Source organism: Pseudomonas sp., from assembly GCF_035554175.1.
Taxonomy (GTDB): Bacteria; Pseudomonadota; Gammaproteobacteria; order Pseudomonadales; family Pseudomonadaceae; genus Aquipseudomonas.
Window position 1 is genome coordinate 1 of record NZ_DATMIV010000015.1, and the last position, 56805, is coordinate 56805.

Sequence of the window (56805 nt, forward strand, 5' to 3'; positions counted from 1 at the left end):
AATTCCTTATCGGCGCTTTGGGTAGAAGGGGCGGGAGGAGAAGTCTCCCACGGTCTGTACTGGTCAGAGTCAGAATCGAGTCTGTAGTCCCGCCCACCCCTTCAAGTCTAAACATACAAGCGAGCCTGCTCGCGAAGGCGGAGTGTCAGTTGCAACTATGTTTCTGAACCATCGCTTTCGCGAGCAGGCTCGCTCCCACATGATTTTGCGTCTGACACAAAATCCATGAACACCTTGCCCCCCTGTAGGAGTGAGGCTGCTCGCGATAGCGGTGTATCAGCCAACACATTTGGCACTGATACATCGCTATCGCGAGCAGGCTCACTCCAACAAGGGCAAGCGACATAGGCTTATAATTCGCAGCTTGCTAACGATCGAGAACGGTATGACCGCCATCCACATCAAATTCCCCGCCCTCACCCTCAAGGCCGGCCCGCGGGCCATGGCGCGGATTCGTGCGCAGGGCTTGCACGCTGCTGACGTCGGCACGCTGCCCGGCGCGGCCGGTGGGCCGAAGGCGCTGGGGATCCAGGGTCTCGATGTGGCGTTGTTCGGCGAATGGCTACCGAGCGCACCGCGCGAGCGTTCGCTGATCGGCGCCTCGGTCGGCTCCTGGCGCTTCGCCAGCGCCTGCCTGCCGGACGCCGCCGAAGGCATTCGTCGCCTCGGTCAGCTGTACGCCGAGCAGCATTTCAACAAAGGCGTAACCATGGCTGAAATCAGCCAGAGTTCGCAGCGCATGCTCAACGACCTGCTCGACGGCCGCGACGCGAGCATTCTCGACAACGCGCATTACCGCCTGAACATCATGGTGGTGAAAAGCCAGGGCCGCCTCGCCGAAGACCATCGCGGGCGGCTCGGTCTGGCGCTGGGCTCGGTGATCGCCGACAACCTGCGTGGTCGCGCACGGCTGGCGCGGCACTTCGAACGGCTGATCATTCACGATCCGCGCCTGGCACCGCCGCTCGATGCCTTGACCGATTTCCCCTCGCGTTTCGTCGCGCTCAATACCGGCAACCTGCGCCAGGCCTTGCTGGCTTCCGGGTCGATTCCGATGGTCATGCAAGGCGTACGGGACTTGCCTGGCGCCGGTGCGGGCACGTTCCGTGACGGCGGCTTGCTCGACTATCACCTCGATCTGCCCTACAGCGGCGATGGCATCGTGCTATATCCGCACTTCACTGACCGGGTGATTCCCGGCTGGTTCGACAAGACGCTGCCATGGCGCCGCGCTTCGGTGCAGCGTCTGCAGGATGTGCTGCTGGTCGCGCCATCGAAGGAATATCTGGCGCGCCTGCCCTACGGCAAACTGCCCGACCGTAACGACTTCAAACGCTTTATGGGCGATGCGCCGGGCCGGCAGAAATACTGGCACGCGGCGATGGACGAGAGCCGCCGCCTGGGCGACGAGTTTCTCGAACTGACGGCCAACGGTCGCCTCGCCGACCGCTTGCTGACCCTTTAGTCAGCACGGCCAAAGACAAGCTGATAAACTCGCCGCCTGCCCGAATCGCTGCGGCGAACGCCATCTGAACAGAGCCGAAAATACCGTGGAAATCTTCAAGGAATTTACTTTCGAATCCGCCCATCGTCTGCCGCACGTCCCGGACGGCCACAAGTGCGGGCGCCTGCACGGTCACTCGTTCAAGGTTGCGCTGCACCTGAGCGGCGACCTTGATCCGCACACCGGCTGGATTCGCGACTTCTCCGAGATCAAAGCGATTTTCAAGCCGCTGTACGAGCGCCTCGATCACAACTACCTGAACGACATTCCCGGCCTGGAAAACCCGACCAGCGAAGTGCTGGCAAAATTCATCTGGAATGAAATGAAGCCATTGCTCCCGGAGCTGAGCGCGATCCGCATTCACGAGACGTGCACCAGCGGGTGCATTTATCGCGGGGAATAATTTGTGAGAGCGAGCCTGCTTGCGAATACGGTTGGCCAATTACATTTATGTTGGCTGATGTACCGCTTTCGCGAGCAGGCTCGCTCCCACAAGGGAACTCCGTTGATTCACACAAACAGCCTTTACGGCTGTTTTTTTATGCCTATGCTGTCCGCTCTCCCGCCAAGAGGACCGGCCCCTGACGCCATTGTCGCCGCCCTCATGCGCTTTCTCTGACCCACTCAGATCCCCCTGTAGGAGCTGCCGAAGGCTGCGATCTTTTGATCTTGTTTTTTAAAATCAAAAGATCGCAGCCTACGGCAGCTCCTACATTGGGCTTCGGTGTGTTCAGGTGCACTGTTTTCGCGCCGAACCACCTCACTCGTCTACACGCAACCCCTGTCGTACGGTGTTTGGCACGACCGCTGCAACCCTCCTGCGTCTTCTCCCTTCCAGCAAGGACTGCCCCATGACGCAGAACGCCCCCGGCAACGATTACCCGCTCAGTGAAGTGCCGATGCATGCGCGCAAAGGCCTGGCCTCGACGGCGATGGTGTTACTGGGCTTCACGTTTTTCACCGCGACCATGTTTGCCGGCGGCAAGCTGGGAGTCGCCTTCGGTTTCGCCGAGATGATGACGGTGATCATCGTCGGCAATCTGCTGCTCGGCCTGTACGCGGCGGGCCTGGGTTACATCGCCTTCACGAGCGGTCTCAATTCGGTGCTGATGGGCCGTTTCTGCTTCGGCGAAGTCGGCAGCAAGCTCAGCGACCTGATTCTCGGATTCACCCAGATCGGTTGGTATGCCTGGGGCACCGCGACGGCGGCGGTGGTGATCGGCAAGTATTTCAATCTGGATGAAAGCACCGTGCTGGCCTTGATGATGCTGTTTGGCCTGGGCTTCTGCGCCACGGCGTACATCGGTTATCGCGGACTGGAAATTCTCTCGTACATTGCGGTGCCGGCGATGATGTTGCTGCTGATGCTGTCGATGTGGGTGGCGACGGTAAAGGTCGGCGGTTTCGAGGGATTGCTCAACGTGGTGCCAACGGGTTCGCTGGACTGGTCGACGGCGATCACCCTGGTGTTCGGTACTTTCGTCAGCGGCGCGACGCAAGCAACCAACTGGACGCGTTTCTCCCGTTCGGCACGGGTGGCTGTGCTGGCCAGCCTGATCGGTTTTTTCATCGGCAACGGCCTGATGGTGCTGATCGGCGCGTACGGTGCGATCGTCTATCAGCAACCGGATGTGGTCGAAGTGCTGTTGTTGCAAGGCTTCGCCATGGCCGCGATGGCCATGCTCTTGCTGAACATCTGGAGCACGCAGGACAACACCATCTACAACTTCGCCGTGGCCGGCTGCAACCTGCTGCGCACCGGCCGGCGCAAGACCGTAACCCTCGGCGGTGCGGTGATCGGCACCCTGCTCGCCCTGCTGGGCATGTACGACATGCTGGTGCCGTATCTGATCCTGCTCGGCACGGTGATTCCGCCGATTGGCGGGGTGATCATGGCTGACTTCTTCTATCGCTGGCGCGGGCATTATCCGCGTCTGGCCGACGCACGGTTGCCGGCGTTCAACTGGCCGGGGCTCGGGGCCTACGGCGTGGGCACTGTCGCCGCGTTCAGTTCGCCTTGGGTCGCGCCGCTGGTAGGCATCGCCGCTGCCGCGCTAACGTATGTCATCGTCACCGGTCTGCTCGGCGCCCGTCGCCTCAGCGCACCACTACAAGACTTATAAAAGGATTCGCCTGATGCACATCATCAACGCCCGACTGCGCAACCAGGAAGGCCTGCACGAATTGCACCTTGAAGATGGCCTGATTCACAGCATCGCCCGCCAGACCGAAGCGCCGACCCTCGGCCCGAACGATCTCGACGCTGGCGGCAATCTGGTAGTGCCGCCGTTCGTCGAGCCGCATATTCACCTCGACGCCACCCTCACTGCCGGCGAGCCGCGCTGGAACATGAGCGGCACGCTGTTCGAAGGCATCGAGTGCTGGGGCGAGCGCAAGGTCACCATCACCGAAGAAGACACCAAAACCCGCGCCAGGAAGACCATTCAGGCGCTGGCCGCCCACGGCATCCAGCACGTGCGCACCCACGTCGACGTCACCGACCCGCAACTCACCGCGCTCAAAGCCATGCTCGAAGTGCGCGAGCAAAGCCGTCACCTGATCGATCTGCAGATCGTCGCGTTCCCGCAGGAAGGCATCGAGTCGTTCCGCAACGGTCGCGAGCTCATGGAAGAAGCGATCCGCATGGGCGCCGACGTGGTCGGCGGCATTCCGCATTTCGAATACACCCGTGATCAGGGCGTCAGTTCGGTGAAGTTTCTGATGGACCTGGCCGAGCGCACCGGTTGCCTGGTCGACGTGCATTGCGACGAGACCGACGACCCGCATTCGCGTTTTCTCGAAGTGCTTGCCGAAGAAGCGCGCAGCCGCGACATGGGCGCGCGCGTCACCGCCAGCCACACCACGGCGATGGGCTCATACGACAACGCCTACTGCGCCAAGCTGTTCCGTCTGCTCGGGCATTCCGGGATCAGTTTCGTTTCGTGCCCGACCGAAAGCATCCACTTGCAGGGCCGCTTCGACAACTTCCCGAAACGCCGGGGCGTCACCCGTGTCAACGAATTGCTCGAGGCCGGCATGAACGTGTGTTTCGGCCAGGATTCCATCGTCGACCCGTGGTATCCACTGGGCAACGGCAACATCCTGCGCGTGCTCGAAGCCGGCCTGCACATCTGCCACATGCTCGGTTATCGCAACCTGCAAAGTGCGCTGGATCTGGTCACCGACAACAGCGCCAAAGCCATGCACTTGGGCGAGCGTTACGGACTGGAACAGGGCCGCCCGGCGAACCTGCTGATTCTGTCGGCGGATAGTGATTACGAAGTGATCCGCAGCCAGGGCCTGCCGCTGTATTCGATTCGCGGCGGCAAGGTGTTGATGAAGCGGCAAATGCCGGTGGTGGAGTTCAGCTGAGACTTGCGCTGAGTCGAATGCAAATATTCCATTCGCCACAAACACTGTAGGAGTGAGCCTGCGCGCGATAGCGTTCTTTCAGTCGATAGAAATGTGGCTGACACACCGCCATCGCGAGCAGGCTCACTCCTACAAGAGCATCGCTAGTGGCCGAATCAATCAATCAACCGCGCCGTGCCAAACAACCTCACCCGCAGCAATTCTGCTTCTGAAACCTCAAGCAAAACCGGTGCAGTGCCGCCAGGCATGATCACTTGCACTTCCCCCGCCCCGACCCAACCCACCCGCCACGCCGCACATGCCACCGCACTGGCGCTGGTGCCGGAAGATGCGGTCGGCCCCTCGCCACGCTCGAATACCCGGGCGAGGATTTTCTGCGGCGAGGCCAGCGCGGCCCATTGCAGATTGACGCCCGCCGGGCAGGGATTTCCGGCACCGATGGGCATGGCATAGGCAATTGCGGTCAGCCGTTCGTTCAGGGGCGATTCACGCATCTGTTCGTTGCTCGGCAAAGCGGCCGCATCGCCGAGCAGCGTTACGCAGTGGGGATTGCCGATGCGTACGAATTGACTGTGGATCCAGTCGGGATCGAGTTGTGCCAGGGGCAGGACCTGGCTGACTTCCCGGTTATTGAACTGAATGCTCTCAACCGCCTGCGCGCTTACGGCTTGCGGGCCGAATCCGGGCTGGCCGAGGTCGAGCCAGAAACCGCGCACGCCTTCGACCTCGGCCGGTTTCACCGAGGTTTCCAGCGCCTCGCCCTTGGCATGATGAACGCGCAGCACTGCACCCTCCTCCGGCATCAGGCCTTGCTCGGTCAACGCTTGAGAGAAAATCGTCAGGCCGTTGCCACTGCGCTCGGCGAGACTGCCGTCGGTGTTGACGATCAGCACATCGAAGGGTGCCGAGGTCTGGAACGGGCCGATGAGCAGGCCGTCGCTGCGGTGGGGTTTGCTGTTGGCAGGACGTTGGCCTTCGGGCCAGTGGCAGCACAGGGCGATGGCCGCTTCGTTCCATTGCTGACGCGACGCGGCGCACTCGGCGGCGCTGGCCGGCAGGGCAATTCCGGCCTCGCGCAAGGCTTGGGGTGAGACCACAGCGTAGATATTGCCCCGTGCGTCGTAGAACCTCGTCATTGCCGACCGTTTCCCTTCGTATTGATGAACGCCACTCTAATGACTAACACAGATCCTGTGGGAGCGACCTTGCTCGCGAATGCGGTGTGTCAGCAGACAGGCCGATATCTGACCTATCGCATTCGCGAGCAAGCTCGCTCCCACAGGTTGTGCTGTGTAACGATGTACGCCGCACCAACCCGACTCTCGTGATCGAACCTCAACGCCGTCAGAATGTCACTCGGGATGCAGTTGTTTTTTTGCCAAGGATCGATATGACCAGCCTCAACCCCCAAGACACTTTCGTCCCCGGACGCCTGCAACAGATGTCCACGCGCATCGCTTTTTTCATTGCTGGCCTCGGCATTGCGGCCTGGGCGCCGTTGGTGCCGTACGCCAAGGCGCGGGCCGGGCTGGATGAGGGCACGCTGGGGTTATTGCTGTTGTGCCTGGGTGTCGGCTCGATTCTGGCGATGCCGCTGGCGGGGATTCTTGCCACGCGCTTCGGTTGCCGACGGGTGGCCACCGGCGGCACGTTGCTGATCTGTGCGGCGCTGCCATTGCTGGCCACGGTGTCGTCGATTCCGGCGTTGATTGCCACGCTGTTCATGTTCGGCGCCGGCCTCGGCACCGTGGATTCGACCGTGAATTTGCAAGCAGTGATCGTCGAGCGCGCCAGCGGCAAACACATGATGTCGGGTTTCCATGGTTTGTTCAGCCTGGGCGGCATCGTCGGCGCGGCGGGCGTGAGCGCCCTGCTCGGCCTTGGCCTGACTCCGCTCGCGGCGATGCTGGTAGTGGTCGTGTTGCTGATCGGTGCCTTGCTCAAGTGCGTGCCGCACATGTTGCCCTACGGCAGCGAAAGCACTGGCCCGGCCTTCGCCATACCTCACGGCATCGTGCTGTTCATCGGCGGAATGTGCTTCATCGTTTTCCTCACCGAAGGCGCGGCACTGGACTGGAGCGCGGTATTCCTCGCCCAGGAACGCGGGATCGACACGGCGTACGCCGGCCTGGGTTACGCGGCGTTTGCGCTGACCATGACCGTCGGCCGTTTGCTCGGTGACCGCATCGTGCGCCAGTTGGGCGCGACGCGGATCATTCTGTTCGGCGGTCTGTTAGCGGCGGCGGGTTTGTTTCTCGCCACTTTCGCACCGAGCTGGCAAGCCGCGCTGGTCGGTTACGCGCTGGTCGGCGCCGGCTGCTCGAACATCGTGCCGGTGCTGTACACGGCGGTGGGCAAGCAGACGGTGATGCCGGAAAGCATCGCAGTGCCGGCAATTACCACACTCGGTTATGCAGGAATTCTGGCCGGGCCGGCGGTGATCGGTTTCGTCGCGCACGCCAGCAGTTTGAGTTTTGCTTTTGGGCTGATGGCGATGTTGCTGGTGGCGGTGGCCATCGGCGGGAAAGTCCTGAAGGTCTAAAGCAAAAGATCGCAGCCTTCGGCAGCTCCTACATGGATTTGCGATCCCTTGTAGGAGCTGCCGGAGGCTGCGATCTTTTGATCTATGTTTTAAAAGCCAACGCTGGCCTGCACGAAAAAGGTCCTCGGCGCGCCGACGTACATGCCCGAGTTGTTATCGCTGGAGCGGGTGAAGTACTGCTTGTCGAAGACGTTCTTCACCCCGGCGCCAAGCTTGAGATTGGACACCTGCGGGCCGAAGTCATAGCCGCCGCGCACGTTCCAGGTCACGTAACCCGGAATGTCACCATACTGCCCGTCCGCCGTGCCTTCGGTGATGTAGTTGCCGTTGAAGCTGCCGTCGGCGTTGACACCGGTGCCCGGCGAGCGCTGTTTCGATTGGGCGAAGCCGTCGATGTTCCAGGTCCAGCGATCGATGTCGTAACGCAAACCGACCGTGGCCACTTGCCGCGAGTAGAACGGCAGATCGCGGCCCTTGAAGCCGGGAATCTCGCCTTCATAGGTGGCGCGGGTGTAGGTGAAACCGGCGTTGGCGGTCAGGCCATCGAGGCGCGGGTCGAGCGCGGCCATGTCGTAGTGCACCGAGGCTTCGATGCCTTGGTGTTTGGTCGCACCGAGGTTGGTCCAGCCGATATCGTTGCTGATGTATTGCAACTCGTGATCGAAGTCGATGTAGAACAGCGTCACTTCGCCGCCCCAGACGTCATCGTTGTAGCGCGTGCCGATCTCGTAGGTCTTGGCCTTTTCCGGCTCCAGGCCGCTGGCGGTGTTGTCCCCCGAGCCGCCCTGGCCGAGCTGGAAATACTGCAGGCTGCCAAACGAGGTTTCGTAGTTGGCGAACAGCTTCCAGGCATCGGACAGGTGATACATCACGCTCAGCGCCGGCAGCGGTTCGTTGCTTTCGATGCTGCGGTTTTTCTCCGGCACCGGCCGCCCGGCGGTGTCGAGCACGGCGCGATCATGCCAGTCGGTGCTGATGTGTTCGAAGCGAATGCCCGGGGTGATGGTCCAATTGCCGACATCGATCTTGTTGTCGACATACACCGAGTTGGCTTCGGTGCCACCGGTGCGATCCTGGAATACATGGCCGTCGGAGGTCGGCGTGACCACCGGCTGGTTGTTGACCAGTGCCAGTCGGCTCGACTCTTCGTGCATCGCCTCTTTCAGGTAGCGATAACCGACGCTGACTTCCTGGGTGGTCGGGCCGACATCGAACACCCGCGACACGCGCGGCTCGATACCGAGGGTGTAGTAGGAACGCGGGAACGAGCTGAGGGTGCGTTGATCGCGGGCGGCGATGGTGCTACCGCGAAAGCTGTCGGTGTAATAGGTGAGAATTTCCGCCTGGGTACGGTCATCGATCTGCCGGATCCACTTGAACGACACGTCCTTGCGCCGACCGCTGAACTGGTCGTAGTCGCGCACCGATTCGTACGGTTTGTCGTCGTACTGGCGCTGCGTCAGGCCGCCGGGCATGTCGGCGCTGGCGTCGTAGTAGTGGAAGTTGAGACTGAAGTCGTCCTGATCGGTCGGCGCCCAATGGGTCTTGAGCAACACGTCGTCGATGTCGTTGCCGTTGTTGCGCTCGCGGTAGCCACGACCGTTGACGCCGGAATACAACAGCGCGACGCCCATGCCGTTGTCGGCGGTGCCGCCCAGGAACGCGGTGTCGATGTGTTTCCAGCCGCCGTACCGGGTGGTCTCCAGGGTGGTGCCGATTTCACCCGTGGTTTTTTCCGGGATCGCGCGGGTCACGAAATTGATCACGCCGCCGACGTTCTGCGGCCCGTAACGTACCGAGCCGGCGCCGCGCACCACGTCGATGCTGTCGAGGTTGCCCGAGGAAATCGGTGCCATCGACAGTTGCGGCTGGCCATAGGGTGCAAACGCTGCCGGCACGCCGTCGATCAACACAGTGGAGCGTGGCGACAGGCGCGACGTCAGACCGCGCACGCCGACGTTAAGGGAAATGTCGCTGCCGCCAGTGCCGTTGGAATCCTGCACCTGTACACCGGGCACGCGCTTGAGCACGTCGCTGACGTTCATCGCGCCTTGCTCGACCATCGCTTCGCGGCGAATCACCGTACGTGCGCCTGGGTGGTTCTGCACCACCGCCGCATTGGCGTCACCGAGCCAGTCACCGACCACTTTGATGTCGGTCACGCCCAGCTCCAGCGGGCCATTGCTGGCAGCGGCAGTCGCGGCCGGCGCGAGTGTCACCGAGCCTTCGTTGATCTGGTAATCGAGGCCGCTGCCCTGCAGCAACTGCCGCAGCGCCTGCTCCGGCGAAACGTCACCGTCGACCGCCGGTGCCTGTTTGCCCGCCACCAGTTCGGGGCTGAAGAACACCTGCAGCGAAGTTTGCTGGCCCAGTTCGCTCAAGGCCTGGCCCAACGGCTGCGCGCGGATATGAATGGCTTCAGCGGCAAACGCCAGCGGCATCGCTGCACTGACCGCCAGCGCGAGAGCCAGCGGCAACCAGGGGGATTTTTTATTGTGGGTGGTGGTGATGTTCACGTCGTACGGAGTCCTGTGGATCGCAAGAGTGTGCGGCTGTTAATGCAAACCAGTTGCAGTTGAACAGGAAGACGATGAACTCGAAAAAAACCTGAATGCTATCTGGAAATTATTTCCTGGCTACCATCGGCGAGGGGGCGCACGGTCACCGGCAGGATGCTCGGCAAGGCTTTGAGCAAGGCGTCGGTGTCGTCGGATTTGAACACGCTGGTCAGGCGCAGGCCGGCCACGCTCGGCTGCGTGACGATCAGCGGCTTGTCACGATAGCGCGACACTTCGGCAGCCACTTCACTGAGGCTGGCGTTGTTGAACACCAGTTTGCCGTTGCGCCAGGCAGTCAGCTGCGCCGGATTGACCGTGTAGGCCGGCTGGACTTTGCCCTCGGCATCGACGACCGTGCCGAGCCCTGCGGTCAGGCTGACGAACAGGTCATCCGGCGCCGCCCTGCCCTGCACTTTCACCGTGCCCTGCTCCACTGCCACGCGGGTCTGCGTGGCATCGCGGCGCACATCGAAACGCGTACCGGTGACCGTGACCTTGCCGCTGCCGGCCTCGACAATGAACGGGCGCGAGGCATCGTGTTCGACGCTGAACATCGCCTCGCCCGCGCTCAATTCGATGATGCGTCGATCCCGTTCATAGCGCACTTGCAAGCGGCTGCGGCTGTTCAGGTCGAGCACCGAACCGTCCGGCAACGCCACGTGCTTACGCTCGCCCGGTGCCGTGGCGAACTCGGCGCGGTAAGTGCCCGGATGATTCAGCCCACTGAACAGCCCGAGTCCCAGCGCAACGGCCAACACACTTGCAGCGGCCGCATAACGCAGCAACGGCCGTCGTTCGGGGCGAGGTCGCGGGGTTTCAGCAAGCGCTTGCAGACGTGGCGTGGACAGCAGGTCTGCCGCCGACCACAAGCCTTGCAGCAGCTGGAATTCTTCGCGATGTTGCGGGTGCTCATTCAGCCAGGCGTCGAAGCGTTGCTGTTCATCGGCGCCGGTATCCGGCTCCTGCAAGCGCACAAACCAGGCCGCCGCCTCGTCACGCACCGACGTTTGCCCACAGGCGCAATCACCAGTCTCCATCATGGAAAGTCCTGTCCGGCTGAGGTTGAGATTCGGCACGGCCCCCTGTAGGAGCTGCCGAAGGCTGCGATCTTTTCGACGTTATACGGCATCACGATTGCAACCCATCCAGCCGCTCACGCAGATGCCGCAGGGTGCGGATCATATACTTTTCGACCATGTTCTTGGACAGCCCCAGGCGTTCGGCGATTTCTGCCTGAGTCAGGCCCTCGATCTTCTGCCAGACGAAGATCTTGCGGCAGTTGAGCGGCAGCTCGGTGAGCGCGCGTTCGATGGAATCGGCCAGCTGGATCGCGTGCATGTAATGCTCCGGGTCGCCCGTGGATGACACGCTCTCATCGATCGCCTCCGACGCCATGGCATTACGCCGATCCTCGCGCCGATAAGCATCGACCGCAATATTGCGCGCCGTCTGGTGCAAATACGCCCGCGGCTGCTGCACCGCCGCCGAATCCGACTCAAGCACTCGCACAAAGGTGTCGTGCGCCAGATCCTCGGCCTGCGCGCGATTGCGCAGGCGGCGAGTCCAGGTGCCGATCAACTCTTCGTAATGCTCGAAAAAGCCGGATCTGCGGGAACGCATGGGGGATGGGCGGCGTGCTGAGGAAAGGGGCGTGAATAGTAATGCTTCCTATTAAGCCCGGCAATTCATTCCTTTGAATGGCAATATCGTGAGCACCAGCGCCACAGCGCTACACGCCATCAATGTTGCTCCCAAGGCCTGAGACCAGCCCGCGAGCATCAGTCCCGCGCCAATCAGCAAGTAATACATCAACCCCAATAACGCGCCGGCGGTGCCCAGACGATCGGCGTAATTCACCAGCGCCAGACCAAGAATGTTGGGAATGGCCATGCCGAATGCCACTACGATCAACACCATCGGCAGCACAAAAACGGCGCTGTCCTGCGATAACCGGACGCCGATGCCACCGGCCAATCCGGACAAGGCTGCAAGCTGAATCAGCTGCATTGCCGTGTACCCGGCCTGCAGCAGACGCTTGTTGAACCACGCGCCAAAACCCGAGCCGAGGGCGAGCAACACACCGCTGTATCCGAACCAGGTTTCGCTCAGACCCAAGCGCTGGAACATGAACGGCGCGAGGCTGTAGTAACTCAACAGCGCAACGTTGAACGAAGCAATCCATAGCGCCGAGCGCCAAATCCCCAAGTCACACAGCATGCACCCGAGAGTTTCAAAGAGACTGATGTCGGGCGTCTGTTGGGGACGAGATTCCGCCAGGCCATACCAACTCCACAACCACAGCAGCCCAGCGAGTAACAACAGCGCGCCCAGCACACCGCGATAACCGAACAGCTGAACCAGAGTGGCGCCGCTGAACAAACCAATTGCCGGGCTCGCCGCGAGCGCGATGCCGACCAGTGAAAAAACCTGCGCCAGCTCGGGGCCCTTGAAGCGGTCACGCAACACGGTTTGCGTAACCACCGACGCCACCGCGGCGCCGAACGCTGCTACACCCTGCACCCACAGCAAGCCCTGGAAACTGCTGACCCGCAGGCCGACCAGCATGGCTGCTGCATAAATCGCCAGACCCGCGAGCATGACCGGACGCCGGCCGAAGCGATCACACCATCGGCCCCACACCACCACACCGAAGGCGAACGCGAGAAAATACACCGACAGGGTCTGGGCCGCTGCTTCCGGGCCGACAGCAAAGACGCGCCCGATGTCCCCCAACGCTGGGCTGTATAACGTTTGCGCAATTTGCGCAAACATCAGCAGCGCAATCGCCAGCGCCAGGAAATTGCGGTTGTTCATCGTTAAAACTCCTCTAAGAAAGCAGAGAAGTTTAAAAACCTGCACTTGGCGTATTATCCGGATCCCGCCAACCTAGCGCTGAAATCGGACAAATCCATGGCCTGGCTCGATGCCCACTCGACGTTTGACGCCGACAGCTTTACCGCTCCGGTAATCGGCCTCGCCTCGACCCTGGGTCAGCATGATTCCGGCGTACACCGTCATCAGCGCGGGCAATTGTTGTACACGCGGCAAGGCTGCATACGGATTACCCTGGCCCAGCAGTTGTGCCTGTTGCCGCCCTCGCGGGCAGCGTGGATTCCCGCCGGAGTCAGCCATCGTGCGGTGATGCAGCAAAGCGTTGATTACCGTTCGATCTACTTGATCGCCGATTTATGTAGCGAATTGCCGCAGCAGGTCTGCGTGATTGAAGTCAGCCCCCTGCTGCGCGCGGTGCTCGAACCCATGGCCACGGCAGCGTTTGCGACTGAATGGCAGCAAGGCAGATTCGCCCATCTGCTCGGGCTGTGCCTGAGTGAAATCGCTGAAGCGGCGCGGCAACCGATGCTGTTGCCATTGCCCCAGGACAAACGTCTGGCGCCGCTCTTGGCGACGCCCGCGCGGCTGCCCCCACCGCTGCATGTGCTGGAACACCAGATTGGCGCCAGCAGCCGCACCATCGGCCGGATCTTCCAGCGTGAGACCGGCATGGGCTATCAGCAATGGCGCCAGCAGTGGCGCTTGATGCGCGCCATCGAGCTGCTCGCCACCGGACGCAGCCTGAGTTATTGCGCGTACGAATTGGGCTTTGCCAGCGACAGCGCTTTCATCGCGTTTTTCAAGTCGTTGACCGGCAGCACGCCGGGCCAGTGGCTCAAGCCAGCAACTGACGATCGGCCACAAAAATAATTTGCGTACAAATATTACTCGCGTCATATTACAGACGTAATAACAAACCGCTTTCAGGTACTGACGCCATGACCAGCATGCCCACTCCCGATCCTGTTCCGGTCAAGACCAGACCCCCTCTGCACAAACGCCTGTTGCTCACCGGCGTTGGTTTATTCGCACTGATTATGGCCGGCATTTATGCCGTGCACTGGTGGAATACCGGGCGGTTTCTCGAGGAAACCGACGATGCCTATATCGGTGGCGATGTCACGGTGATCGGGCCGAAAGTGGCCGGTTATATCGACGAAGTGTTGGTCAGCGACAACCAGTCGGTGAAGGCCGGCGATGTGCTGATCCGTCTCGATGCGCGCGACTATCGTGCCAACCTGGCCAAGGCCGAAGGCGCCGTGGCCGCTGAACAAGCACTGCTGGCCAACCTCGACGCCACCGAACAATTGCAGCACGCGGTGATCGGTCAGGCCCGCGCCGGCATTGATGCGGCGAGCGCAGAAACCGCCCGCTCTCGCGATGACAACACACGTTACAAACGCCTGGTGAGCAGCAACGCGGTGTCGGTGGAAAGTGCGCAGCGCGCCGACGCCACCTTCAAAACGGCGCAAGCCCTGAGCGCCCGCGCCCAAGCGGAACTGCTCGCTGCGCAACGGCAATTGGCGGTCATAGAAACCCAGAAACAACAGGCCCGCGCCGCGCTGCAGCAAGCCCGCGCCGAACGCGATCTGGCGCAACTGAACCTCGGCTACACCGAATTGCGCGCGCCGGTCGATGGGGTGATCGGCAATCGTCGCGCCCGGGTCGGCGCTTATGCCCAGGCCGGCTCGCAGCAACTGTCGGTGGTGCCGGCCAGCGGTCTGTGGGTCGATGCCAATTTCAAGGAAGATCAACTGGCGCGGATGAAACCCGGCCAACGCGTCAGCATCCGCGCCGACGTGCTGTCCGGGCAGGAGTTCCACGGCCGTCTCGACAGTCTCGCCCCCGCTACCGGCTCACTGTTCAGCGTGTTGCCGCCGGAAAACGCCACCGGCAACTTCACCAAAATCGTTCAGCGCGTGCCGGTCAGAATTGTTCTGGATCCCGCCGATGGCGTGCTCGGCCACTTGCGTCCGGGGCTGTCGGTGACCGCTGAAGTCGACACCCGCGTCGAGCCTGAATCCTCCGTCGTGGCCGTCGCGCCATGAGCCCCCGCATCGCCGCTCCTGCGCAACCATTCAACGCGGCGGACATGACCACGGCGACCAAAGTGTTCGCCTTCGCCACCATGTGTATCGGCATGTTCATCGCCCTGCTCGATATTCAGATCGTCTCGGCATCGCTGCGCGATATCGGCGGTGGACTGTCCGCCGGCACCGATGAAACCGCTTGGGTGCAGACCAGTTACCTGATCGCTGAAATCATCGTGATTCCGCTGTCGGGCTGGTTGTCGCGGGTGTTCTCCACGCGCTGGTTGTTCTGCGCCTCGGCAGTCGGCTTCACCCTCGCCAGTTTGCTCTGCGGTCTGGCCTGGAACATCCAGAGCATGATCGCCTTTCGTGCGCTGCAAGGCTTTCTCGGCGGCTCGATGATTCCGCTGGTGTTCACCACCGCATTCTTTTTCTTCACCGGCAAGCAACGGGTGATCGCCGCCGCGACCATCGGTGCGGTGGCTTCGCTGGCACCGACGCTGGGGCCGGTGATCGGCGGCTGGATCACCGACATTTCCTCGTGGCACTGGCTGTTCTACATCAATCTGGTGCCGGGGATTTTCGTCACCGTGGCGGTGCCGATGCTGGTCAGGATCGACCAGCCGGAACTGTCGCTGCTCAAGGGCGCGGATTACCTGAGCATGGTGTTCCTCGCGCTGTTTCTCGGCTGTCTGGAATACACCCTCGAAGAAGGCCCGCGCTGGAACTGGTTCAGCGACCAGACGATCCTCACCACCGCGTGGATCAGTGGCCTTGCCGGCTTGGCCTTCATCGGCCGTACGCTTTACGTGGCTAATCCGATCGTCGATTTGCGAGCCTTGAAAGATCGCAACTTCGCCCTCGGCTGCTTCTTTTCCTTCGTTACCGGCATCGGCCTGTTCGCAACGATTTATCTGACGCCGCTGTTCCTCGGTCGCGTGCGCGGTTACAGCGCGCTGGACATTGGTATGGCGGTTTTTTCCACCGGGGTGTTCCAGATTCTGGCGATTCCGCTGTATGCCTTTCTGGCCAATCGCATCGATCTGCGCTGGATCATGATGCTCGGCCTCGGCTTGTTTGCGTTATCGATGTGGGAATTCAGCCCGATCACCCACGACTGGGGCGCCGGAGAATTGATGCTGCCGCAAGCGCTGCGCGGGATTGCTCAGCAACTGGCTGTGCCACCGGCAGTGACGCTGACTTTAGGTGGATTGGCACCGGCGCGGCTCAAGCACGCCTCGGGGTTGTTCAACCTGATGCGCAACCTCGGTGGTGCGATCGGCATCGCCGCCTGCGCGACCATTCTCAATGACCGCACCAACCTGCATTTCACCCGCTTGGCCGAGCATCTGAACAGCAGCAACGAGGCGATGAATCAGTGGCTGTCGCAGGTCGGGAGCAACTTCGCCAGTCTCGGCCAGAGTGGCGATGTCGGCGTTACGGCCAGCCTGCGCCAACTGTGGCTGGTGACGTATCGCGAAGCGCAGACGCAGACCTACGGCGACACGTTTCTGATGATCATGGTGTGTTTCATCATTGCCACGGCGATGGTGCCCCTGATGCGCAAGGTGCAACCACCGCCGGCGCCGAGCTCTGATGGGCATTGAATATTCCCTGTAGGAGCCGCCGAAGGCTGCGATCTTTTGATCTTGCCTTTTAAAAGCAAAGTCAAAAGATCGCAGCCTTCGGCAGCTCCTACAGGGAATTGTGGGCAGCTTACGCCTGCGGCAGTTTGCGGAAGCCCACCGCCAGGCGATTCCAGCCGTTGATGGTGTTGATTGCCACGGTCAGGTCGACCAGTTCCTTCGGCGAAAACTGCGCAGCCACAACGTCGTAATCTTCGTCCGGCGCATGGGTCAGGCTCAGTTGCGTCAGCGATTCAGTCCACAGCAGCGCCGCACGTTCACGCTCGCTGAAGAACGGCGCTTCACGCCATGCCGTCACCGCGAACAGACGGCGCGGGGTTTCGCCGTCCTTGATCGCATCGGCGGTGTGCATGTCGATGCAGAAGGCGCAGCCGTTGATCTGCGAGGCGCGCAGCTTGACCAGTTCGATCAGGCTCTTTTCCAGCGGCAATTTCGAGACGGCGTTTTCCAGCGCCATCATCGCTTTCAGGGCATCAGGGGAAGCAGTGTAGAAATCGGCACGAGGTTGCATGGTGGACTCCGGGGTAGCGAATGAATGTGTGGCTACGTTAGTCCCCGGGGGTGGTTCGGCAAATAGCCAATATTGCAGAAGAACGGTAGGCCACTTCGCTGCGTCGACTGACCGCTCGTCACTCGATCGGCACCAAGGCCTCGGCGCGCAAGACCAATATCAGGTAATCCCCTTTATCAGGAGACATACCATGATGACGCGCACATTCACTTCGCTGGTGTTGGCCGGTCTGCTTGCCACGGCGTCCGCCGCCAGCTTCGCCGCCAATGACAGCACCGACGCGACGGGCACCAAGTCCGGCGGCCCCACCAGCTCGACCATGCCGCCGGACAACACCCCGGGCTCGCCATCGGGCAGCACCGGCTCCGGCACCAATAACGGCACCGGCACCGGCACTGGTTCGGGTATGGGCTCCGGCACGGGCACCAATGGCGGCGCCAGTGGTTCCGGTTCGGGTGCGGGCGGCGGCACCGGTTCGGCCGGCGGCGGCACTGGCGGTGCGGGCGGTGGCACTGGCGGCTGAACGAACAAGAGCCATCCCAGATAGCCCTGAGTCCATCACGGACCAATGTGGGAGCGAGCCTGCTCGCGAAAGCGGTCTGTCAGCCAACAACGATTCAAGCTGACACTCCGATTCGCGAGCAGGCTCGCTCCCACTTTTGATTCATGTTGATTGAAATAATCAGCGATCCGAGCGCATCAGCTCGACAATTCCTTCCTCCGGCGCAAACACTGCCGCGCGATTGCGCCCGGCGTTTTTCGCCTGATACAACGCCGCATCGGCGCGCTGGATAAACACTTGCGGACTGTCGTTGCCATGGGGAATGAATGAGTAACAGCCCAGACTCACGGTGAGATAACCGGTCGGCGATCCGCTGTGGATGATGTGCTTGTCGATCACGCTGCGGCGTATCTGCCCGGCAATCGCCAGTGCACCGTTGATGTCCGTGTCCGGCAGCAGCACGGCGAATTCCTCACCGCCATAACGCACCGCCAGATCCGATTTGCGCTGACAGCAAGTCTTCACCACCTGCGCCACTTGCGCCAGGCATTGATCGCCGGCGACATGACCATAAGCGTCGTTGTAACGCTTGAAGAAATCGATATCGAGCATGATCAGGCTGACCGGGCTGACCTGCCTCGCGCCACGGGCGAATTCGATTTCCAGCGAGCGCTCGAACAAGCGTCGGTTGGCCAGGCCGGTAAGGCTGTCGTGGGTGGCGATCTGCTCCAGTGCCAGTTGCGCCTTGCGCAGGTTTTTCTCGATGCGTTCCCCGTCGCGCACTTGATGGATGAACACCCAGCCGAACAGACCGATGCCCAGAATCACCAAGGCGACAATGACACTCGACTGAAAGGCCCGCTCGTGCCAGCCCTGCAGAATCGTGTCTTGCGAGGTGGCGGCGGACACCACCAGCGGATACGAGGCGAGCTGGCGATAGCCATACAAGCGGGTCACGCCGTCGACCACCGAATTGAGCATCGCCGTGCCCGCGTTAGCGTTGGGCAACAGGGTTCGATAGATCTCGCCGTGAACCACCGAGGTATTGATCAACGCTTCGTCGAAGGGGCGTCGTGCCAGCAGGGTGCCATCAGTCAACGCCAGAAACATGATGCCGCTGTCGTCGAGGCTGAAGCTTTCGAAGAACTGATCGAAGTACGACATGCGGATGCCGGCCAACAGCACGCCGTGGAAATTGCCGGCGTGATCGTTGACGCGTCTGGAAATGGGAATGATCCACTCGCCATTTTCGCGGCTGCGAATCGCCGGGCCGATGTGCGCGACGGTCGAGGCATTTTGCTGATGAAATCGGAAATACTCGCGATCGGCCACACCGTTGCCACGGGGCAGATCGGCGAACGAGGTAATGACCCATTGGCCTTCGCGATCGAAGAGAAAAATGCCGTGCAACTGATCCAGTTGCTGCGCGCGACGGGCGAAGATCCTCTGCAAACGCGGTCGCTGCGCAGCGCCGTAACCATCGTCCTGAATCCAGTCGACCAGACTGGTAATCACCAGGTCCGCCGCCAGCACCGTATCCTCGGCCTGCTGCGCCATGGCCCGGGTCAGGTTGCTCGAAGCCGTCTTCGCCACCGCCAGATCCTGACGTCGCGACTGCTCCAGTTGCAGGTACAACAGGCCGCACAGGCACAGGCTCACCGCAACGATAAACAACACCGCCGCTTTGCGTAGCGGCAGCCGCTTGAGCGTGCCGGGGGCCTGATGCGGATCGTGAATGGGGATTGGCAAAAGCATGTCCTGGGCAGGTACGACAGGGGCGCGAGCCCGAAACCCTTGTGTTTGTGAGCGTAGCCCACCGGGGTGCGCCGGGCAAACGCCCGCCTCCCGCCCGGTTATCGGCGCGTCGCGAGTTTGGATGATCGCTGATCGTCGATTTATTTTCGATTGCTGCTTTACGGTTAATTCGTTGTGCTGGGCCGGACGCCGCGTTGGGCGGGCCGGATAGGCACTTCAAAACATCAGGCAGAAAAAAGGCGCTCATGGGAGCGCCAGTTTTTCATTGATCGTTACGGATACTTACCTTGCCGGTGGCACCCGAATATCCCCCGCGCGGCACTGAGTCTTCACCCCTTTGCCACACGCGCCAAACTGCAGATCCTTGCCCATGCACACCCGCACTTCCGAGAGCTGCGGGCCGCTGCAGACCACTGCAATGCCGTCAGCCGGAATACCCGGATTGGCCTTGCGAAACAGATCGGCTATTTCCTGCGCTTCGAAGTAGTAGGACGTCGAGCCAAACGGTTGCAATTCCTGCGGAATCTTCACAGCGCCGAGAGCCTGATCGGACTTCTCCAGATAACCCATCGCGCCGAGACCACTGCAAGTGCCGTGCTTGGACCATTCGTGATCAAGGAGTTTTTTCGTTGGGTACATCGTCAGGCCCTTGCTGGTTTCTGCCGCCGATAGCGTTGTCAGCGGCGGGCAGGATTGCGGCCAGCCGCCCTTGGCATATTGCGGCCACAAACCGTGCAGGACAAAACCATAACCCTTGCCGGTGCATTGCGCGTCGTCCTTGTGAGTTAGACAAAAAGTCGGCGACCAGGACAACGCCAGCAAATAGTAATCGAACACCCCCGCTACCGATTCCGCCTGAGCTTTGTTCGATGACGACTGACGCGCCGAACTCACGCCGATGCTACCGGCTGTCAGCGCGATCACTGCCAGAATTGTAAACAGCTTTTTCATTAACCCATTCCTTGGGACGCCTGCGTCCGTGGTTTTCGTTGTTGGCCAGGCTTGGCCAGTGCTGATTTCGACACGCTTGTATTGCAAGCGCATGACGCAAGGCAAGGCCCTGCATCGTTCAAAGGTCTACGCTGAACAGGCAGACATCCAACAAGGGAACCGACATGAGTAAAGCAGACGAACTCGCCGCCAGACTCAAGCAGACACGTCACACCCAGGCTGATGCGGCGCTGGAAATCGATTGCTGGCCTGCTCAGGTATACGACTTGTACCACCGCATCGAAACCTGGCTACAGCCAGTCACCGAAGTAGGACTGAAGATTCGGCGAAATCCTACGCACGTTTGCGAAAGTTCGCCGGACGGCGAAAGCCATGACTACGCTATTGATCAACTGGTGATCGAAGCCAACCATCACAGCCTGACGTTCGATCCGATTGCGCGGTTTACCGAGGATGGCGCCGGGCGCGTGCAGATTACGCTGGAAGACCGGAACACCTATCTGCTGCGCACCGTAGATGAACACCACGAAAGCCACTGGTGGTTGCAGACGGTTGAAACAGGTCAGGAGCTGGATGCCATTGCCTTGACCGAAAATAATCTGCTGCAAGTGGTCCAGGAGGGGTTGGGACTTTAGCTCCTCGCTTTTCGTGACTGCGATACCCGCCCCGCTGATATGGCCAGCCTTCTGACGAAGGCCGGCCGCTTTTTAGACTCACAACCAATGAATGGAATCTCTGATTACATGGATGCTTCAACTGCCCCGACTTTCTCGCTTTTTTTCAAACGTAATTTCAAACACGTTCTTGATTACTGGAGTCAGATAACCGTTACCCTGGGTTTCCTGGGTGCAGGCATGGCTATCCTTGGCTTGTACATTTACACGCGCGCAATTGGCCGCACAGACTTGTTTCTAGCGGCCATTGATGCAAAAGCTGCGCTAGCGCTCTGGTTGCTATTGATCGTACTGATAATGGTCGGCTACCTGGGTGTACTTTTCGCCAGCGCCTGGTTCTATGGCGTCACCGTATCAATGTTTGACAAAGTGCCGGAAAAGCACAGTCGGGTCGCCGCTTGGTTGCTGCTTCCCCTGTGCATCGGTTTCTGCGTGTTCATTATTTTGTTGTTTATCTACCCGCACACTTTCAGTGCCGGAATTTCAGTAGGAATGATCTTTTTCCTCACACTGACCGCCTACTTTGCATTGTTCTTTTTCAGACAATTTCGAGCCATTGTCGATGAAAACACAAGGCACTTGAACAGGTGGAAGAAAAATGGCTTTCGCTTGTTTGTGGGGGGTGTCATCGGGCTCGCAGTTTTGTTTGCTTCACTGCCAACTTTGCTGATCCTCTCTACTTACGTTGGGGAAGATAACGCTAAAGCCGTGACAATTATTGGCCTGTTTTCTCTCGGCACACTTATCCTGAGTCTGGTTCCCGTTTTCATCTTTTACATCAGTAAAGGTCACTTCCTTGCGCGCATCGCATATGGAGCCGTGGCGGCATTGGTGCTCTTCGCTGCGTTTCTGCTCCTGTCGCCCGGCGCCATGCCAACCATTACATACGCTGCGGCTGGGAATCTGGCGATACGTCAGCAAGGTCCGGCACGCTTTATTCTCGACGAAGAGATCAGTCTTGGAGACGTGGACAACCGGCAATGGCGGACTCGGCTCAACGAAAAGAAAAAGGTCGAAGTTACCGCGTTTCCACTGTTTTCATTCGGAGACATTCTGCTTTTATGCAGTAGCGACCTGCGCTATCTGAATTTGTACGAATTGCCTCGCTATACCCCTTTCTGTATAGCAACCCGTCACAGCAAGGTAACGCGAAAACCGTTGCGGCCCGCGATGACTCGCGGACTTACATGGCAACAAAGGGCGGAACATTTGCTCAATTGGGAGACAGTTCATTCAGCAGTTTTGACACCGATCACTTCACCACCACAAGACTCTGCACGTGTAGAAACTCCTCGATTGAAAACCATTGGGATGACACGCGAAGGAACCATTCACTAGACTGGCCCACCGCCCCTTGAACAAGACGGATTTCATGACAACTCCAAAAAGCACGATGATCCTCTGCGGCCTGCTGACCCTGGCTGCCAGCGCTCACGCCGGACCAAGCACCTCCCACCTCGACGCCATCCAGCAACAAGGCCAACTGCGCGTCTGCACCACCGGCGACTACAAGCCCTATACCTTCAAACGCAGCGATGGCGACTTCGAAGGCATCGACATCAGCATGGCCCGCTCCCTGGCCGACAGCCTCGGCGTCAAAGTGCAATGGGTGCAGACCACCTGGAAAACCCTGATGCCCGACATGCAGGCCGGCAAATGCGACATCGGCATGGGCGGCATCTCGGTCACCCTCGAGCGGCAAAAAAAGGCTTACTTCAGCAACACCCTCGACACCGACGGCAAAATCCCGCTGGTGCGCTGCGCCGACCAGTCCAAATACCAGACCATCGAACAAATCAACCAGCCCAACGTGCGCCTGGTGGAACCTGCTGGCGGCACCAACGAAGCCTTCGTCCACGCCTTCCTGCCCAAAGCGCAACTGGCCCTGCACGACAATGTGACGATCTTCCAGCAACTGCTCGACAACAAAGCCGACGTGATGATCACCGACGCCTCGGAAGCGCTGTATCAGCAGAAACTCAAACCCGGCTTGTGCGCGGTGAACCCGCATCAGTACATGCAATATGGTGAGAAGGCGTACCTGCTGCCGCGCGATGACATCAGCTGGAAACTGTATGTCGATCAGTGGCTGCATTTGAGCAAGGTCACTGGCAAGTATCAGCAGACGTTGGGTGAGTGGATTGCGGTGCCGGCGCAGTAACCGTTACTCATCGTGCAGCGGTGAAACCGAATGTTCAGCTAGCTATTTAGCCTCGCGGTGACAGATAACCGCTCCGTCACCGCGAGGCTCGCTTCAAGCCTTCACTTCAACTTTGTCCAACGCCTGATTCACTGCGATCTCTCCCAGCATCACTACCTGGGCGATGCCCAATAACGTCTTGCGGTGCGAGTTTTCCAGTAACGCGGCGAAGTCGTTGAGCATGATGCTGGCCGAACCCAGCGATTCGCTGGCATTGGCCAACAGGGATTCGCTGTCGTACGCAGGGTTGGCGAGAAACATGCGTTCGGGCTGGTTGGTGGAGGCTTTGATGTGACTGGCGGGGGGCAGGTAATAATCCAGCGCACGCTCGGCGGCGTCGTGGAGTTTTTTTGAGTCTGGGGATTTGTACGGGAATGCGGGATCGGTTTCGGGGGGATTTGGTGTGGGTTTGAACATGGTGTAACTCCTGACGGTGAACGAAAAGGAGCCATCACTCTCGCTACCAAACGAAGGGTGGAGGCCATACGCAGGTTGGTAGACCGGTCGTCAGGAACCCCGGCGCATCCGAAGACGCCCCGCGCATGACCACCATAAAACGAAGACGAGAAACGCCCTCGCAAGACAGCAGTCTTGTGCTTCTGACGGAGACGGGCTACCAAACCCGATCACTGATTTCAGTGACCCAGGGACGATAGAACCCGCAGGCTAGACGCACAAGCCGGCGGATTCTGTCTTAGACGTAGGGGAAGGCGCAAGACAACGTAGGCTTCGGATGGCTGTGGTCATTCATATTTAAACAGGCGCAGACGTTACCGTTTAAACGATTACTGAAAGACAGAAGCAGGCAGCAACACACTTCCTCCGATCCGACCGAGCGCGTTATAGACCGGCTTAACGCTCAAATTGCGCAGTGCGAGCCTTGCTTGTTCGCAGACCTGATAAACTCTTGCGCCCTCGCCTCCTTGATTCAGATTCTTCACATGCCCCTACAACCCGCCCCACTCTCCCGCCGTTTTTCCGTCGCCCCCATGATGGACTGGACCGACCGCCACTGCCGGTACTTCCTCCGCCTGCTGTCAAAGCACGCCCTGCTCTACACCGAAATGGTCACCACTGGCGCGCTCCTCAACGGCGATCACGAACGCTTCCTTCGCCACAACGAAGCCGAGCACCCGCTCGCGTTGCAGCTCGGCGGTAGCGTTCCGCTTGATCTCGCGGCCTGCGCCCGTATGGCTCAAGAGCACGGCTACGACGAGGTCAACTTGAACGTCGGCTGCCCGAGCGATCGTGTGCAGAACAACATGATCGGCGCGTGCCTGATGGGGCATCCGCAGCTTGTGGCGGATTGTGTGAAGGCGATGCGCGATGCGGTGTCGATTCCGGTGACGGTCAAGCACCGCATCGGCATCAACGGGCGCGACAGTTATGCCGAGCTGTGCGATTTCGTCGGTACGGTGCGCGATGCCGGGTGCACGAGTTTTACCGTGCATGCGCGGATTGCGATTCTTGAGGGGTTGTCGCCGAAGGAGAATCGCGATATTCCGCCGTTGCGCTATGACGTCGCGGCGCAGTTGAAGGCGGATTTTCCGGAACTGGAGATTGTGCTGAACGGCGGGATCAAGACGATGGAGGCCTGCCATGAGCATCTGCAGACCTTCGATGGCGTGATGCTCGGGCGTGAGGCTTATCACAATCCGTACCTGCTGGCGGAGGTCGACCAGCAGTTATTCGGCAGCACGGCGCCGGTGATCAGTCGGGCTGAGGCGCTTGCGCAGCTGCGACCCTATATCGCCGAGCATTTGCTGAGCGGTGGCGCGATGCATCACATCACTCGGCATGTACTGGGCTTGGGCACTGGTTTTCCAGGCGCGCGCAAGTTTCGCCAGTTGTTGTCGGTGGATATTCACAAGGCCAAGGATCCTTTGGCGTTGCTGGATCAGGCGGCGGAGTTGCTTGAAGGGCGTTGATGCCCTCCCCTCATTCAGCCAGGCGGCTTGATCCGCCTGGCTTGACGCCTCAAGTGGCGGCAGCCGCCGTCCAGTTCACCCAGCCAAACACCCACGTCGCCAGAATCAACACACCAAAACCGATCCGGTACCACGCGAACGCGGCGTAGCTGTGGTTGGCGATGAACTTGAGCAGGCCACGCACGGCGATCATCGCAAAGAAGAATGCAGTGACGAAGCCGAGGGCGAAGACTGGCAGGTCGTTGGGCTGGAACAAGTCGCGGTATTTGTAGCCGGAGTACACGGCGGCGCCGACCATGGTCGGCATGGCGAGAAAGAACGAGAATTCCGTGGCGGCTTTGCGCGAGAGGCCGAAGAGCAAACCGCCGATGATGGTCGAGCCGGAACGCGAGGTGCCGGGAATCATCGCGAGGCATTGTACGAAACCGACCTTTAACGCGTGGGACCAGCGCATGTCGTCGACATGTTCGATGCTGACAACATGGCTGCGCTGTTCGGCCCACAACATGACGAAGCCGCCAACCACCAAGGCCACTGCAACAGTGATCGGGTTGAACAGGTATTCATGGATCGCGTCGGCGAATAACACCCCGAGGATAACCGCGGGGAAAAACGCGATCAGCAGGTTAAGGGTGAAACGCTGCGCGTTGCGTTCAGTGGGCAAGCCTTTGACGATCCCGAAGATCTTCGGGCGAAACTCCCACACCACAGCCAGAATGGCCCCCAGTTGAATAATGATGTTGAACGCCATGGCGCGTTCACCGCCGAACTCGAGCAAATCAGCGACGATAATCTGGTGACCGGTACTTGAGATGGGCAAGAACTCGGTGAGGCCTTCTACCGCACCTAATATCAACACCTGGAAAAGGGTCCAGAAATCCATTAATCCTCCATCAGAGCACTCAAGGCGAGCGACCGGTCAATAACACTCAGGGGTTGAGTATCTGAAGTTACACAATTGGCTTTTATGAATGTCAAAAGATCGCAGCCTTCGGCAGCTCCTACAGGAGAACGCTTTTCAAGCGTAGGAGCTGCCGAAGGCTGCGATCTTTTGATCCTGAAGAATAGGTCTAACGGATCGCCGCACTCAAGTCATGTTAGTAATCGTCGGCCGACGAACTAAACTGGAAAAATTTACGTCTATTACAACAAATATTTCAGTTCAGAGATAAAGTGTGATCAACTTCACACAATGCAGGCATGGCCAATGAATGGCAAATAGACATAGATAAAGCTATCGCCATAAGCTCAAAATAGTGGCACCATTGCATATCGCCACCATCTAAGCGTTAGTTCACAACCCCGAAAAAATCAACTAAAAGCTTGAAAAGCTTAATTATTGTTAGAAAACTCGGGAGACACGTCTAAAATCCGCGCAAATGTTACCAATTGTCAGTCACAGATGAGAACCGGTGCTTTAACATCCTGATGTCAGCACCTAATTCGAGTCCATGCATGATGCTCTCAGGGAACTTGGCGACTAGAAGTCCGCGCCCGACAAATGATGAATCCGGTGTTCTTACATTGGGTCGCACCCTCGGTGTGGCTGATCATTTTAGAACGCTCATCGCAAGGCACGTGCAGACCGACATCACCCTGGAAACGGCGGCTTACGGTAGTTCGTATAAACAGCACGGATACCTCGGCTCTTATCGCGCCGTTTTCCTTGTTATCGATAGCCCGCAGGCACTCGAAGACAATCTGGCGCTGGTGCAGAGCCTGCGCGATGACAACTTGAAGCCGCTTATTTGCACAGTTATTACTGGCCGCGGCGCCGTCAACAAGCTCAAATATTATCTCGCTGGTGCGGATGCCTGTATCAAGCTCAACACACTGGGCGATGACAGCGAGGAGTTGCTGACCGAGTTCTTCAGCAGTGAAGACTGGCAGCGAGATATCAATCTAACGCTCGATCCGATGCGGATCTGCCTGCTGGACAGTCGGCGCAAACTCGATATTTCTTTCGCCGAGATGAAGATCCTCGAAGCCTTTGCGCAAACCGGCAATCACATTCTGAGTCATGATGAAATCGCCAGCATCATGGGCCTCAACAGCAATTTCTACGACCCTCGGGCACTGGAAAAATCAATCAGTCGCTTGCGTGGAAAAATCAAGGACATGTATGGTACAAACGCGATTCAGAGCATCCGCGGCTATGGCTATCGCCTGATGCGGGGTCTGATATCGACTGCCTGACTCTCGGGCGGTCTTCCCTTTTGCATACGTACGAAGGATCGTCTGATGCAGCCATATCGTTTCAGTTCCGCTTCATATTTATCAAAACTCAAGCACTTGAATGAGCGCGGCAACACGACCCATAACAATAAAACTCCATAACATAGCAGCAGATCGAGTGGAAATTATCGAGGGTCATTTTCGGCCCGAACCCTGCCTACGATTACTTCCGAGGAAGTCATTGCTCGCCTGCCGATTTATCTTTTAGCCAATTTTGGTGTGTATTTAGGAGAGAGACATGGAAACGAGTACAACCCTCCCCAGAAAATATTTTGTTGTTGTGACGCACAGCACAACGTCGCAACGTGAACTGGAAACCATTCTGTCCAGTGAGCGTTTCAATTCGTTTGGCACGTCACAGGCACAAATGTTTGTTGAAGGTGTTGCTTCGCCCTCTTCCGCCCCCATGGTCATGGAGTTCAGTTACCCAAGCCTCAGCCGAAAGAATGTTGCGCGCAGTATCGAACATGATACCCAGCGGATATTGGCCACCCTTGAAAATGAATGGCGAGCCGCACAAACGGACAATCCGTTTCAAAGCTTCCCGACTCTCAGCGCAGAACAAGCGCACATCGCGAATGTAAGCGATAGTTCTCAGCCTTGCAGCGACACCTGGCGTCTTGACGATGATCAAGGTGTATTGCTCAAGGATAACGTCGCGATCAGCCTGACAGGACTGGAAACCGCGCTGGTCAGGAAAATGCTGACCCATGAAGAACGAGTGGTCAGTCGTGAAGATCTGATCATCAGTATTGGCCGGGAACCCGAGCAATACCGTGGCCTGGAAATGTGCCTGAGCCGGTTGCAGGATAAATTCAAGAGCGCGAGTAACGGCGAGCGATTGTTCCGTGCTGTAAGAAACCGCGGATATTGCCTGATCCAGGAAGTCGTCGCGTAATCACGACGAAATTCAAACCGGACAAACAGATATAAAGTGCGACTACAACAATAAGAAGAGCACTCTGTCTGGCCTCACCTCCCTGGTTAACTTGCATTCCCTGCCTCCCAGTCAACAGTAACAAATACACCCCCGCTTTTTCACCCCCTGCACTGCGACCTTTTCTAACAGCCTTCTATTTAATTACTGCAAAGTTGGCATTGTGCCATCTTGTTAAAACTCGTCAGACACCATTCCCGGCAATAACTTAGTCTATTGGCTGACGACAGTTCGGCTCTCGATGTTGTTACCTCAAGACACTCGCTAAAACAAAAACAATAAGTCTGCATAACAACTCGGCTTTCAACTGTTGAAACCTGAATGGACGTCTTTTGGGGATATCGTATGGATCTTTCTCTCAGTATTAATCGAAGCACGGGCCTCAAGGGACTGACCTTTTGGGGCCAATGGGCGCTGGCACAGGCTTTTATTGTGACGCTGTTGTTCATTCTCGCCGAACAGCACACCGGCACCGTCGCGTTCTACTACCGAATGTGCGCAACTCTCGCCGTCCTGGCCTCGGTGCCGGCGTACACGTTCAGTGGTGTTTATCGCAAGCGCGACAATTACCTGACCGGCCTTGGCCGCCTGTTCATGGGCTGGTCGATGACCATGGCCGCGCTGGCGTGCATCGCGTTCGTCTGCCAGGCCGATGAGCTGTTCTCCCGTCAGGTGATTCTGAGCTGGGCGGTGTATGGCTTCCTTGGTCAGGCGCTCCTGTACGCACCGCTGCATGCGTTTTCCAAGTACTACCAGCGTTCGCGTAAAAGCGAGCACAGAACGCTGATCGTCGGCACCGGCGAATTGGCATTGGGACTGGCGAAGAAGCTCAGCCAACTGGAAAATCTGCCGTTGATCGGTCTGGTCAGCAACGGTGACAAACCTGTCCTCGCCTCCGACGCACCGCGCGTGGTTGGCGCTCAGGATGAGTTGCTGGAACTGATCGAAGCCCACGACATTCGCCGTTTGTACATCACCCTGCCGCTGTGCGAAGCAGCGAAAATCGAAGCGATGTATGTCGATTTGCTGGGGGCCAACGTCGATGTGGTGTGGGTACCGGACTTGAACAGTCTGACCCTGCTCAACCACTCGGTAAAAGTCGTGGACGGTCTGCCGGCGATCTACCTGAATGAAAGCCCGCTGACCAGCCGGCCGACCGCCGCACTGAGCAAAAGTCTGGTGGAGAAAACCGTGGCGTTCCTGGCGATCATTGCGCTGAGTCCGCTGCTGCTGATCATCGCGCTGGCAGTAAAGCTCAACTCGCCCGGTCCGGTGTTTTTCAAGCAGGATCGCCACGGCTGGAACGGCAAGGTGATCAAGGTCTGGAAATTCCGCTCGATGCGTGTTCACGATGACCGTGAAGTGAAACAGGCCAGCCGTAACGACTCGCGCATCACCGCCGTCGGGCGCTTTATCCGCCGCACTTCGCTGGATGAGTTGCCGCAATTGTTCAACGTGTTGCAGGGGCATATGGCCCTGGTCGGACCACGTCCGCACGCGGTGGCGCACAACAATTATTACTCGGGCAAGATCCTCGCCTACATGGCGCGTCACCGGATTAAACCGGGGATCACTGGTCTGGCGCAGATCAGCGGTTGCCGAGGTGAGACGGACACCATCGACAAGATGCAAAAGCGTGTGGAAATCGACTTGCAGTACATCAACAGCTGGTCGTTGTGGCTGGATCTGAAGATCCTGGTGAAGACGCCGTTTACCTTGCTGTCGAAGGATATTTACTGAGGTTTGGCGCTTCAAATCGCAAGGGGACGAAAGTCCCCTTTTTTGTGGGCGGGATTTGGGACACCGATATCGACTAGAGGTATGAACCCTGTGGGAGCGAGCCTGCTCGCGAAAGAGGTGTATCAGCCGATGAAGATGCTGGATGTGCCGACGCCTTCGCGAGCAGGCTCGCTCCCACAGGGGTTTCAGGTTATGGCCAGGATTTGCGGTGGGGCCTCTATCAAATGCAGGAGTGAGCCTGCTCGCGATGGAGGTATGTCAGTCAACAATGATGTCGGCTGGTCGGACGCTCTCGCGAGCAGGCTCGCTCCCACAGGGATGTGCCTGAAAGATTGAACGTTACTCAGTGATCTTCTCGAAATTGCGATAGAACATATCCCCTTCCCGGCTATCCGTCATCGAATGCAGCTGATAGCTGCGACTCAGTCGGGCGCCGCCGTCTCGGGTCAGTGGCGCCCACACCAGGTTGGCGCGGCGCATGGTCGACATGCTCATCATTTCGTCGAACGGGATCGATAGGTACAGGCCTTTGTCGAAGCTACCTTCGCCATATTCGGCACTGCTGGCCGTGGTGATGGTCGCCCAGGCGCCGACGCGCACGCCGTTGAAAAACTCACGGGAGATGTCCACGGTCGTACCCCAGTCCCCGGCCAGATAACGACCGACACTGACCGCCGCCAGCGTGTCGAATGGCAGGTCGGTATAGCCGGTGATATGCCCGGTCACCACCGAATAATCGCGCAAGGCAAAGCCCTGATCGAAATCACGCTGGCGCACCCAGTTCAAATCCGCGCCCACCGACCAGCGTTCGCCTGTGGGGCGGAACAACACTTCGGCGCCAACACCAGCAAACATCGATTCCAGATAGCCGCCGTAAACCATCCCATACAGGTCTTTATCCAACTGCTCGGCATGGCTGAGCTGGAACAACGGCATGGTGGTGTTGGACGTGGTCAGGTACTGGCGCAAATCCGTGCGTACGCGGGGCAAGCCGCTCGGCGCGTCATAGACGAATTTATCGAAGTTGTTGACCAGGTTGGCGCTGAGCAAACCGCTCCACCAGGTGTTGCGGTTGAAGCGATATTCAGCATCCGCATCAGCACTGAATTGATAGAGCAGCCCGTCCGGGCCACCGACGTTCTGCTTGAAGCCCAGACCGACGCCATAACTGAAATGCTGCGGCGCTTCGGTGTAGAGGGTTTTCTCATTGCGCGGCATCGCCGGGTTGATCTCGGTGGTGCGGTGCAGCGACTGCAAAGGCTCCTCGTTGTTGATCACTTCGCGGAAGGTCTGGCGCGGCAGGCTGGTTTCTTCCAGCGGCAAGTCATAGCGCTTGTTGACCACAGTGAACCAGTCGATGTCGTCGTTGACGCTATTGTCGAGAATCCGGCTCGCACGCCCGACAGCCTTGGACGAATGGAAATAACGTTGCTGTTCGCCATAGACGATCAGCTCGGAATCACGCTGGCTGATGCGCTCGACCTTGTACCCGGCATTCTGCTGCAAGCGCCGCGAGACATCGGCCCAGTTGACTTGCTCCATCGACGTCGTCGGCGCCTTCACCGGCAGCGGTTCGGGGGTCGGGTCGTAGGTCTTGGCCGGCGCCTTGCGGCTGACGAAATTGGTGTGGAAGGTCACGCCGAACATCGCCGTGTTGCCGCGCTCCCACGCGGCGCTGAGATCGATCGAATCGGTCACCTTGAACACCGCGCCGAGGTTGATCGGCGAGTCTTGTTTGATCTCGTTGTCCTTGGGTTCGTTTTTGTAGTCGTTGCCCTCGAACTCGAGCTTCAGGCTGAGCCGGTCCCAGGGCGTCTGGTAGCTCACCCCGCCGAACAGCGAAGGCTTGCCACGAAAGTACGAGCCGGAGTTGACGTCACCCGTGCCTTCCAGCGCCGGCCGGGTATCGAAGCGGTTACTGACATAGCCCAGCGGGTTGTCGAAGTCGCCGCGATTACCGATGTAGCCCCAGGCGATGCCGGCACTGAAATCGAAGTTGTCGAAGCGCTTGTTGGCGACGAAGAATTCACTGGAGAACAAACCGGTACCACCGATATCTCGAAAGCCCAGCGCCACTTCCGGCGCCCAGTGGCTTTCCTGCCACAGACGGACTTTGGCGTCGACCGCCTTGTCCTTGTAGCTTTGGCTGCCGCTGAGGGCCTCCGAGCCGTACGGGCGGTTGGTGATCGCGGTGTAGCGGAACGACCCTTCGAGCCAGTCCAGCGGTTGCAACGACACACTGTAACGGCTGTAGGGATCGGTGCGATTGGCGTTGACGCTCAGCTCGCCCGCCGGGGCCATGCGCGCCGTTGGCGTCTGCAACAGACCGGCGCCACCGAAGTCGTTCTGGGTGATGCGCGGCTCGGCGTGAGCCAGACCGCAGGGCAATAACAACACAGCTGCAACACGTAACTTCAACGAACCACCTCGGCCAGCTGTGTGGCAATGAATTCGGCCAACTGCTGATTCAGCTCAGGAAGAGGCGGATCCAGATCATCATTTTTTATCGGCACCAGAATCTTGCTGCCGGCCACCGGAAATTGCCCGCTCTCGCGATTCCAGTGAGCAATGCCCACCCGCCGCGCCGCGCCGTTGGGCTGGATCAGCCACAGATAATCGGCCTCGGCATCGTCGAGAATCGCGCAGCCTGGCAAATATTCCCGAGCTTCCTGTAACGGTTGATACGGCAAGTGGCACGGCTCGGCGACTGCGCCCACGACCTGCACCTCGTCGATGCGTTTCGGGTAGATCAGCCGGTCGCCATCATCCAGACGAATGTTGCGGGCGAAGCCGACCTCCACCGCGACCGGATCGAGGTCAGCGATCTGCCGCCCGGTAACCGGCATCTGTCGGACCTCTTCAGCAATGCGCTGCGCCAACGCCGCGCGGCTCGGCCGATCGAACAGCGTGGCCATGCGCTGCAGCACATCGAGGTCGAACAGCACACCGACCTTGAGCCGCGTCTGTTCCTCGATCAGCGACTGGCGCAACAAGCCGCCCGCCAGCCAATAACCTTCGGCGTTGGGCACGGCCTCGCTGATCACATCGAGCAGGCGCCCGCCCGGCGGCAATTCAATTGGCCCGGGATTGGCAACGTCGCCGGAAACGGTGACGGCGGCGTGGCTCACCCCGGCACTCAACAGCAGGCTGGCCGCCACAAGGCTGAGGCGCTTCACGGCAGATGCCTGCGATCGGGGGTCAGTTGCACAAACTTGACGCGCAGTTGCGAGGTCAGTTGCTGTTCGCTTTGCAGAATGAAACCGTCACGCGGATCGACCCAGTAACGGTTGGTCGCACTCAGGCCGATGGCCGGCGCGTCAATCTGTTCATCGACGCGCAGCACGCTGTAGGCCTTGTCGAGAATTTCGAGCGTTTCGGTTGAGCGGCGCGAGAAGCGGCTGTTGACCGTCACGCCGACTTCCTGGCCCTTGTACAGATCGATCCAGCGCCGCGTGGTGAAACCGTCGGCGACTCGATGCAAACCCAGTTTGAATGGCGAGTCATCGGACAGCCGCGTGCCATCCAGATCGCCCTGCAGGCCCAGGCCGATACTGCGCACGGCGAGGCCATCGCGCAGCAGCAAAACCTGCTTGCCGGACGCGACCCAGAACTGCAGGTCTTCACGCTCGCGCACCAGCGCCAGCACCCCGGAGCCGGACGGCGTGGTCAGTTTCAGTTGCGGATAGTCGACCCCGGCGACTTCGGCGGCGGTTACGTCAACCTCGTCGGGGCCGACGACCGCAGCCTTGAGGTTGTTCAACGACGCGCTCATCAACGGGTTACAGCCGCACAGCAACGAGGCCGCCATCAGGCAGACGCCCACTTTCAACATATTCACAGTCGGGCGGCCTTATTTGCTGTTGTTGCTGTATTCGCTCCAGTTCTTCGCTGCCGAAGCTCCGGTGCCGACAATCGACGCCGACGGCACCAACTGGCTGATGAAACGGTTCCAGCGCGTGACGTTGGCCGGGCCGACGTACACGACATCCTGTGGCCGCACCTGGAAGTGCGAAGCGAGCGCCATGGCGGTCGGCGATTCAGCCTCCAGCTGGTAGATCTTCGCCGGTTCGACGTCGAGGTTTTCCACCCCGCGAATGACGTAGACCGCGTTGCCGTTGGAGCTGGTCTGACTCAGGCCACCGACCGAACCGAGCACATCGGAAAGATTCATGGTCGCGGTCTTGAAGCTCAGTGCGCGCGGCTGGTTGACCTCACCCATGACGTAGATGCGTTTGTTGTCGTTGTATGGCAGGTACAGCTGATCGCCGCCCTTGAGATAAACGTTCTGCAGTTCGGAATCCTGCTGATTGAGCGAGTCGAGATTGAGCGGATAGACCCGCCCGTTGCGCGTCAGCAAAAGTCCCGACAGGTCAGCATTGTTGGTGTCGATTCCAGCGGAACCGAGAGCCTCGACCACACTCAGCGGATTGGTCGAGATCGCCTGCGGGCCAGCCTTCGACACGGCACCGGTGACCACGACTTTCTGGCTGGCAAAACGCAACACCGCAACATCCACCTGGGGCTCGGCGATGAACGCCGACAAGCGCTGCTCGATGTCCGCGCGCAGTTGCTGGATGGTCCGGCCAGCGGCCTGGACTTCCTTGATGAACGGGTAATACAGCGTGCCATCGGAGCGCACCAGACGGCCATTGGCATCGATCTGTTGCTGCGCGCCGGAGGGTGCGGTCAGCTCCGGGTGATCCCACACCGTGATGTACAGCACATCATTGTTGCCGATGCGGTATTCGGCCGGCGTCACCAGCAGCTCCGGCGGCAGCGACTCGCGCTTTTGCGTGGCGCGGTTCATGGCGATCAGTTTGGGGGTGATCGGAATCAGCTCGACCCGGCTGCTTTCACTGGCGCCCTGGCGGGTGATATCGCTGGTGCTGAGGTACTGACCGGGGGAAAACATGCAACCTTGCAAAGCGAAACTTGCCAACATTAAAAGATAAACACTACGAGTCATAATGGCACTACGCTATTCAAGGGCGAATCCAAAAACAAAGTCACCCGACTTGCGTCGGGCGACCCTGTACTGCACTAACAAATGTTCCTGTTAGTTATGCGTGCCGGTTGTACCGGTGGTACCCGTCGTACCGGTGGTACCGCCGTTGGCACTGCCACCGCTGTTGGACGCCGCTACAGCACTGGCAACCATTGCAGTACTGGCGGCGGGCGCTTGCGAAGCCGCCACACTGCCACCTACATTGGTTACCGCTGTTAGCGGCGCTTCAGCTGCGGCAGCCCAGTTGCTCAACATCGTCAACAGGGCAACTGCCATCACTTTTTTCATATCAACTCCTTTCTAACATTCGACCTGTTAAAAAACCGGTGTGTGTTAGAGGTGGTAGCGTTCAAGTCCGCAAAGAGCGCGAACAAGATCCGTTGTTCTTTCACAGTCTTACCCAACTGATAAAAGTCGAACGGCAGGTTTATATCTACGGACTTGCAAAAGGCATTGCCAGTATAATTTCCCGACGTTATCTAACAACCTGACCGAAACTAACATCGGACTAAATGGCCATCATGCCGAATAGCCGTTGGGATGATTCGATTGCCAGCGCCAAGTGTCGGCCACCATGTCGTGCAAGTTGCGCGTGGCCTTCCAGCCGAGCTCTCTGGCCGCTTTCGAGGCATCGGCAAAACTCTCGGCAATATCCCCGGCACGACGCGGCATCATGCGATACGGCACCGGCCGGCCGCAGGCCTGTTCGAATGCATGCAGCACTTGCAGCACGCTGTAACCATCGCCGGTGCCGAGGTTCCAGGTGTGAATGCCAGTGCGTTCGCTGATCGATTGCAGCGCTTTCAGGTGTCCGTCCGCCAGGTCGACAACGTGAATGTAATCGCGCACGCCAGTGCCATCGACCGTAGGGTAATCGTTGCCGAAAATCGACAGCTCGCGAAGGCTGCCCACCGCCACCTGGCTGATGTACGGCACCAGATTGTTGGGGATGCCGTTGGGGTCTTCGCCCATATGCCCGCTGGCGTGGGCGCCGATCGGATTGAAGTAGCGCAGCAGCGCGATGCTCCAGCGCGGCTCTGCCAGGCTCAGGTCACGCAGCACATTCTCGACGATCAACTTGGACTGACCGTAGGGATTGGTCGGATTGCCCGTAGGAAAATCCTCGCGAATAGGCATCTCTTCAGGCTCGCCGTACACAGTGGCCGATGAGCTGAACACCAGTCGGAACACCCCCGCCGCCGCCATCGCCTGACACAGGGTGATGCTGCCGCCGACGTTGGTTTCGTAATATTCGAGGGGCTTGCGTACGCTCTCGCCCACGGCTTTGAGCCCGGCAAAATGCAGCACGGCGCCGATCTGATGTTCGCGGAAAATCCGATCCAGCAGCGCGCGATCGCAGACATCGCCGCGAATCATCCATGCGCTCTTGCCGCAAATGGCTTCCACGGCATGCAGTGCGGCATCGCTGCTGTTACAAAGATTATCCAGAACGACAACTTCATAACCTGCTTCAAGCAATGCAAGTGTGGTATGCGAGCCGATATAGCCGGCGCCACCCGTTACCAGAATCTTCATAGCGCGATCCGTCGTCAGATAAATACCCAAGAGCGTGTCAAGCCTTGTTGAATGAATATGCGGGGCAATTCACACAAACAAGGCGACAACAGCCTTTAACAAATTTAGTTCAACCACTGGCAATAAATATTTTTGCCAGCCAAACTGTATTGCCGGGTACTTATTAGCACTCCCTGCGCACTTATCACTATCGACAGACACCGACTAAAAATAACTTGTAACGCTGTAGTCGACATCTCATAACATTGCCGCGATTTAACAGACCAACTAATTGCCTTCAACAAGCCGACTCAGGTATTAAAGCAAGTCTTCAATAATCATTGAAACTTGCCGCCATTATTCATGGCGGGCAACCGTCGCCTGTGTTCCATGACCGTCCAGGATACTTTTATGATTCGTAAATGTTTGTTCCCCGCTGCCGGCTACGGCACGCGTTTCTTGCCGGCTACCAAAGCCATGCCCAAAGAGATGCTGCCGATCGTCAACAAGCCGTTGATCGAATACGCCGTCGAAGAAGCACGGGACGCCGGCCTGCAACACATGGCCATCGTCACCGGTAGGGGCAAGCGCGCGCTGGAAGACCACTTCGACATCAGCTACGAACTTGAACACCAGATCCGCGGCACCGAAAAAGAGAAGTTTCTCGCCGGCACCCGCGAGCTGATCGACACCTGCACCTTCTCGTACACCCGTCAGGTGGAAATGAAGGGTCTGGGTCACGCGATTCTCAGTGGCCGCCCGTTGATCGGCGACGAGCCATTCGCCGTGGTGCTGGCCGACGACTTGTGCCTGAACCTGGAAGGCGACGGCGTGCTGTCGCAGATGATCCAGTTGTACAAAAAATTCCGCTGCTCGATCGTCGCCATCCAGGAAGTGCCCGCCGACCAGACTCACAAGTACGGGGTGATTGCCGGCGAGCTGATTTCCGACGGCATCTACCGGGTCAACAATATGGTGGAAAAACCGGCACCGCAGGACGCACCGTCAAACCTGGCGATCATCGGCCGCTACATCCTCACGCCCGACATCTTCGACCTGATCGCCGATACCCAACCGGGCAAGGGCGGCGAGATTCAGATCACCGACGCCTTGATGAAACAGGCGCAGAACGGCTGCGTGCTGGCTTATAAATTCAAGGGCCTGCGCTTCGACTGCGGCGACGCCGAGGGTTATCTGCAGGCGACCAACTTCTGCTACGACAACGTGTACCTCAAGGGCCGCTGAGACGGCTGTCCACTTCCCACAGGCAGGCAACCATGAACATTGCACAACATTCGACAGAGATTGAACGTGAGGTGGGCAACCTCGGGGTGATGAGCTGGTTGTCGCGCCATCAGCCGCTGCCCAGCGCCAACGAAACCTGGCTGGGCACGATTTTGCTGGTCGAGCGGATCGGCGTGTTTCCCGCTTCCGGCGATATTCGTCGGCCAATGCGCGATCCCTATCCCCTGCTCGCGCACCTGAAAGCGTTGTATGGCGAGCAGGCGCTGGAAATGGATGACCGCGATGGCCTGAAGGTGATCTTCAGCGACTGGCGCTTTCGCGTAAGGATCTGCTGCAACGACCCGGCGATCATCATCAACGTGGAGACCCGTTGTGATGTGCGGTTGATGCCGCAGAAGCTTGCGGAGTTACTCGAACAAATCGACAACTTCGCGTCGACCTGATCAACCTGTAGGAGCTGACGAGTGAAACGAGGCTGCGATCTCTTGATCTTGATCTTCATCGCGATCCGAAAAGATCGCAGCCTCGTTTCACTCGTCAGCTCCTACAATTGGGGTTTGTCGCAACGGTCGTTAGTGCCCATGATCCAGCCATAAAAATAATCGGCAATCACCTTCCCGCCCGTGGCCGGCAGCGGATGAATTTTGTCGGGGCCGATCATCGCCGTAGCGTAGCGTTTGACGTCGGGGCCGAACGCGCATTGCAGGTTGGCGAACCCGAGATGCTGTTCATGCGCCCAAGGCTCAAGCACCTGCGCATACGCCGACATCGGGTATGCGCTGGAACGCGAGGTGTCCTGGCGCATGATCAGGTTGATACTCGCCCCCGGCTGGATCTCGCGCAGCATGCTCACCAGGCCCTGAACGTTCTGCAGATATTGCGCAGGTTTCACGCCGAAACCCTGATCGTTGCCGCCGAGCATGATCAGGTAGACGTCGGCCGGAATCTTCGACACGACGGTTTTCCACTGCGTCTGCCACTGCGGATCGGCGTGATAGAAATCGGCCGACGCCGCGCCGGAGGCCGCCAGTTTCGACACCCGCACCCCTTTCTCATCATTCGTCATCCACATGCCGAACAGCGTCGGCGCGCCCTTCACCACTTGCAGTTTGAATGACCAGTCTGCAGCCGACGGTGCGCCGGGCAGTGCGACTTCCTGAACGCCTGAGCCTTCGAGCTGTAGTGGCCGCCAATCTTGCGCGGGTGACCAGCGATAGCGAATTTCATTGGATTGGCCGTTGCCCAGATACAGCAGTTTTGCCTGGGTGACCGTTGTGTCGATCGCCGCTGTCGGACTGGCGTCTATCTGCAACCAGGCGCCCGGTTTGCCGGTCACCGTGCGGCTGTCCGGACTCGCCTGGCCGAGGCCCGAAACCTTCCAGTCGCCGCCAAAATACTTTTCGCTGCTGCGGGTGTATTTGAAATGCGAACCGCCCAGTGCCGCGCCATGGTTGAAACCGACGTAACCGGGGCCAGCGAAACCCACCTCAGCGGCCACCCGCTGCACCAGTCTGTTCAAGTAGAAATCCTGCCCGGCGGTGTAGCTGTCACCGATTACCGAAACCGCCAACACCTTGCCGGCCTTGCCCTCGCGCCATTGCGTAAAACGCTCGCGGGCATCCTCTACCGTGATGGCCGAGGTGGCGACTGGTTGAGCGGCGTCTACTGGCATCATTCAAATATTTCCTGTGTCCGGGATGGCTCATTCGCGAGCAGGCTCGCTCCCACAAGGATGGTGTGACTTGCACGGATCCACTGTAGGAGCTGACGAGTGAAACGAGGCTGCGATCTTTTGATCTTCGCAAGCCACGGCAAAAGATCAAAAGATCGCAGCCTCGTCTCACTCGTCAGCTCCTACAGAGAGGATTGCGTCTGTACCACCGGGGTGATGGGCGCCAACGGTTTCCGCTTCGCCGCGCGCTCGCCGAGAAACAGCACCGAGGTGAAATTGAACCGACTGAACACCATCGCCAACAGTACCGGCCCGAGCAATCCGCAACTCAGACCACCGAGCACCAGCAAACTCTCATCCTTCACACCCAAGCGCCCCAGCACAAACCGCGACGTAGCTGCGAACAGCACATGAAAGAGGAAAATCGCATAGGAATACCCACCCAGCCAGGTCAGCGCTTTCGAACGCATGTCACTCGACAGCAACGCGATGCAAGACACACACCCCACCGTCAAACCAATCACACTGCGGCGATCAACAATCAGCTCACGATCGATCGCCGCGACATACAACAGCGTCAGCGAAATCAGCACAAACAGCAGCGGCCCGATCACTTTGAAGCGTTGCTTCAGCGCATCGACATTTTCCTGGCCAATCATCCCCGCAACGAAAAACGGCAGCAGGTAAATCGCACCGTTGATGCCGAACGCATCCAGCGGCAACGGCGGCAGCAGGAACAACACCGCTGCAAACGCAAACAACCCATACAACCGCGTCGCTGAACGCAGCACGCCGCGCCACTCCAGCAGGCCAACGAAGGTGAAAATGATGAACACCGCCTGCAGGAACCAGAAATGATTGATCGGCACCCAGAACGACAACAGCGCATCGATCACGCCGACGTCCTTGTTCACCCCCGGCCCCACCGCTTGCAATACCGAAAACGGCACGCCGACGCAAAACAGCGGCACGATCAGCCGTCGCACCTTGCCGGCAAAGAATGCGGAAAAGTCATTTCCGCGAATCTTGTAGATCGAATAAATGTAGCCGGAGATAAAGGTGAACAGCGGCATGCGCACGTACACCATCGAGTCTGCGATCACCCGGAACGGCGAACCGATGTCGATTTTCAAACCGCCGCCCAGCGGGCCGATGACGTGATAGAGCACCAGCAGCAGGCACGCCAGGCCGCGCAGGGTTTCGATCTCCAGGGATTTTTTGTTGCTCGACATAGAGCACCTGCCTTAAGTGAGAATTCTTGATTCGACCTGCACCGGTTTGTTCGCGCGCAGCATCAACCCCAGACCGACGAACAGCACCGGCACGACCATCGAAAAGTGTCGGGCGAAGGAACCGAAGTCCGGCTCGAACAAGCCTTGCACCAACAGAAACGCCAGCGGAATCGCGATCAGCTCTTTGGGTTTGGTCTGGATCGGCGCGCCCTTGTAGTCGGTCGAGGTGATGACCTTGAACAGCAGCAGCGCGGTCATGATCATCAACGCAACGAAGATCACCTGCCCCGGCCCGGACAGCAGAATCAACTCCACCGGAAACGACAGCCGGAAGAAAATGATCATCGAATCCAGCGCCTGGGAGACGAAGTCGCTGCCGCTGAGCCACGAAACGATCAGCGACTTGGAACCCTCCTCGCCCGCCGTGCGCAGTTCGTTGTTGCTGGCGCGGATCGACGACACCGGAAAGCCCAGCGCGATCTGGATCGCCATGGCCACGGCCAGGTAAAACAGGAACAGCATCAGAAAGAAGGTGAAGCGCGAGACGTATTTTTTCATCACGCAGACGCCGACCCACGACAGCGAAAACAGGATCCAGTACGGCCGGATCAGCACGCCGTAGATCACCGCCGAAAGAAAAAAACCGCCGCGATATTTGCGCGTCAACGAACTGAGCAGAATGCTCAATACCGCCACCGAAACGATGATTTCCTTGGTCAGGTTTTCGAGGAAAAACGAACGCACAATGCCCCACAGGCACAGGGTGCCGAAAATGGTCAGCGGCATGCGCCGGAACACCACCACCGGAATCGCCGTGAGGAAGAAATTGCAGAACATGCCGTAGGCCCAGGCATTGGTCAGGTTGATCCCGGTAGGCCGCAGCAGGAACGCCGAACACTCGTAGGACGAGCGATCCGGCGAGAACGGGTTCCAGAAATTGCAGTTGTCGGCGCGCGCGTACGACGACCACAACGTCATCGCATCCGGCCCCGGATCGCGGGGCACCAGCAGCGGCATCGCGACTGACAGAAACAGCCCGGTGAAGAGGATCAGAAACGAGATCGACGAATCGAATTTGCGCCCGCGAAACTCGATGCGCGGCAGCTTCAGGCCCATGACAACGCAGCCTTTTTCGCGCGGGTGACGCGGGTCAACAACGCGATCACGCCAAGCTGCACGACGATGGCGAAAACGTTGCCCCACGCCGCGCCATAGATCGAATAGTGCTTGATCAACACATAGCTGACCGGCACTGAAAGCAACAGGCAGATTGCCGCGCTGGCCAGCGATACGCGGCTGTTTTTCGAGGCAATCAAACCGCCCCAGACGATGTCGCCAATCGCACGCAACGCGAAGGAAAAAATCAGCACCGCGAGGACCGCGTTATCGGGACGCGGCACGCTGCTGGCGACGTAGTCGAGCACCAGGTTGAAAAATACGTAAATCGCCACGGCCACGACAGCGGACACCACAAGCGAGCGCATCACCCATTTGTTCAGGAACAGCTGCTTGACGGTAAACGCCTGCTGGTCGGCCTGAAAGCGTTTGGCTAGCACCGGAATACCCACTACCGCCACCACCGCGTACGACAACGCCTGCAAGGTGTTGGCCGCCGACCACGCGTAGACGTATTTACCGAGGCTGGCGTAGGGCTCCAGATCGATGATCAGAAAGCGCTCGGCGTACTGACTCAACGCGATCAGACCGGTGCCGAGATAGAACGGCAACCCGGCCTTCCACACGGTCGTGGTGTCCAGCGCCAGCGCCTCGCGCCCCCTGTGCACCTTCACCACAATCAGGTAACCGGCGATGATCACCAGCACGTTGGCGGCGACCCACAGCCACAACACACTGGCGATGTCCGCCACCCAGCCGAGCATCATCCCGCCGACCGCCAACACCGCCCACAAACCAGTCTTGACGAAGAACAGCACGGCGCCGGCCGTGGCTTTCTGCGCAGAAAACACGAAGGAATTGATTTCGAACGACAGGTGCTCGGTGAGTAATACCAGGGTCACGCAGAGGATCAATGTGGCGGTCGCTTCCACCGACTGGAACAGCGAATAAATCAGCACCGTCAGCAGCGACAACAGCAGCCCCACCGCCAGGTACAGCAGCAGGACTTTGTCGACCACCCGCCGCGAACTGCCGCCGACGCTGATCAGCCGATTGATCTCGGAACTGAAGCCGACGCTGTAGAACTTCGAAGCGATCAGCGACGCCGCGACCACCACGCCGTAAAAGCCCAACGCCTCGTAACCGAGGTAATGGGTGATGGCCAACACCAGCAAAAACTTCGCGCCCAAGGCACCGCCGCGAAGCAACAGCCGAAATATCATCGAATGACACCCTTGATGATTTCGTCCATGGCCACGGTTTTCGCCTCGATCTCGCGGCAGGTATCGGTCAGACGCTTGCCGAAGTTCGCCAGCGCATCGGGTGCGTAAACGGTGTTGATGATGGTGTCGACGTCGATGTCGCCGCCGTTGATCACCCAGTCCTCCACGCCCATGTCCTGATAGGCGCCAAAGCCTTTGCGCTCGTAGCTGATGTGATACGCCGGCACGCCGGAGAGCAGCGATTCGATGGCGCCGTGCAGACGCACCGAGATCACCAGGTCCGGTTGGTATTTGGCGATCGTTGCCTTCAGCGACAGCAGATCTTCGTTGATGCCCAGCTCGCGGTAGAACGCGCCGTCATCGTTGCCACGCACAGCGCTTTGCACAGCGCAGACGACTTTGCTTTTGTTCTTCAGACGCTGCAGCAGCAACTTCAGATTGGCCACATACGCGACCTTCTTCTCCTTGCTCCACTCCGGCGGCTTGCGCAGCACTACGCAGACCGTGGCCGGCGAGGCGGCGCAGCGGGTGAATTTCGGTTGCTGCAGAATCTTGCTCGCCAGCGACTGCACGGCCAGATCCGGCGCGCGATAGACATTTTCACAAGCGTCGAAGATCGCCGAAGAACGGTTGTCGCGCACGAACACCGCATCGGCGCTGGCGTAATGTTCGACGATCTTGCTGCTCTCGCCATGGAACGGGCCGATGCTCTGCGGCAGGTATACCGACGGCACCTTGCTGAGGATCGCGGTTTCCAGTTGCTTGGCATGGCCGAGCTTCAACTTGATGTGCTCGAAAGCACTTTTCGAACGCATGTAGCCGCCGCCGACGCCGACGATCAGGTCGGTTTTCTTCAGCAGCTCGGCGAGCCCGGCGTAGGACTGGTTGAGAAACACTGCCTGCTTGACCCGGCCCAGACCTCTGGCGGCCATCACCGGCGCATCGAAACGCGGGTGCGGCAGATAGTTGAAGGACTCAGGATCGGACGCGACGACATTGATCGAGGTGTCCTCGCCAAAGTTGCGCTGCACCAGAGCAATGGCCAGATCGACGAGCAGGCCGTCACCGGAGTTGGACGCACTGTAGCCATGCAAAATCGTTACGTTCATAAGCTTGAGTTCTACTTAATAAGAGGGAGCGTGATACAGGTCGTAGGTCTGGCGGATCATCAATGCGGCGCTGAAACGTTCGCGGACGATGCTCCGGCCTTCGTTGCCGAGGTCGAGCAAGCGCGGCTTCTGGATGATCGTCAGGACATCGGCCAATGCCTGATGATCGCCCGATGGGAAGACGTAGCCGGACACTTCGTTGGTGACCAGTTCCGGCAGCGAGGTGCAGTTGCTGGCAATGACCGGCAGCCCCATGGCCATGCCTTCCAGTGGCACCATGGCAAAGCCTTCCCAACGGCTGGGGACAATCAACGCATCGGCTTTTTGATACAGCGCCTGCACTTCGGTCGGGGTGACCCACGGCAGGTACTCGACCGAATCCATCGGCGGGCATTCGACCGAATCTTCGTTCACCGCACTGCCCACCACAGTGAGTTTCAGATCATTGCGCTTGACCTTGGCGTAGGCCTTGAGCAGCACGTCAAAACCTTTCTGATAATCCAGACGCCCGACGAACAGCAGATGAATCGGCTCGGCGCCGGCGCTTTTCGGCGCGTCATCCTTGTGGTGAATGCCGTTGTAGATCAGCTTCATGCGCTTGCGCTCGATGCCGAAGCGCGCGGCTTTATCGAGCTCGTACTGGCTGACGCAGATGATCACGTCGGTGACTTTCTGCAGCACCCGCTCGATCCACGCGTAGACCTTCTGTTTGGTCGGTGAGCTTTCCATCAGGAATGAAAAAGCGTGCGGGCAGTAAACAATTTTCGGCTTGCGCCACGGCCGCATCAGCACGCACACGCAGCGGCCGATCACCCCGGAAAAGGTGCTGTGCAAATGCACCACATCGGGTTTTTCCTTGAGCAGCACCTGGCTCAGACGCCAGGCAAAACGCAGCAGCGACGGCACGTTGCGGCCGCTGCGCGGGAAGGTGCGCACCTGCTGGGGCGCGATGCCGTGCAGTTCTTTGGCCTGATCCTCGGGGACCAGATAGACCAGTTGATAATTCGCCGCGTCGCCTTCGGGCGATGCCGAAATCGTACGGATCACCGTCGCGACGCCACCTTTGATCGTCTCTGCCACGTGCAGTATTTTTTTCACAGCTCACCCACTTCAAACAGGAAAGAACAACCGGCAACCATCAGGATTTGTCGGACGCGTACTCGTAGTTGTAATAACCGGTGCCGCCGTAATAGCTGGCGGCACGCTTCTCGACGCCGTTGAACACCGCGCCCTTCAACTCGATGCCGTTCTGGGCGAAACGGCGAATGGTCAGTTCGATCTCTTTGGCCGGGTTCACGCCGAAGCGGGTGACGATCAGGCTGATGCCGGCCTCGCGCCCGACGATGGCGGCGTCGGTCACCGCCAGCAGCGGCGGCGTGTCGATGATCACCAGGTCGTAGAGCTCGCTGAGTTGCGCCAGCAGCTCGCGGAAGTTGGCGTGCATCAGCAACTCGGAAGGATTGGGCGGCACCTGTCCCCGACTGATGAAGTGCAGGTTGTCGATCTCGACTTTATTGATCGCCTGCTCAAGGGTGCAACGCTTGACCAGCAGGTCGGACAAACCGTTGCTGATCGGTGTGTTGAGGGTTTTGTGCAGGTGGCCTTTGCGCATGTCGGCGTCGATCAGCACCACGCGCTGACCGCTCAGGGCCATGACCGCTGCGAGGTTGGAGGAGACGAAGGTCTTGCCGACCTGCGGGCTCGGCCCGGATATCATGATGCGGTTGTTGGTCGAGTCGAGCCCGGCAAAGTGCAGGCAAGTGCGCAGGCTGCGGATCGATTCGATCGACAGATCGGTCGGATTGCGCAGCGCCAGCAAGTAGGCCGGCTTATCAACGCCATCGCGGGCGCGGCCCTTTTTGCTGTCCTCTTCTTCCTGCAAGGCGCTGTAGGGAATCGACGCATAAACCGGCAGACCCAGTTGCTCGATGCCTTCCGGGCCTTCGAGGCCACGGCTCAAGGATTTGCGCAGCAACACCAGCGCCACGCCGACGAACGCACCAAGGAACGTCGCGATCAACACGATCAACGGTTTCTTCGGTTTGATCGGGCTGGTCAGGTCGACGTCGGCCGTGTCGATCAGGCGCACGTTACCGACAGCTCCGGCACGGACGATGTCCAGTTCCTGGGATTTGTTCAGCAATTGCGTGTAAATCTGCGAGGCCACTTCGACGTCGCGGGTCAGGTTGAGCAGTTCCTGCTGGGTGGCCGGCAGGTCCTGAACCTTGCCTTCGAGGGATTTCTGCTGCTGGGTCAACTCGCCGATCTGCGTCATCAAGGCGCGATAGGCCGGGTGCTGTCTGGTGAACTTTCGATCAAGCTCGGCCTGCTGCATTCTCAGCTCGGAAATGCGTGTTTCCAGCGCCACCGACTGGCCCAGCACCGACTGGGTTTCCAGCGAGATATTCACGGTCTTGCCGTGGGTCTGGTAGGCATTCAAGGCATCGCTGGCCTTGGCCAGATCACGCTTGACCTGCGGCAACTGGCTTTGCAGAAACGCCAGGCTCTGCGCGGCTTCTGCCGAGGTGCGGCGGACGTTTTGCTCGACGTACAGCGAGGCGATCCTGTTGAGGATCTTCACCGCTTCGGCCGCATCGGAACTGGCCAGCGCCAGGCGAATGATCCCCGATTCCTTGCCTTGCTCAGAGATATCCAGCGCGTCCTGATAGCCCTGAATGGTCACGATCCGTGGATTGCGCACCACCTGAAAACGCGTGCCGGGGTTGGCCGACAACTGCGCGATCTGCCCTTCTACACCGTCGTTGGCAAAGGCTTCGCCGGCGACACCTTCAGCGAGCAGATTGTCGTTTTCATCGAACAGTTGAAAACGTTGCTGCTCACCGGCGACCAATGTGAGTTTCTTGCCGAGCAGGTCTTTGGGCAGTTCGAGCCGGTTGAATTCCAGACGCTCGCCGCCCCAGGCGTAACTGCTCAAGCCGAAACGCGGCGGGGCGACACTCGTCTCGCTGTCGCCACGATAGCGACGCGAAAGAAAGCCGCCGATCAGCGGAAACGTATTGGGCGTGACATCGATATCCAGGCGCAGGTCGTCAACGGTTTTGCCGATCACCGCGCGGGATTTGATGATGCCGATTTCGGTCACCGACGGCGATTGCCCACCGAGCATGCTATTGAGGTCGGAGAACCCGAGCATGTCGTTCTTTTTCGGCTCGACCTGCACCAGTGCGTTTGCCAGGTACACGGGGGTTGCCAGAACCGCATAGGCAACGCCAGTGACCATAAAGGCACCGGTAAGCGCACCGATCAGCCACTTCTGGTCAATCAGACTGCCGAAGATGCCGAGCAGATCAATACTGTCTTGATCATTGTCGCGGGTGCCGATTACGGACGGTAACTGCATAAGTCTGTTCTTACCATTCACTGTTCTGAAGAATATTCATCAATGCCCGAGACGCTTTACCCATGAACTAACCGCATCTTCAATCAATGCGTGGGCATGAATAAAAGCGGCCTTGCCTTGACGATACGGGTCATGTATTTCGCGCTCGCTCTGCCACTTGCCGAGCAGAAACACTTTGCCTCTGGCGTGTGAGGCAATCTTCAGCACTTGATTGACGTGGGCCTTTTCCATGACCAGGATCAGATCCGAATCATTAACGATGTCCGAGGTCAGTTGCCGCGCCTTGAAGGCCTCGGCGCAATGCCCGTGCTCTTCGAGAACCTGCCGGGCAGAGGCCTCGACGCCCTCGCCCACGCGGGCGGCCAGGCCGGCAGAGGACACCGTGATGGCTGACGGGCCCAGCGCGTTGCGCAGCAGCAGTTCAGCCGTCGGACTTCGGCATATATTGCCCACGCAGACAACGAGGATCTTTTTGAACAAGTCTTGCTTTCCTGTGTAATATCAAACGGCCAACATACCGTGAAAGTTAATGAACCCTCACGGCTTTCCTGCACTCAGAAATAGCTTCGCCCTGTTAGTACAGGAACATTAAGTACCACAGCGTTTTAAGTCGCCCCAACCACAATTAACGGACTAAAAATAACTGTGATTTTCAGTTGCTGTTTTCCTGACAAAAAATAACATTCGCGCACTTAGTGCCAGCACCGTTATCGGAAATTCAGTAACGGGATAAATATTCGTAGTTGTCACTTCTCTTCAGGAGAGCAGACATGAAACCAGCACAGCGCAATAAACTCGCCGCCCTCGTCCTGATGGCGATCGGTGCAACCGGTCAGGTTCATGCCAGTGAGCTGTTCCCCAACCTTCCAGCGAAAACCATCGGCGTTCAGGTAAAAATCCAGAGCTTTACTGCCGCCGATGCCGCGCAGATCAAAGCCGCAGGTTTCAGCTTCGTGCGCTTTGGGGTGTGGAGCGACAGCCTGACCGCCAGGACTTATCAGAAACAGGTCAGCGACGCCTTTGCTGCCGCCGGTTCGGCCGGGCTGCCGGTGCTGCTGACGGTGCGCGCGATCAAGGCACTGCCCGCCACTTCGCCCGCTGAACTGAACGCAGCCGGCGCTACATTTGCCAACGCCGTGACCGGGCTGGAAAAATCCTGGAGTTCGCAACTGGTAGCGATCGAAATCTGGAACGAGCCGGATCTGGAAACCTACTGGCCGACGCGCAATTTCGACACCACATTCGTGCCGTTCATGGCCGGGATGTGCAAAGCCTTCGAAGGCCAGCCGCAATTGACGCCGCGAGTCGGATTCGGCTTTGCCCGGCCGCCTAGCGCTGGCTCGGCTTCGACGGTGGCGCTGAAAAGCATCGTCAGCGAGTACCCCAAATGCCTCAACGCCGTCTCCTACCATCCCTACGGCATGACAGCCACGCAGATCAGCAACGCGCAGACGTTCATCCAGCAGAACTTCAATCTGCCGGGGGTCATCAGTGAGTGGGGGGTTTCGGCCCTCGCCTCAAACGGCGGTCCTGAGGGGCAGGCGACCAGGATCAATGCGTTCATCAGTGACGTTAAACGTCTCAATATCCCGCTGACTTCTATCTATGAATGGCGCAACAGTGATTCAGGCAGTAACGAGCGCGAAAAGAACTTCGGCTTTCTCACCTCCGACGGTCAGCCAAAACCGGCACGCTTGTCCGTGGAAGAGTTGTTGAACGCTGAATAGGCCATGGGCAACCGGTCTGTTCACGGGTCGGTTGCTTTGAACCTGTGGGCTGTTTTGGCATCGTATTCATCGACACCGCGCCGCGCCTTTCAAACAATTGTTTTCAGGTTGTTGCCGCAGCGGCCATCGATCCACGTATGTACCCTTGAGTGGCCGTCAGCGCTCGGGTAATGTCATCAGACCCATAGGATAGAGCACGCCCATGACTTCCAAGCTGGAACAACTCAAACAGTTCACCACCGTAGTCGCCGACACTGGCGACTTCGAAGCGATCGCCCGGGTCAAACCGGTCGACGCCACCACCAACCCTTCCCTGCTGCTCAAGGCCTCGGCCATCCACGGTTACGCCGAGCTGCTGAACGCCTGCGTCAGCGATTGCAAAGGCGATGTCGGCCTGGCCAGCGACCGTTTCGGCGTCGCGGTGGGCAAGGAAATTCTCAACGTGATTCCGGGTCGTATTTCCACCGAGGTGGATGCGCGCCTGTCCTTCGATCAGGACGCGATCCTCAAGCGTGCCCATCGCCTGATCGAGCTGTACGACAAGGCCGGTATCAGCCGCGACCGTGTACTGATTAAAATCGCCTCGACCTGGGAAGGCATCCGCGCCGCCGAAATCCTCGAGAAGGAAGGCATCCAGACCAACCTGACCCTGCTGTTCTCCTTCGCCCAGGCCGCCGCCTGCGCCGACGCCGGGGTGTTCCTGATCTCGCCGTTCGTGGGCCGCATCTACGACTGGTACAAGAAGGCCAATGGCAACGACTACACCGGCGCCGATGATCCGGGCGTGCAGTCGGTGACCCGCATCTACAACTACTACAAGGCCAATGACTACAAGACCGTGGTCATGGGCGCGAGCTTCCGCAACCTCAACCAGATCGAACAACTGGCTGGTTGCGATCGCCTGACCATCAGCCCGGAACTGTTGGAGAAACTGGCCGCCGACACCGGCAAGCTGGAACGCAAACTGGCACCGGGCAATGCCGGCGAAGCGCGCCTGAGCCTCAATGAAGCGCAATTCCGCTGGTTGTCGAACGAAGACGCGATGGCCACCGAGAAACTGGCCGAAGGCATTCGCCAGTTCGCCCGCGACCAGGAGAAGCTGGAAGCGTTGCTGCAGGCCAAGCTGTGATCTGAGTTTGTAGAATGCAAAAAGGGCGAACCTTCACAGGTTCGCCCTTTTTCATTCTGCATTGGGAGGCGCGTTGACCGAACTGAAGCCTTCGCGAGCAAGCTCGCTCCCACAAGGGGATTTGTGATCGACACTGATCCAGTGTGGGAGCGAGCTTGCTCGCGAAGAGGCAAGCCCAGACACCATCAATTCACGAGATCAGTGTCTTTCCAGCGCATTCACCAGATCATGAAACGCTTCGCGGTTGGAATCGTTCAGGCCCATGAGAATCTTGTGTGCTTCGAGCACCTTGATCCGCACTACTTCTTCGGATTGATCCTGATCGGGCAAGTCGTCCAGGCACTCCGGGCACGGCACCGGGTGGTTGACGATATTGAACACCTGCTCGAAGCCCATCGACTGCAGCAGCCGGGTGATGTCTTCGTGGGTGGTGACCACCGTCGGTAACAGGCCGACCTTCTGCCGCGACAGGATCGACAGTTTGGCCAGCAGGCCCAGAGTCGTGCTGTCGATGCTGCGGGTTTCGGTCAAATCGATCACGATCGCGTTGAAATTCAGCGCGGTGAAGATTTTCTCAATAGTCGCATCCAACGCCGAACACAGGGTCAGGCGAACTTCACCGACGAACTTCAGGACGAAAGTGCCATCCTGCTCGGCGAACTGGATTCTACCGGTACTCATTAAAGATTCCTGCTCAACACCAACAGGGCGATATCATCCGGCATCTCCCTTAGCGTGGCCAAACCAAACACTTGCCGCAGACCATCCAGGCTGCCGCCCGCTGACTTCACCCGTTCGGGCAAAGCCGCCTCTTTTTCTTTGAGCGTTGCTTCTGGCAAAAGATCCAGAATGCCATCAGACATCAGCGTGAGGCTGAATGTCGGCGGCAGCTCAAGCACGTGGTCTTCGTAGGTGGCTTCATTGAAGAGCCCCACCGGCAGACCGCGTCCTTCGAGATAACGAACACTGTCAGGCGTGTACAACACAGGCAACGGCAGATGGCCGCCGATGCTATAGGTCAACAAACCGGTCTCCTCGTCGATGACTCCACCGACCATTGTGACGTGTTTACCCAGCTTACAACTGATCAGCCCGCGGTTGATATGACCGAGCACTTCCGAAGGCTTGAATTCCGGCAAGGTGCCGCTGCGTCTGGATTCGAAAAGCAAACGCGTGGTCATGAACTTCAGCAGTACGGTCACGAACGCCGATGACGCACCATGCCCGGACACATCCGCCAGATAAAACGCAACCCGGCGCTCGTCGACACGGAAATAATCGACAAAATCTCCCGACAGGTACAACGACGGGATGATCTGGTGGGCAAAGTTGAACTCATCAATGCTCCACGGACTTTCCGGCAACATGTTCATCTGCACCTGGCGACCGGCGTTCTGGTCTTCCTGGAGCAGGTTCAGGCTGGCTTCGAGCTCGCGGTTGGCTTTCTCCAGCTTCTCGCGGTAACGCTGGTTTTCCAGCAGCAGACGCGCACGATCCAGGGCCCGGCGCACAGAGTGCTCGAGCACAGCCAGATCTTCGAGAGGCTTGATCAGGTAATCCGCCGCGCCAAGGCGCAGGGCCTCGACCGCGTCGTTCATCACCCCGGCACCCGAGACCACGATCACTGGTGTCTGCGGCGAGCGCTCGGTGACCTGACGGATCAGTTCAAGACCGCCCATCTGCGGCATGCGCAGATCGCAGATCACCAGATCGGGCTCGTCTTGCTCGAATACCTGAAGACCCTGTTGACCGTTGCCGGCCTGCAGGACGCTGAAACCACTGTCTTCCAGATAGGCCGCGAGACTCGCGCGCACTACCTCGTCATCATCGATTATCAGCAGCGTGGCACTGGTTTTTGGCATGTGGGCAAACGGCGCCAGAATTAGGTTGGCGTAGTGAGCGGGGCAAAGGCCCTGCGCAGACTACTGGATTCGCTTTCTAGCCTCTCTGCTGCAACGTTTTCAAGCATTCGCTTTGCACGCGGTTTTAAACAGAGGTGCCCTTCTAAGGCGCAGACGGTACTCCCATCCGCAGAGCGTTTCAAGCATGCGCCGATTGTCGCCTGACGACTTCGTTTGTCAAAGCACCGGGAGTTATAAGAACCGTGCCAAGCGTAACCCGATGGAAGGTAGTGGCGGTGATCGCTGATGCTCTGGCGCAGACAAAAAGAAGGCGACCCTAAGGTCGCCTTCATTATCAGCAGTCGAGATCAGAAATCGTCTTCGACCTGCCCGTCCTTCACCTTGAACTCGCGGTTTTGCAGGTAAGCGTTGCGAATGAAGGTGTATTTGTCGCCGCTGATCAGCTTTTCGCTCGAGAGCAGGCTGGCGCGGGTATCGACGATGTTCAGGCCGAAGATCGAGTTACGCGTCGGCACGTGGTCGATGTAGCGGTACGGGCTGGTGAAGCTGTCGACGTATTTCGACGGTGCGTCACGCAGGGTGCTCGGGCCCATCAGCGGCAGCATTACGTACGGGCCGCTGCCCACGCCCCAGTAACCGAGGGTCTGACCGAAGTCTTCGTCGCTGCGGTTCAGGCCCATCTGGGTGCCGACGTCGAAGAAGCCGAGCAGACCGAAGGTGGTGTTGAAAATCAGTCGGGCGGTATCAACGCCCGCTGCGGCCGGTTTGGCCTGCAGAATGTTGTTCGCCAGGTTGGTGACGTCACCGACGTTGCGGAACATGTTGTGAATGCCGTCTTCAACGAACTGTGGGGTGACGAACTCATAACCCTGCGCCAATGGCTTCAACGCGTAGGTGTCTACGAAGTCGTTGAACTGGAAAATCGGCCGGTTGACGCTTTCCCAAGGGTCTTCTTCCGTGGCCGCCTGGGTGGCGAACGGCGCCAGCAAAAGGCCGGCACATACACTTAGCTGAGCGAGCGAAGGGCTCAAGCGCATAGAAAAACTCCTTGGATTTGATACTCGCGCGACCCTCTGGGGCCGGGCATTAAGGCCGCTAGTATAAGCGTAAACGGCGATTTGGGCAGTCCGGCGCGGCAAGGATATGCAGGAAGTTTCCTACGCAGCCTTTCACCAGTCTGTCATGCAACTGTCACTGGCGAGCCCTAGCCTTGAGCGTTATTTCAGGGACGTTGCCATGACTCACGCCGAAACCTTGCCCGTCGCCGCGCCCAGCCTGACTGCCGTGCTGTTCGGCCTGAGCGGTTGCCTGGTGGATTTTGGTGCGCGCGCTCGGCAACGCCGCATCGCCCGGCCGGAACATGCTGAAGCGACACCCGGCGCACTTGATAGCCTGAAAAGCTTGCAGCGCCAGCGGATTCCTTGTGCGTGGCTCGACGATTTGCCCCCTGCCCTCGCCAAGTCCCTGTCGGCTCAGCTGCCGGACTGGATCAAGCCGACGCAACATTCAGCAACAATGAATCCATGGCCCGCCCCGCACGCCTGCTGGCAAGCACTGATGGATTTAAACATCGACCGTCTTGACGGTTGCGTATTGGTCAGCGGCGAGCCGCTGCTGTTGCAGGCAGGCCTGAACGCCGGGTTATGGACCATTGGCCTGGCGTCCTGCGGCTCGCTGTGCGGTGTGAGTCCTGAGGAGTGGCAGGCCCTCTCGCAAACCGAACGCGAACAGTTGCGCGGCCGGGCAACCGTGCAACTGTTCGGCTTGGGTGTGCATTCGGTAATCGATCATCTCGGCGACCTCGACGCCTGTCTCGCCGACATCACCCTGCGCCGCCACAAAGGCGAAAAGCCCTGACGGGCGTCATGCAGGTTCACCGAGAGTGGATTAATCTAAAGGTCAGCCATAGACCTTTGGCGCGCGGCTGCGGTCAATGCCAGTGCCTATTGATAAAAGGAAACCACCATGCCCGCCCAAGAACTGCAAAAACAGCTCGACACCCTGCGCGAGCAGCTGGAACAGAATCCACCGCTGTCGGAAGTCGAGCGTGAAGATCTGCATGCGCTGATGGCGCAAATCGAATCGGAAATCCAACTGGAAACTGCCACGCAGGACGCGAGCATCGCCGATGGTGTGAACCTGGCGGTCGAGCGCTTCGAAGTCGAACACCCGGCGATCGCCGGCACCCTGCGCAATATCATGAACACACTGGGCAGCATGGGCATCTGACGCCTGGCCGCACAAAAAAGCCCTGCCATCGCTGGCAGGGCTTTTTCATTCCTACTAATTGAAAGATCGCAGCCTTCGGCAGCTCCTACATGGGGTTAATTGTAGGAGCTGCCGAAGGCTGCGATCTTTTGATCTTACTGACGCACCAGACGATGGTTCGGCAGTTGCACCTCTTCGGTGCTGCGATACGGATTGATATCCAGCCCACCCCGGCGAACGTAACGTGCAAATACGGTGAGCTTTTCAGGTTTCAACAACCGCTGCAGGTCAAGGAAAATCCGCTCCACGCACTGCTCATGGAAGTCCGAGTGCTGGCGGAAGCTGACGATGTATTCCAGCAGACTCGCGTGATCCAGCGCCGCACCGCGGTATTCCACCACCACACTGCCCCAGTCCGGCTGGCTGGTCACCGGGCAGTTGGATTTGAGCAGATGGCTGTGCACGCTCTCTTCAACGATTCGCGAAGCATCACAGCGCAGCAGTTCCGGACGCGGATGCTCATAGTTGCTGACGCTGATATCCAGATCGTCGATGCACACGCCCGGCAACGCCACCACGCCTTCGGCTTCCACGTCTTTCAGACTGCGAACCCGCACGCCCACAGATTTGCCGGCAGCGGCGGACAGATCCTGGACCAGTGTCGCTTCCAGCGTGGCAACGTCGGCGAACGGTGTCTGGTTCAGCGAGTTGAGGTACAGCTTGAACGACTTCGATTCGATGATGTTCGGCGAGTCCGCCGGAATGCTGAATTCAGCGATCGCCACCACCGGTTTGCCCGAGGGCAGCAGCCACGACAGCTCGAAACAGTTCCAGAAATCCACGCCTTTGTACGGCAGGGTTTCGGCGGTCAGACCCAGCTCGGCCCATTTCGCGGCGCGCGGAATCGGGAACAGTAAGGACGGCGTGTAGGTGGCGATGTATTCGCTGGATTTGCCCAGCGGCGAATGTTCGGCTGCGGGATGCATGGCGGAAACCTGACTGAAGAATCAGCGGATTCTACCAGCCTTTGCCCGCGCCTTTGAGTGCTTACTGACTGACTGTCAGTTTACCGACCATGCCCGCCTGATAATGCCCGGGAATATTGCAGGCAAACTCCAGGCTCGTGGCCTTGCTGAAGGTCCAGGTCAACTCGGCGGTCTTGCCCGGCTCGACCAGTACGCTGTTGGGGTCGTCATGCTTCATGCCGTGGCCCATCGCCGCATGATCCATGCCTGCCATGTCGTGGGACGTTTCTTTCAGGCCTGTCGGAGTGAGCATGCCGCTTTGCTGCATCTGCAACATTTCCTGCTGGTGACTGGCATGCATCGCTGCATCACCGAGGTTGAATTCGTGCAGCAACTGGCCTTTATTCACCAACTCAAAGCGAACCGTCTCACCCGCCTTGACCTGTATGGTTTTCGGATCGAAGCTCATGTCGCCCATGACAATTTCGATACTGCGCGAGGCCTGGCTCGCCGCTGCTGGCTGGCCGAAGGCGTAGCTGTGCGCCGGTGCCGCCCGCAGGGGCGAACTCAAGACCAGCAGACAGGCAGCTAACGTCAGGGATGTGCGAAGAAACATGGTCGTGCTCCGACAAGAGAAGATTCAGTCTGTGGGAAACTCTAACCAGCCGGCGCTGGCATCGACCTGACAGGCAGATTACAACTTTGTCAGCTTGGCGCTTATCGCTTGTCCTCACGGTATAACGCCCTCGCCCTTCCATATCCCGAATCCGCCCGAGTCGCCCATGAAACTGTTGATCGTCGAAGACCAAGCGAAAACCGGCCAATACTTGCGTCAGGGCCTGACCGAGGCCGGGTTCAATACCCAATGGGTGGCCGACGGCAACAGTGGCCAGCAACTGGCGTTGAGCGGCGACTACGCGTTGTTGATCCTCGATGTGATGCTGCCCGGGCGCAGTGGCTGGCAGATTCTGCAAGCAGTGCGCAGCGCAGGCCTCGACACGCCGGTACTTTTTCTGACGGCCAGGGACGCCGTGGAGGACAGGGTTCACGGCCTCGAACTGGGCGCCGACGATTATCTGGTCAAGCCGTTCGCCTTTTCCGAATTGCTCGCCCGGGTGCGCAGCCTGTTGCGGCGCGGCAGTGCCATTGCCCAGGAAACCAGCCTGCAACTGGCCGATCTGCGCCTGGACCTGATCCGCCGCCGGGTCGAGCGCAACGGCCAGCGCATCGAGCTGACCGCCAAGGAATTCGCCCTGCTGGAAATGCTCCTGCGCCGTCAGGGTGAAGTCTTGCCAAAGTCGTTGATCGCCTCGCAGGTCTGGGACATGAATTTCGACAGTGATACCAATGTCATCGAAGTGGCGATCCGCCGTTTGCGCCTGAAGATCGACGACGACTTCCCCAACAAGCTGATCCACACCGTGCGCGGAATGGGTTACGTGCTCGAAGAGCGCTCGCTGTGATGCCCCGGTTGTCGTTGAGTTCTCGCCTGGCTCTGCTGTTCGCCGCGTGCACCGCG

The 56805-nt window shown here is 59.0% G+C and carries 53 protein-coding genes (1 of these 53 only partly in view); 24 read left to right on the top strand and 29 right to left on the bottom strand.

What is annotated here, in order from left to right:
• Nucleotides 1–385: 385 nt before the first annotated feature.
• The 4 genes from VNV36_RS06410 (at nt 386) to codA (ending at nt 4876) form a co-directional block, all read left to right on the top strand.
• The gene (locus VNV36_RS06410) at nt 386–1465 is read left to right on the top strand and encodes a patatin-like phospholipase family protein (protein WP_325717038.1); all 1080 of its coding nucleotides are present in this window, start codon (nt 386–388) and stop codon (nt 1463–1465) included.
• A gap of 85 nt (nt 1466–1550) precedes the next feature.
• Entirely contained in the window at nt 1551–1907 is a 357-nt protein-coding gene (gene queD, locus VNV36_RS06415; RefSeq protein ID WP_007915588.1) for a 6-carboxytetrahydropterin synthase QueD, read from the top strand.
• 448 nt (nt 1908–2355) lie between these two features.
• Complete coding sequence (codB, locus tag VNV36_RS06420; protein WP_325717039.1) at nt 2356–3627, top strand: cytosine permease; 1272 nt, start codon at nt 2356–2358, stop codon at nt 3625–3627.
• 13 nt (nt 3628–3640) lie between these two features.
• Nucleotides 3641–4876 carry a cytosine deaminase gene (gene codA / locus VNV36_RS06425; protein WP_325717040.1) on the top strand — a complete coding sequence of 412 codons (1236 nt, stop codon included), beginning with the start codon at nt 3641–3643 and terminating at the stop codon, nt 4874–4876.
• A gap of 155 nt (nt 4877–5031) precedes the next feature.
• Here codA and VNV36_RS06430 read toward each other — a convergent pair whose 3' ends face one another.
• Nucleotides 5032–6012 (bottom strand): diaminopimelate epimerase, encoded by a 981-nt coding sequence (locus VNV36_RS06430; protein ID WP_325717041.1) that lies wholly within the window; start codon nt 6010–6012, stop codon nt 5032–5034.
• 254 nt (nt 6013–6266) lie between these two features.
• On the opposite strand from VNV36_RS06430, the gene VNV36_RS06435 reads away from it, so the two are divergent.
• Nucleotides 6267–7418, top strand: a complete 1152-nt coding sequence (locus VNV36_RS06435) for an MFS transporter (RefSeq protein ID WP_325717042.1) — start codon at nt 6267–6269, stop codon at nt 7416–7418.
• Nucleotides 7419–7507: 89 nt separating this feature from the next.
• Here VNV36_RS06435 and VNV36_RS06440 read toward each other — a convergent pair whose 3' ends face one another.
• The 4 genes from VNV36_RS06440 to VNV36_RS06455 form a co-directional block, all read right to left on the bottom strand.
• The gene (locus VNV36_RS06440; RefSeq protein WP_325717043.1) at nt 7508–9934 is read right to left on the bottom strand and encodes a TonB-dependent siderophore receptor; all 2427 of its coding nucleotides are present in this window, start codon (nt 9932–9934) and stop codon (nt 7508–7510) included.
• Nucleotides 9935–10032: 98 nt separating this feature from the next.
• On the bottom strand, nt 10033–11016 hold the full coding sequence (locus VNV36_RS06445; RefSeq protein ID WP_325717044.1) for a FecR family protein: 984 nt from the start codon (nt 11014–11016) through the stop codon (nt 10033–10035).
• An 88-nt stretch (nt 11017–11104) separates the two neighbouring features.
• Nucleotides 11105–11596 (bottom strand): sigma-70 family RNA polymerase sigma factor, encoded by a 492-nt coding sequence (locus tag VNV36_RS06450; RefSeq protein WP_325717045.1) that lies wholly within the window; start codon nt 11594–11596, stop codon nt 11105–11107.
• 51 nt (nt 11597–11647) lie between these two features.
• Complete coding sequence (locus tag VNV36_RS06455; RefSeq protein ID WP_325717046.1) at nt 11648–12790, bottom strand: MFS transporter; 1143 nt, start codon at nt 12788–12790, stop codon at nt 11648–11650.
• A gap of 96 nt (nt 12791–12886) precedes the next feature.
• Between VNV36_RS06455 and VNV36_RS06460 the strand changes: the two genes are divergently transcribed.
• The 3 genes from VNV36_RS06460 (at nt 12887) to VNV36_RS06470 (ending at nt 16445) form a co-directional block, all read left to right on the top strand.
• The gene (locus VNV36_RS06460; RefSeq protein WP_325717047.1) at nt 12887–13678 is read left to right on the top strand and encodes an AraC family transcriptional regulator; all 792 of its coding nucleotides are present in this window, start codon (nt 12887–12889) and stop codon (nt 13676–13678) included.
• 68 nt (nt 13679–13746) lie between these two features.
• Entirely contained in the window at nt 13747–14856 is a 1110-nt protein-coding gene (locus VNV36_RS06465) for an HlyD family secretion protein (RefSeq protein ID WP_325717048.1), read from the top strand.
• On the top strand, nt 14853–16445 hold the full coding sequence (locus tag VNV36_RS06470) for a DHA2 family efflux MFS transporter permease subunit (RefSeq protein ID WP_325717049.1): 1593 nt from the start codon (nt 14853–14855) through the stop codon (nt 16443–16445). The genes VNV36_RS06465 and VNV36_RS06470 overlap by 4 nt, the downstream gene beginning before the upstream one ends.
• A 109-nt stretch (nt 16446–16554) precedes the next feature.
• Here the strand turns inward: VNV36_RS06470 and VNV36_RS06475 are convergent, their stop codons facing one another.
• Entirely contained in the window at nt 16555–16995 is a 441-nt protein-coding gene (locus VNV36_RS06475; protein WP_042609087.1) for a carboxymuconolactone decarboxylase family protein, read from the bottom strand.
• 190 nt (nt 16996–17185) lie between these two features.
• Between VNV36_RS06475 and VNV36_RS06480 the strand changes: the two genes are divergently transcribed.
• Entirely contained in the window at nt 17186–17518 is a 333-nt protein-coding gene (locus VNV36_RS06480; protein ID WP_325717050.1) for a hypothetical protein, read from the top strand.
• A gap of 159 nt (nt 17519–17677) precedes the next feature.
• On the opposite strand, the gene VNV36_RS06485 is transcribed toward VNV36_RS06480, so the two are convergent.
• Entirely contained in the window at nt 17678–19246 is a 1569-nt protein-coding gene (locus tag VNV36_RS06485; protein WP_325717051.1) for a sensor domain-containing diguanylate cyclase, read from the bottom strand.
• Between the two features lie 288 nt (nt 19247–19534).
• The gene (locus VNV36_RS06490) at nt 19535–20203 is read right to left on the bottom strand and encodes a ribonuclease T2 (protein ID WP_325717052.1); all 669 of its coding nucleotides are present in this window, start codon (nt 20201–20203) and stop codon (nt 19535–19537) included.
• 164 nt (nt 20204–20367) lie between these two features.
• Here VNV36_RS06490 and VNV36_RS06495 point away from each other — a divergent pair, with 164 nt between their 5' ends.
• The 3 genes from VNV36_RS06495 to VNV36_RS06505 all read left to right on the top strand — a co-directional run bounded on the left by VNV36_RS06495 (nt 20368) and on the right by VNV36_RS06505 (nt 23038).
• On the top strand, nt 20368–20838 hold the full coding sequence (locus VNV36_RS06495) for a hypothetical protein (RefSeq protein WP_325717053.1): 471 nt from the start codon (nt 20368–20370) through the stop codon (nt 20836–20838).
• A 108-nt stretch (nt 20839–20946) separates the two neighbouring features.
• Nucleotides 20947–22215: a hypothetical protein gene (locus VNV36_RS06500; protein ID WP_325717054.1), complete on the top strand. Its 1269-nt coding sequence runs from the start codon at nt 20947–20949 to the stop codon at nt 22213–22215.
• A 34-nt stretch (nt 22216–22249) separates the two neighbouring features.
• Complete coding sequence (locus tag VNV36_RS06505; protein WP_325717055.1) at nt 22250–23038, top strand: transporter substrate-binding domain-containing protein; 789 nt, start codon at nt 22250–22252, stop codon at nt 23036–23038.
• Nucleotides 23039–23131: 93 nt separating this feature from the next.
• On the opposite strand, the gene VNV36_RS06510 is transcribed toward VNV36_RS06505, so the two are convergent.
• Entirely contained in the window at nt 23132–23494 is a 363-nt protein-coding gene (locus tag VNV36_RS06510; RefSeq protein ID WP_325717056.1) for a DUF6124 family protein, read from the bottom strand.
• Nucleotides 23495–24018: 524 nt separating this feature from the next.
• On the opposite strand from VNV36_RS06510, the gene dusA reads away from it, so the two are divergent.
• Complete coding sequence (dusA, locus tag VNV36_RS06515) at nt 24019–25005, top strand: tRNA dihydrouridine(20/20a) synthase DusA (RefSeq protein WP_325717101.1); 987 nt, start codon at nt 24019–24021, stop codon at nt 25003–25005.
• Nucleotides 25006–25054: 49 nt separating this feature from the next.
• Here the strand turns inward: dusA and VNV36_RS06520 are convergent, their stop codons facing one another.
• Nucleotides 25055–25888 carry an undecaprenyl-diphosphate phosphatase gene (locus tag VNV36_RS06520; RefSeq protein WP_325717057.1) on the bottom strand — a complete coding sequence of 278 codons (834 nt, stop codon included), beginning with the start codon at nt 25886–25888 and terminating at the stop codon, nt 25055–25057.
• Between the two features lie 572 nt (nt 25889–26460).
• Between VNV36_RS06520 and VNV36_RS06525 the strand changes: the two genes are divergently transcribed.
• The 3 genes from VNV36_RS06525 (at nt 26461) to VNV36_RS06535 (ending at nt 29917) form a co-directional block, all read left to right on the top strand.
• A complete protein-coding gene (locus VNV36_RS06525; protein ID WP_325717058.1) occupies nt 26461–27201 on the top strand; it encodes a winged helix-turn-helix domain-containing protein in 741 nt (246 codons plus the stop codon).
• A gap of 277 nt (nt 27202–27478) precedes the next feature.
• Nucleotides 27479–28138, top strand: a complete 660-nt coding sequence (locus VNV36_RS06530) for a winged helix-turn-helix domain-containing protein (RefSeq protein WP_325717059.1) — start codon at nt 27479–27481, stop codon at nt 28136–28138.
• Between the two features lie 384 nt (nt 28139–28522).
• Nucleotides 28523–29917, top strand: a complete 1395-nt coding sequence (locus tag VNV36_RS06535) for an undecaprenyl-phosphate glucose phosphotransferase (protein WP_325717060.1) — start codon at nt 28523–28525, stop codon at nt 29915–29917.
• Nucleotides 29918–30256: 339 nt separating this feature from the next.
• Here VNV36_RS06535 and VNV36_RS06545 read toward each other — a convergent pair whose 3' ends face one another.
• The 6 genes from VNV36_RS06545 to galE all read right to left on the bottom strand — a co-directional run bounded on the left by VNV36_RS06545 (nt 30257) and on the right by galE (nt 36458).
• Entirely contained in the window at nt 30257–32335 is a 2079-nt protein-coding gene (locus VNV36_RS06545; protein WP_325717061.1) for a YjbH domain-containing protein, read from the bottom strand.
• Complete coding sequence (locus VNV36_RS06550; RefSeq protein WP_325717062.1) at nt 32332–33093, bottom strand: capsule biosynthesis GfcC family protein; 762 nt, start codon at nt 33091–33093, stop codon at nt 32332–32334. The genes VNV36_RS06545 and VNV36_RS06550 overlap by 4 nt, the downstream gene beginning before the upstream one ends.
• On the bottom strand, nt 33090–33755 hold the full coding sequence (locus VNV36_RS06555) for a YjbF family lipoprotein (RefSeq protein ID WP_325717063.1): 666 nt from the start codon (nt 33753–33755) through the stop codon (nt 33090–33092). The genes VNV36_RS06550 and VNV36_RS06555 overlap by 4 nt, the downstream gene beginning before the upstream one ends.
• 12 nt (nt 33756–33767) lie before the next feature.
• Nucleotides 33768–34883 (bottom strand): polysaccharide biosynthesis/export family protein, encoded by a 1116-nt coding sequence (locus VNV36_RS06560; protein WP_514132616.1) that lies wholly within the window; start codon nt 34881–34883, stop codon nt 33768–33770.
• Between the two features lie 90 nt (nt 34884–34973).
• Nucleotides 34974–35210, bottom strand: a complete 237-nt coding sequence (locus VNV36_RS06565; RefSeq protein ID WP_016775457.1) for a hypothetical protein — start codon at nt 35208–35210, stop codon at nt 34974–34976.
• Between the two features lie 231 nt (nt 35211–35441).
• Complete coding sequence (galE, locus tag VNV36_RS06570) at nt 35442–36458, bottom strand: UDP-glucose 4-epimerase GalE (protein WP_325717065.1); 1017 nt, start codon at nt 36456–36458, stop codon at nt 35442–35444.
• Between the two features lie 390 nt (nt 36459–36848).
• Between galE and galU the strand changes: the two genes are divergently transcribed.
• Entirely contained in the window at nt 36849–37682 is an 834-nt protein-coding gene (gene galU / locus VNV36_RS06575; protein WP_047600100.1) for a UTP--glucose-1-phosphate uridylyltransferase GalU, read from the top strand.
• Between the two features lie 32 nt (nt 37683–37714).
• The gene (locus VNV36_RS06580; protein ID WP_325717066.1) at nt 37715–38125 is read left to right on the top strand and encodes a mannose-1-phosphate guanylyltransferase; all 411 of its coding nucleotides are present in this window, start codon (nt 37715–37717) and stop codon (nt 38123–38125) included.
• A 101-nt stretch (nt 38126–38226) separates the two neighbouring features.
• Here VNV36_RS06580 and VNV36_RS06585 read toward each other — a convergent pair whose 3' ends face one another.
• The 8 genes from VNV36_RS06585 to VNV36_RS06620 all read right to left on the bottom strand — a co-directional run bounded on the left by VNV36_RS06585 (nt 38227) and on the right by VNV36_RS06620 (nt 47875).
• The gene (locus VNV36_RS06585; protein WP_325717067.1) at nt 38227–39357 is read right to left on the bottom strand and encodes an SGNH/GDSL hydrolase family protein; all 1131 of its coding nucleotides are present in this window, start codon (nt 39355–39357) and stop codon (nt 38227–38229) included.
• Between the two features lie 179 nt (nt 39358–39536).
• On the bottom strand, nt 39537–40586 hold the full coding sequence (locus tag VNV36_RS06590; RefSeq protein ID WP_325717068.1) for an acyltransferase family protein: 1050 nt from the start codon (nt 40584–40586) through the stop codon (nt 39537–39539).
• 12 nt (nt 40587–40598) lie between these two features.
• Entirely contained in the window at nt 40599–41702 is a 1104-nt protein-coding gene (locus tag VNV36_RS06595; RefSeq protein ID WP_325717069.1) for a hypothetical protein, read from the bottom strand.
• Nucleotides 41693–42925, bottom strand: coding sequence for an oligosaccharide flippase family protein (locus VNV36_RS06600; RefSeq protein WP_325717070.1), 1233 nt, complete (start codon nt 42923–42925; stop codon nt 41693–41695). The genes VNV36_RS06595 and VNV36_RS06600 overlap by 10 nt, the downstream gene beginning before the upstream one ends.
• Nucleotides 42922–44034: a polysaccharide pyruvyl transferase family protein gene (locus VNV36_RS06605; RefSeq protein ID WP_325717071.1), complete on the bottom strand. Its 1113-nt coding sequence runs from the start codon at nt 44032–44034 to the stop codon at nt 42922–42924. The genes VNV36_RS06600 and VNV36_RS06605 overlap by 4 nt, the downstream gene beginning before the upstream one ends.
• 15 nt (nt 44035–44049) lie before the next feature.
• Nucleotides 44050–45132: a glycosyltransferase gene (locus VNV36_RS06610; RefSeq protein WP_325717072.1), complete on the bottom strand. Its 1083-nt coding sequence runs from the start codon at nt 45130–45132 to the stop codon at nt 44050–44052.
• Nucleotides 45133–45172: 40 nt separating this feature from the next.
• Complete coding sequence (locus VNV36_RS06615; protein ID WP_325717073.1) at nt 45173–47395, bottom strand: polysaccharide biosynthesis tyrosine autokinase; 2223 nt, start codon at nt 47393–47395, stop codon at nt 45173–45175.
• A gap of 39 nt (nt 47396–47434) precedes the next feature.
• Nucleotides 47435–47875: a low molecular weight protein-tyrosine-phosphatase gene (locus VNV36_RS06620; RefSeq protein ID WP_325717074.1), complete on the bottom strand. Its 441-nt coding sequence runs from the start codon at nt 47873–47875 to the stop codon at nt 47435–47437.
• Between the two features lie 290 nt (nt 47876–48165).
• Here VNV36_RS06620 and VNV36_RS06625 point away from each other — a divergent pair, with 290 nt between their 5' ends.
• Nucleotides 48166–49122, top strand: coding sequence for a glycosyl hydrolase family 5 (locus VNV36_RS06625; RefSeq protein WP_325717075.1), 957 nt, complete (start codon nt 48166–48168; stop codon nt 49120–49122).
• Nucleotides 49123–49324: 202 nt separating this feature from the next.
• Entirely contained in the window at nt 49325–50251 is a 927-nt protein-coding gene (tal, locus tag VNV36_RS06630) for a transaldolase (protein ID WP_325717076.1), read from the top strand.
• A gap of 198 nt (nt 50252–50449) precedes the next feature.
• Here the strand turns inward: tal and rssC are convergent, their stop codons facing one another.
• From rssC to VNV36_RS06645, 3 genes are all read right to left on the bottom strand, one after another.
• Nucleotides 50450–50932 (bottom strand): anti-sigma factor antagonist RssC, encoded by a 483-nt coding sequence (gene rssC, locus VNV36_RS06635; protein WP_003226553.1) that lies wholly within the window; start codon nt 50930–50932, stop codon nt 50450–50452.
• The gene (rssB, locus tag VNV36_RS06640) at nt 50932–52113 is read right to left on the bottom strand and encodes a two-component system response regulator RssB (RefSeq protein ID WP_325717077.1); all 1182 of its coding nucleotides are present in this window, start codon (nt 52111–52113) and stop codon (nt 50932–50934) included. The genes rssC and rssB overlap by 1 nt, the downstream gene beginning before the upstream one ends.
• Nucleotides 52114–52460: 347 nt before the next feature.
• A complete protein-coding gene (locus VNV36_RS06645) occupies nt 52461–53150 on the bottom strand; it encodes an MlaA family lipoprotein (protein ID WP_325717078.1) in 690 nt (229 codons plus the stop codon).
• Between the two features lie 199 nt (nt 53151–53349).
• On the opposite strand from VNV36_RS06645, the gene pcrP reads away from it, so the two are divergent.
• Together pcrP and VNV36_RS06655 are read left to right on the top strand one after the other, a co-directional pair.
• Nucleotides 53350–53970 carry an HAD superfamily inactivated hydrolase PcrP gene (pcrP, locus tag VNV36_RS06650; RefSeq protein ID WP_325717079.1) on the top strand — a complete coding sequence of 207 codons (621 nt, stop codon included), beginning with the start codon at nt 53350–53352 and terminating at the stop codon, nt 53968–53970.
• Nucleotides 53971–54078: 108 nt separating this feature from the next.
• Nucleotides 54079–54342 carry a DUF4404 family protein gene (locus tag VNV36_RS06655; RefSeq protein ID WP_253503787.1) on the top strand — a complete coding sequence of 88 codons (264 nt, stop codon included), beginning with the start codon at nt 54079–54081 and terminating at the stop codon, nt 54340–54342.
• A 134-nt stretch (nt 54343–54476) separates the two neighbouring features.
• Here VNV36_RS06655 and queF read toward each other — a convergent pair whose 3' ends face one another.
• Complete coding sequence (gene queF / locus VNV36_RS06660) at nt 54477–55307, bottom strand: NADPH-dependent 7-cyano-7-deazaguanine reductase QueF (RefSeq protein ID WP_325717080.1); 831 nt, start codon at nt 55305–55307, stop codon at nt 54477–54479.
• A gap of 61 nt (nt 55308–55368) precedes the next feature.
• Complete coding sequence (gene copI / locus VNV36_RS06665) at nt 55369–55902, bottom strand: copper-resistant cuproprotein CopI (RefSeq protein ID WP_325717081.1); 534 nt, start codon at nt 55900–55902, stop codon at nt 55369–55371.
• 166 nt (nt 55903–56068) lie between these two features.
• Between copI and VNV36_RS06670 the strand changes: the two genes are divergently transcribed.
• Entirely contained in the window at nt 56069–56749 is a 681-nt protein-coding gene (locus tag VNV36_RS06670) for a heavy metal response regulator transcription factor (protein ID WP_325717082.1), read from the top strand.
• Nucleotides 56749–56805 carry the beginning of a heavy metal sensor histidine kinase gene (locus tag VNV36_RS06675; RefSeq protein ID WP_325717083.1) on the top strand. Its footprint extends 1293 nt past the window's final position, so only the first 57 of its 1350 coding nucleotides appear in the window; the start codon lies at nt 56749–56751; its stop codon lies off the right edge, out of view. The genes VNV36_RS06670 and VNV36_RS06675 overlap by 1 nt, the downstream gene beginning before the upstream one ends.

What these genes read in the sequence shown, in the direction of transcription:
- VNV36_RS06615 (WP_325717073.1), bottom strand. Translation starts at nt 47,395, where the DNA reads ATGCAGTTACCGTCCGTAATCGGCACCCGCGACAATGATCAAGACAGT.
- VNV36_RS06445 (WP_325717044.1), bottom strand. Translation starts at nt 11,016, where the DNA reads ATGATGGAGACTGGTGATTGCGCCTGTGGGCAAACGTCGGTGCGTGAC.
- VNV36_RS06585 (WP_325717067.1), bottom strand. Translation starts at nt 39,357, where the DNA reads ATGATGCCAGTAGACGCCGCTCAACCAGTCGCCACCTCGGCCATCACG.
- VNV36_RS06510 (WP_325717056.1), bottom strand. Translation starts at nt 23,494, where the DNA reads ATGTTCAAACCCACACCAAATCCCCCCGAAACCGATCCCGCATTCCCG.
- galE (WP_325717065.1), bottom strand. Translation starts at nt 36,458, where the DNA reads ATGAAGATTCTGGTAACGGGTGGCGCCGGCTATATCGGCTCGCATACC.
- VNV36_RS06500 (WP_325717054.1), top strand. Translation starts at nt 20,947, where the DNA reads ATGGATGCTTCAACTGCCCCGACTTTCTCGCTTTTTTTCAAACGTAAT.
- VNV36_RS06435 (WP_325717042.1), top strand. Translation starts at nt 6,267, where the DNA reads ATGACCAGCCTCAACCCCCAAGACACTTTCGTCCCCGGACGCCTGCAA.
- VNV36_RS06450 (WP_325717045.1), bottom strand. Translation starts at nt 11,596, where the DNA reads ATGCGTTCCCGCAGATCCGGCTTTTTCGAGCATTACGAAGAGTTGATC.
- VNV36_RS06495 (WP_325717053.1), top strand. Translation starts at nt 20,368, where the DNA reads ATGAGTAAAGCAGACGAACTCGCCGCCAGACTCAAGCAGACACGTCAC.
- VNV36_RS06560 (WP_514132616.1), bottom strand. Translation starts at nt 34,883, where the DNA reads ATGACTCGTAGTGTTTATCTTTTAATGTTGGCAAGTTTCGCTTTGCAA.
- codB (WP_325717039.1), top strand. Translation starts at nt 2,356, where the DNA reads ATGACGCAGAACGCCCCCGGCAACGATTACCCGCTCAGTGAAGTGCCG.
- VNV36_RS06600 (WP_325717070.1), bottom strand. Translation starts at nt 42,925, where the DNA reads ATGATATTTCGGCTGTTGCTTCGCGGCGGTGCCTTGGGCGCGAAGTTT.
- VNV36_RS06605 (WP_325717071.1), bottom strand. Translation starts at nt 44,034, where the DNA reads ATGAACGTAACGATTTTGCATGGCTACAGTGCGTCCAACTCCGGTGAC.
- VNV36_RS06520 (WP_325717057.1), bottom strand. Translation starts at nt 25,888, where the DNA reads ATGGATTTCTGGACCCTTTTCCAGGTGTTGATATTAGGTGCGGTAGAA.
- copI (WP_325717081.1), bottom strand. Translation starts at nt 55,902, where the DNA reads ATGTTTCTTCGCACATCCCTGACGTTAGCTGCCTGTCTGCTGGTCTTG.
- VNV36_RS06565 (WP_016775457.1), bottom strand. Translation starts at nt 35,210, where the DNA reads ATGAAAAAAGTGATGGCAGTTGCCCTGTTGACGATGTTGAGCAACTGG.
- VNV36_RS06525 (WP_325717058.1), top strand. Translation starts at nt 26,461, where the DNA reads ATGATGCTCTCAGGGAACTTGGCGACTAGAAGTCCGCGCCCGACAAAT.
- VNV36_RS06645 (WP_325717078.1), bottom strand. Translation starts at nt 53,150, where the DNA reads ATGCGCTTGAGCCCTTCGCTCGCTCAGCTAAGTGTATGTGCCGGCCTT.
- tal (WP_325717076.1), top strand. Translation starts at nt 49,325, where the DNA reads ATGACTTCCAAGCTGGAACAACTCAAACAGTTCACCACCGTAGTCGCC.
- queF (WP_325717080.1), bottom strand. Translation starts at nt 55,307, where the DNA reads ATGCATCCCGCAGCCGAACATTCGCCGCTGGGCAAATCCAGCGAATAC.
- VNV36_RS06505 (WP_325717055.1), top strand. Translation starts at nt 22,250, where the DNA reads ATGACAACTCCAAAAAGCACGATGATCCTCTGCGGCCTGCTGACCCTG.
- VNV36_RS06670 (WP_325717082.1), top strand. Translation starts at nt 56,069, where the DNA reads ATGAAACTGTTGATCGTCGAAGACCAAGCGAAAACCGGCCAATACTTG.
- VNV36_RS06595 (WP_325717069.1), bottom strand. Translation starts at nt 41,702, where the DNA reads ATGGGCCTGAAGCTGCCGCGCATCGAGTTTCGCGGGCGCAAATTCGAT.
- VNV36_RS06530 (WP_325717059.1), top strand. Translation starts at nt 27,479, where the DNA reads ATGGAAACGAGTACAACCCTCCCCAGAAAATATTTTGTTGTTGTGACG.
- VNV36_RS06475 (WP_042609087.1), bottom strand. Translation starts at nt 16,995, where the DNA reads ATGCAACCTCGTGCCGATTTCTACACTGCTTCCCCTGATGCCCTGAAA.
- rssB (WP_325717077.1), bottom strand. Translation starts at nt 52,113, where the DNA reads ATGCCAAAAACCAGTGCCACGCTGCTGATAATCGATGATGACGAGGTA.
- VNV36_RS06580 (WP_325717066.1), top strand. Translation starts at nt 37,715, where the DNA reads ATGAACATTGCACAACATTCGACAGAGATTGAACGTGAGGTGGGCAAC.
- galU (WP_047600100.1), top strand. Translation starts at nt 36,849, where the DNA reads ATGATTCGTAAATGTTTGTTCCCCGCTGCCGGCTACGGCACGCGTTTC.
- rssC (WP_003226553.1), bottom strand. Translation starts at nt 50,932, where the DNA reads ATGAGTACCGGTAGAATCCAGTTCGCCGAGCAGGATGGCACTTTCGTC.
- VNV36_RS06590 (WP_325717068.1), bottom strand. Translation starts at nt 40,586, where the DNA reads ATGTCGAGCAACAAAAAATCCCTGGAGATCGAAACCCTGCGCGGCCTG.
- VNV36_RS06410 (WP_325717038.1), top strand. Translation starts at nt 386, where the DNA reads ATGACCGCCATCCACATCAAATTCCCCGCCCTCACCCTCAAGGCCGGC.
- VNV36_RS06655 (WP_253503787.1), top strand. Translation starts at nt 54,079, where the DNA reads ATGCCCGCCCAAGAACTGCAAAAACAGCTCGACACCCTGCGCGAGCAG.
- VNV36_RS06480 (WP_325717050.1), top strand. Translation starts at nt 17,186, where the DNA reads ATGATGACGCGCACATTCACTTCGCTGGTGTTGGCCGGTCTGCTTGCC.
- VNV36_RS06455 (WP_325717046.1), bottom strand. Translation starts at nt 12,790, where the DNA reads ATGAACAACCGCAATTTCCTGGCGCTGGCGATTGCGCTGCTGATGTTT.
- VNV36_RS06470 (WP_325717049.1), top strand. Translation starts at nt 14,853, where the DNA reads ATGAGCCCCCGCATCGCCGCTCCTGCGCAACCATTCAACGCGGCGGAC.
- VNV36_RS06430 (WP_325717041.1), bottom strand. Translation starts at nt 6,012, where the DNA reads ATGACGAGGTTCTACGACGCACGGGGCAATATCTACGCTGTGGTCTCA.
- VNV36_RS06465 (WP_325717048.1), top strand. Translation starts at nt 13,747, where the DNA reads ATGACCAGCATGCCCACTCCCGATCCTGTTCCGGTCAAGACCAGACCC.
- dusA (WP_325717101.1), top strand. Translation starts at nt 24,019, where the DNA reads ATGCCCCTACAACCCGCCCCACTCTCCCGCCGTTTTTCCGTCGCCCCC.
- VNV36_RS06460 (WP_325717047.1), top strand. Translation starts at nt 12,887, where the DNA reads ATGGCCTGGCTCGATGCCCACTCGACGTTTGACGCCGACAGCTTTACC.
- VNV36_RS06625 (WP_325717075.1), top strand. Translation starts at nt 48,166, where the DNA reads ATGAAACCAGCACAGCGCAATAAACTCGCCGCCCTCGTCCTGATGGCG.
- pcrP (WP_325717079.1), top strand. Translation starts at nt 53,350, where the DNA reads ATGACTCACGCCGAAACCTTGCCCGTCGCCGCGCCCAGCCTGACTGCC.
- VNV36_RS06490 (WP_325717052.1), bottom strand. Translation starts at nt 20,203, where the DNA reads ATGAAAAAGCTGTTTACAATTCTGGCAGTGATCGCGCTGACAGCCGGT.
- VNV36_RS06535 (WP_325717060.1), top strand. Translation starts at nt 28,523, where the DNA reads ATGGATCTTTCTCTCAGTATTAATCGAAGCACGGGCCTCAAGGGACTG.
- codA (WP_325717040.1), top strand. Translation starts at nt 3,641, where the DNA reads ATGCACATCATCAACGCCCGACTGCGCAACCAGGAAGGCCTGCACGAA.